At 42.6% G+C, this 57,671-nt stretch carries 43 protein-coding genes and 1 tRNA gene (2 of these 44 running past the window's edge); 27 read left to right on the top strand and 17 right to left on the bottom strand.

The window, feature by feature from the left end:
• The 4 genes in view from VS868_RS06840 to VS868_RS06825 are tightly spaced (at most 50 nt apart) and all read left to right on the top strand, a layout consistent with a single transcriptional unit that may run on beyond the window.
• On the top strand, positions 1 to 77 hold the end of the coding sequence (locus VS868_RS06840) for an alpha-L-fucosidase (RefSeq protein ID WP_345599649.1). It extends 1,354 nt beyond the left edge of the window; the window shows 77 of its 1,431 coding nt (coding positions 1,355-1,431); its start codon lies beyond the left edge, outside the window; the stop codon is at positions 75 to 77.
• Positions 78 to 109: 32 nt separating this feature from the next.
• Entirely contained in the window at positions 110 to 748 is a 639-nt protein-coding gene (locus tag VS868_RS06835; protein ID WP_345599648.1) for a copper homeostasis protein CutC, read from the top strand.
• A gap of 28 nt (positions 749 to 776) precedes the next feature.
• Positions 777 to 1,820 (top strand): sialidase family protein, encoded by a 1,044-nt coding sequence (locus tag VS868_RS06830; RefSeq protein ID WP_345599647.1) that lies wholly within the window; start codon positions 777 to 779, stop codon positions 1,818 to 1,820.
• Between the two features lie 50 nt (positions 1,821 to 1,870).
• The gene (locus tag VS868_RS06825; RefSeq protein ID WP_266069798.1) at positions 1,871 to 2,842 is read left to right on the top strand and encodes a N(4)-(beta-N-acetylglucosaminyl)-L-asparaginase; all 972 of its coding nucleotides are present in this window, start codon (positions 1,871 to 1,873) and stop codon (positions 2,840 to 2,842) included.
• Positions 2,843 to 2,996: 154 nt separating this feature from the next.
• Here the strand turns inward: VS868_RS06825 and VS868_RS06820 are convergent, their stop codons facing one another.
• The 3 genes from VS868_RS06820 to lepA form a co-directional block, all read right to left on the bottom strand.
• Positions 2,997 to 3,755: a YebC/PmpR family DNA-binding transcriptional regulator gene (locus VS868_RS06820; protein WP_266069799.1), complete on the bottom strand. Its 759-nt coding sequence runs from the start codon at positions 3,753 to 3,755 to the stop codon at positions 2,997 to 2,999.
• Positions 3,756 to 3,875: 120 nt separating this feature from the next.
• Entirely contained in the window at positions 3,876 to 4,244 is a 369-nt protein-coding gene (locus VS868_RS06815; protein ID WP_345599646.1) for a four helix bundle protein, read from the bottom strand.
• 166 nt (positions 4,245 to 4,410) lie between these two features.
• Positions 4,411 to 6,207 carry a translation elongation factor 4 gene (gene lepA / locus VS868_RS06810; protein WP_345599645.1) on the bottom strand — a complete coding sequence of 599 codons (1,797 nt, stop codon included), beginning with the start codon at positions 6,205 to 6,207 and terminating at the stop codon, positions 4,411 to 4,413.
• Positions 6,208 to 6,500: 293 nt separating this feature from the next.
• Between lepA and VS868_RS06805 the strand changes: the two genes are divergently transcribed.
• The 14 genes from VS868_RS06805 (at position 6,501) to VS868_RS06740 (ending at position 26,353) form a co-directional block, all read left to right on the top strand.
• A complete protein-coding gene (locus VS868_RS06805; RefSeq protein ID WP_345599644.1) occupies positions 6,501 to 7,361 on the top strand; it encodes an ROK family protein in 861 nt (286 codons plus the stop codon).
• Between the two features lie 11 nt (positions 7,362 to 7,372).
• On the top strand, positions 7,373 to 8,638 hold the full coding sequence (locus VS868_RS06800) for a sugar MFS transporter (protein WP_345599643.1): 1,266 nt from the start codon (positions 7,373 to 7,375) through the stop codon (positions 8,636 to 8,638).
• Positions 8,635 to 9,399 (top strand): creatininase family protein, encoded by a 765-nt coding sequence (locus VS868_RS06795; RefSeq protein ID WP_266069805.1) that lies wholly within the window; start codon positions 8,635 to 8,637, stop codon positions 9,397 to 9,399. Before VS868_RS06800 ends, VS868_RS06795 begins: the two co-directional genes overlap by 4 nt.
• A gap of 40 nt (positions 9,400 to 9,439) precedes the next feature.
• Positions 9,440 to 11,029, top strand: coding sequence for a beta-N-acetylhexosaminidase (locus tag VS868_RS06790; RefSeq protein WP_345599642.1), 1,590 nt, complete (start codon positions 9,440 to 9,442; stop codon positions 11,027 to 11,029).
• Positions 11,030 to 11,049: 20 nt separating this feature from the next.
• Complete coding sequence (gene murQ, locus VS868_RS06785; RefSeq protein WP_266069808.1) at positions 11,050 to 11,868, top strand: N-acetylmuramic acid 6-phosphate etherase; 819 nt, start codon at positions 11,050 to 11,052, stop codon at positions 11,866 to 11,868.
• A 161-nt stretch (positions 11,869 to 12,029) separates the two neighbouring features.
• Complete coding sequence (locus VS868_RS06780) at positions 12,030 to 15,251, top strand: TonB-dependent receptor (protein ID WP_345599641.1); 3,222 nt, start codon at positions 12,030 to 12,032, stop codon at positions 15,249 to 15,251.
• 19 nt (positions 15,252 to 15,270) lie between these two features.
• Entirely contained in the window at positions 15,271 to 17,019 is a 1,749-nt protein-coding gene (locus tag VS868_RS06775) for a RagB/SusD family nutrient uptake outer membrane protein (protein ID WP_345599640.1), read from the top strand.
• Between the two features lie 109 nt (positions 17,020 to 17,128).
• Positions 17,129 to 18,778 carry a family 10 glycosylhydrolase gene (locus VS868_RS06770; protein ID WP_345599639.1) on the top strand — a complete coding sequence of 550 codons (1,650 nt, stop codon included), beginning with the start codon at positions 17,129 to 17,131 and terminating at the stop codon, positions 18,776 to 18,778.
• A 23-nt stretch (positions 18,779 to 18,801) separates the two neighbouring features.
• Positions 18,802 to 20,241 carry a sodium:solute symporter gene (locus VS868_RS06765; protein ID WP_345599638.1) on the top strand — a complete coding sequence of 480 codons (1,440 nt, stop codon included), beginning with the start codon at positions 18,802 to 18,804 and terminating at the stop codon, positions 20,239 to 20,241.
• A gap of 27 nt (positions 20,242 to 20,268) precedes the next feature.
• Positions 20,269 to 22,077: a glycoside hydrolase family 9 protein gene (locus tag VS868_RS06760; RefSeq protein WP_345599637.1), complete on the top strand. Its 1,809-nt coding sequence runs from the start codon at positions 20,269 to 20,271 to the stop codon at positions 22,075 to 22,077.
• A 3-nt stretch (positions 22,078 to 22,080) separates the two neighbouring features.
• Entirely contained in the window at positions 22,081 to 23,112 is a 1,032-nt protein-coding gene (locus VS868_RS06755; RefSeq protein WP_345599636.1) for a dipeptide epimerase, read from the top strand.
• Positions 23,109 to 24,089, top strand: a complete 981-nt coding sequence (locus VS868_RS06750) for an aldo/keto reductase (protein WP_345599635.1) — start codon at positions 23,109 to 23,111, stop codon at positions 24,087 to 24,089. Before VS868_RS06755 ends, VS868_RS06750 begins: the two co-directional genes overlap by 4 nt.
• Before the next feature lie 57 nt (positions 24,090 to 24,146).
• On the top strand, positions 24,147 to 25,373 hold the full coding sequence (locus tag VS868_RS06745; protein WP_345599634.1) for a C40 family peptidase: 1,227 nt from the start codon (positions 24,147 to 24,149) through the stop codon (positions 25,371 to 25,373).
• A 74-nt stretch (positions 25,374 to 25,447) separates the two neighbouring features.
• Positions 25,448 to 26,353, top strand: coding sequence for a serine hydrolase (locus VS868_RS06740; RefSeq protein ID WP_345599633.1), 906 nt, complete (start codon positions 25,448 to 25,450; stop codon positions 26,351 to 26,353).
• 138 nt (positions 26,354 to 26,491) lie between these two features.
• Here VS868_RS06740 and VS868_RS06735 read toward each other — a convergent pair whose 3' ends face one another.
• Genes VS868_RS06735 through VS868_RS06705 form a run of 7 tightly spaced genes read right to left on the bottom strand, consistent with a single transcriptional unit; the run spans position 26,492 to position 38,863 of the window.
• The gene (locus tag VS868_RS06735) at positions 26,492 to 27,289 is read right to left on the bottom strand and encodes an endonuclease/exonuclease/phosphatase family protein (protein ID WP_345599631.1); all 798 of its coding nucleotides are present in this window, start codon (positions 27,287 to 27,289) and stop codon (positions 26,492 to 26,494) included.
• A 15-nt stretch (positions 27,290 to 27,304) separates the two neighbouring features.
• Positions 27,305 to 31,081, bottom strand: a complete 3,777-nt coding sequence (locus VS868_RS06730) for a phosphodiester glycosidase family protein (RefSeq protein WP_345599630.1) — start codon at positions 31,079 to 31,081, stop codon at positions 27,305 to 27,307.
• A gap of 6 nt (positions 31,082 to 31,087) precedes the next feature.
• Entirely contained in the window at positions 31,088 to 32,926 is a 1,839-nt protein-coding gene (locus VS868_RS06725; protein WP_345599629.1) for a PQQ-binding-like beta-propeller repeat protein, read from the bottom strand.
• A gap of 15 nt (positions 32,927 to 32,941) precedes the next feature.
• Entirely contained in the window at positions 32,942 to 34,723 is a 1,782-nt protein-coding gene (locus VS868_RS06720; RefSeq protein ID WP_266069824.1) for an exo-beta-N-acetylmuramidase NamZ domain-containing protein, read from the bottom strand.
• A 3-nt stretch (positions 34,724 to 34,726) separates the two neighbouring features.
• Positions 34,727 to 35,650, bottom strand: coding sequence for an N-acetylmuramoyl-L-alanine amidase (locus tag VS868_RS06715; RefSeq protein WP_345599627.1), 924 nt, complete (start codon positions 35,648 to 35,650; stop codon positions 34,727 to 34,729).
• A gap of 1 nt (position 35,651) precedes the next feature.
• Positions 35,652 to 37,571 (bottom strand): glucosamine-6-phosphate deaminase, encoded by a 1,920-nt coding sequence (gene nagB, locus VS868_RS06710; protein WP_345599626.1) that lies wholly within the window; start codon positions 37,569 to 37,571, stop codon positions 35,652 to 35,654.
• A gap of 38 nt (positions 37,572 to 37,609) precedes the next feature.
• Positions 37,610 to 38,863 carry an ROK family transcriptional regulator gene (locus VS868_RS06705; RefSeq protein ID WP_266069828.1) on the bottom strand — a complete coding sequence of 418 codons (1,254 nt, stop codon included), beginning with the start codon at positions 38,861 to 38,863 and terminating at the stop codon, positions 37,610 to 37,612.
• A gap of 199 nt (positions 38,864 to 39,062) precedes the next feature.
• On the opposite strand from VS868_RS06705, the gene VS868_RS06700 reads away from it, so the two are divergent.
• The 6 genes from VS868_RS06700 (at position 39,063) to dusB (ending at position 48,245) form a co-directional block, all read left to right on the top strand.
• Complete coding sequence (locus VS868_RS06700) at positions 39,063 to 40,235, top strand: DUF5009 domain-containing protein (RefSeq protein WP_345599625.1); 1,173 nt, start codon at positions 39,063 to 39,065, stop codon at positions 40,233 to 40,235.
• Positions 40,236 to 40,272: 37 nt separating this feature from the next.
• Positions 40,273 to 43,206 carry a glycoside hydrolase family 3 N-terminal domain-containing protein gene (locus VS868_RS06695; RefSeq protein ID WP_266069830.1) on the top strand — a complete coding sequence of 978 codons (2,934 nt, stop codon included), beginning with the start codon at positions 40,273 to 40,275 and terminating at the stop codon, positions 43,204 to 43,206.
• A 38-nt stretch (positions 43,207 to 43,244) separates the two neighbouring features.
• Positions 43,245 to 43,622 carry a CidA/LrgA family protein gene (locus VS868_RS06690; RefSeq protein ID WP_345599624.1) on the top strand — a complete coding sequence of 126 codons (378 nt, stop codon included), beginning with the start codon at positions 43,245 to 43,247 and terminating at the stop codon, positions 43,620 to 43,622.
• The gene (locus VS868_RS06685; RefSeq protein ID WP_266069832.1) at positions 43,619 to 44,308 is read left to right on the top strand and encodes an LrgB family protein; all 690 of its coding nucleotides are present in this window, start codon (positions 43,619 to 43,621) and stop codon (positions 44,306 to 44,308) included. Before VS868_RS06690 ends, VS868_RS06685 begins: the two co-directional genes overlap by 4 nt.
• A 180-nt stretch (positions 44,309 to 44,488) precedes the next feature.
• On the top strand, positions 44,489 to 46,903 hold the full coding sequence (locus VS868_RS06680) for an outer membrane beta-barrel protein (RefSeq protein ID WP_345599622.1): 2,415 nt from the start codon (positions 44,489 to 44,491) through the stop codon (positions 46,901 to 46,903).
• Positions 46,904 to 47,252: 349 nt separating this feature from the next.
• Positions 47,253 to 48,245: a tRNA dihydrouridine synthase DusB gene (gene dusB / locus VS868_RS06675; protein ID WP_345599621.1), complete on the top strand. Its 993-nt coding sequence runs from the start codon at positions 47,253 to 47,255 to the stop codon at positions 48,243 to 48,245.
• Between the two features lie 117 nt (positions 48,246 to 48,362).
• Here the strand turns inward: dusB and VS868_RS06670 are convergent, their stop codons facing one another.
• Together VS868_RS06670 and rbfA are read right to left on the bottom strand one after the other, a co-directional pair.
• Positions 48,363 to 49,562, bottom strand: a complete 1,200-nt coding sequence (locus tag VS868_RS06670) for an FtsX-like permease family protein (RefSeq protein ID WP_266069835.1) — start codon at positions 49,560 to 49,562, stop codon at positions 48,363 to 48,365.
• A gap of 3 nt (positions 49,563 to 49,565) precedes the next feature.
• Positions 49,566 to 49,958, bottom strand: coding sequence for a 30S ribosome-binding factor RbfA (gene rbfA / locus VS868_RS06665; RefSeq protein ID WP_345599620.1), 393 nt, complete (start codon positions 49,956 to 49,958; stop codon positions 49,566 to 49,568).
• A gap of 164 nt (positions 49,959 to 50,122) precedes the next feature.
• Here rbfA and mce point away from each other — a divergent pair, with 164 nt between their 5' ends.
• On the top strand, positions 50,123 to 50,572 hold the full coding sequence (mce, locus tag VS868_RS06660; RefSeq protein WP_266069837.1) for a methylmalonyl-CoA epimerase: 450 nt from the start codon (positions 50,123 to 50,125) through the stop codon (positions 50,570 to 50,572).
• An 81-nt stretch (positions 50,573 to 50,653) separates the two neighbouring features.
• Positions 50,654 to 50,727: transfer RNA gene (locus VS868_RS06655), tRNA-Ile, on the top strand.
• Between the two features lie 168 nt (positions 50,728 to 50,895).
• On the opposite strand, the gene VS868_RS06650 is transcribed toward VS868_RS06655, so the two are convergent.
• On the bottom strand, positions 50,896 to 52,704 hold the full coding sequence (locus VS868_RS06650) for a long-chain fatty acid--CoA ligase (protein ID WP_345599618.1): 1,809 nt from the start codon (positions 52,702 to 52,704) through the stop codon (positions 50,896 to 50,898).
• A gap of 232 nt (positions 52,705 to 52,936) precedes the next feature.
• Positions 52,937 to 53,743, bottom strand: a complete 807-nt coding sequence (gene proC / locus VS868_RS06645) for a pyrroline-5-carboxylate reductase (RefSeq protein ID WP_266069839.1) — start codon at positions 53,741 to 53,743, stop codon at positions 52,937 to 52,939.
• A 257-nt stretch (positions 53,744 to 54,000) separates the two neighbouring features.
• Here proC and VS868_RS06640 point away from each other — a divergent pair, with 257 nt between their 5' ends.
• Positions 54,001 to 55,557, top strand: a complete 1,557-nt coding sequence (locus VS868_RS06640; RefSeq protein ID WP_345599617.1) for a M20/M25/M40 family metallo-hydrolase — start codon at positions 54,001 to 54,003, stop codon at positions 55,555 to 55,557.
• A gap of 103 nt (positions 55,558 to 55,660) precedes the next feature.
• Here VS868_RS06640 and VS868_RS06635 read toward each other — a convergent pair whose 3' ends face one another.
• The 3 genes from VS868_RS06635 to VS868_RS06625 form a co-directional block, all read right to left on the bottom strand.
• Entirely contained in the window at positions 55,661 to 56,248 is a 588-nt protein-coding gene (locus tag VS868_RS06635; RefSeq protein ID WP_345599616.1) for an HD domain-containing protein, read from the bottom strand.
• A 133-nt stretch (positions 56,249 to 56,381) separates the two neighbouring features.
• Complete coding sequence (locus VS868_RS06630) at positions 56,382 to 56,750, bottom strand: hypothetical protein (protein WP_345599615.1); 369 nt, start codon at positions 56,748 to 56,750, stop codon at positions 56,382 to 56,384.
• A gap of 7 nt (positions 56,751 to 56,757) precedes the next feature.
• Positions 56,758 to 57,671: the 3' portion of a DUF1028 domain-containing protein gene (locus VS868_RS06625; protein ID WP_266069843.1), read on the bottom strand. The gene runs 73 nt beyond the window's last position; the window shows 914 of its 987 coding nt (coding positions 74-987); its start codon lies beyond the right edge, outside the window — the gene reads right to left on this strand; it ends in the stop codon at positions 56,758 to 56,760.

Here is a 57,671-nt window from a genome sequence, read left to right as displayed (position 1 = left end):
AGAATAATGAGGTTATCGTGAATTTACCTTCTGATTATGAACAAGTAACACCAGCACTGGCTTTTTCTTTCAATTAAATAACTTAAAGTCTGTTAAAACCGAAGATAAAATGAGTTTTATTAAAGAAGCATGTGTTGAAAATCTTCAGCAGGCGATCATCGCAGAAAAACAGGGAGCAGACAGACTGGAATTATGTACAGATCTTGAAATGGATGGTCTAACACCTTCGAATGATCTTATTTTAAAAATAAAAGAGCACATAAAAATACCGGTCCACGTGATGATTCGGCCTCGTGCCGGAAACTTTGTGTACAGTGTACAGAAAATTGATGAGATGAAAGCTTCAATAGCTTTTTGTAAGCTAGTAGGGGTAGAGGGTGTGGTTTTTGGAATATTAAATAATGATAACACCTTGAATCTGGATAAACTAAGGGAGCTTACGGACTATTCCCAACCGTTGAAGGTAGTTATACATAAAGCTATAGATGATACTCCCAATCCTTTGCAGGCTTGCAAGGAGTTAGCAGATATTAATGGTGTCACAACAATACTATCTTCAGGAGGTGAAATTACGGCTTTAGAAGGTATGGAGGTGCTTAGGGAAATGATTAAGATTTCTTCTGAAATTGAAATCATGCCGGCCGGGAAGATTACTAAATCTAATGTTCATGAATTACATGAACTAATTGGAGCCAGGGCTTACCACGGCCGATTGATCGTAGGAAGCCTTGAAGGGCTAGCCCAATAATTAGAAGGATTCAAATTTATTGTAAATAATGAGTATTAATTTTTTCACCTTTAGGCTGTTTTTTCTGATAATATGCACCGGGATGTGGGCTCAAAATGAAAATAGTACCCTTACGGTTTTAGAAGAAGGATTTATTTTTGAGAAAGCAGAATTTCCTCAATGCCATGCTTCAACTATGGAAGTACTTGAAAATGGCGAAATTATTGCTGCCTGGTTTGGGGGAGAATATGAACGGCATCCTGAAGTGAGTATCTACACCAGTATTAAATCGGGATTGGGATGGTCATCACCCCGTAAAGTGGCAGATGGAATAGTGAATGATTCCCTCAGCTACCCCACCTGGAATCCTGTTCTGTTCAAAACGAAATCCAAAAAATTGTTTCTGTTTTACAAAGTGGGGCCTTCCCCTTCACAGTGGTGGGGCATGTATAAAGTTTCGCATGATAACGGCAATACGTGGTCACAACCGGTGAGGCTCCCCGATAATATTCTGGGGCCTATTAGAAATAAACCTTTACAGATAGGTAACAGGATAATAAGCCCTTCCAGTGTGGAGAGTACAGATGGTAAAATCTGGCAATCACATGTGGAAATTTCCGAAGACGACGGTGAAACCTGGCGAAAAGTACCCATAGATTCAATTTCTGATTTCAAAACAATTCAGCCTGCTATTATTCAATATAATGGCGTATTAAAAGCGTTTTTCCGAAGTGATCAGGATGTTCTAATGGAGAGTTTGAGTAAAGATCTTGGAGAGAGCTGGACAAAACTGGAAAAAACATCTATTGCAAATCCTAATTCAGGAGTTGATGCTGTCACCTTAGCTAATGGTCATCATTTATTGGTATACAACCCCTTAAAGAGCGGTAAAGACTGGCATAACGGGCGTAATAAACTTATTGTGGCCATATCATTGAATGGAGAGGATTGGGAGCCTGTTCTAAAACTTGAAGACAGGAGTGAAGGAGAATATAGCTACCCTGCTATAATACAGGATAATAATGGGGATATTCACATTACATACACCTATGAGCGTGAAAGAATAAAATACGTAAAACTAAGATTAAATTAGTAAGATTGTTACTATAAAATGATCAGTAAATATTTACCTAAGAGAACATTATGAAAAGGAGAAATTTCCTAACAAAAGTTAGTGCAGCCGGTGTTGGTCTGCCATTAATCAACGCAAATGTATTTATGGACCTGCCTCTTTTTGAAAATAAAACAGCATCAGGACCCATTAGTGTTACCACCTGGAATTTTGCCGAGGCTAATCGCACTGCAGGAGAGTTGTTGAGCAAAGGTGCATCTGCCCTTGATGCTGTAGAACAGGGAGTACGCGTTGAGGAGTCAAATATTAAAAATCAAACTGTTGGAAAGGGAGGAGCGCCAGACAGGGATGGAAACGTGACACTTGATGCCTGTATCATGGCCCCTAATGGAAATTTTGGAAGTGTTTGTTTTCTTGAGAATATAGAACACCCTGTCTCTGTAGCACGAAAAGTTATGGAAGAGACTCCACACAATATGCTGGTTGGTGAAGGAGCATATCAATTTGCTATAAAACAGGGTTTCGAACCAGTAAATCTTTTAACACCGGAATCAGAAGCTAATTGGAAAAAATGGCTTGAAGAAAAGGAGTATAGACCAATAATAAATATCGAAAATCACGATACTATTGGGATGCTTTGTCTTGATGAAAAGGGAGATATAGCAGGAGCCTGTACTACTTCTGGCCTGGCTTATAAAATGAGAGGTAGGGTGGGAGATTCGCCCATTATTGGTTCAGGTCTTTTTATTGATAATGAAGTAGGAGGAGCAGTGGCCACAGGCCTTGGAGAAGAGATCCTTAAGAATGTAAGTACCTTTCTCATAGTTGAACTTATGCGTTCAGGGAAAAGTCCTCAGGAAGCTTGTGAGATTGCTATGGATAGAATAATCAAAAAGAATCCTGATTATAAGAATTTCCAGGTAGCATTTATTGCCCTTAATAAAAAAGGGGAAGTTGGTTCTTTCTGTATACATCCCGGATTTACTTATCTCAAATACAAGAATTCAGAAAATACAGAACTTAAAAGCAAAACTTATTTGTAGTTGTTTAAAGTTAAATCATTAGATGAGAACTAAAATTCATACAACCTAAAAATCAGATAAGCTTTTTATAGCTAGAAGAAGCTGTGTATAGTTTTCTTGATAAGTGAAACGTAACGGTTTTTTATGTTGATAAAAGAAAATGCAGGTAAGTCCACTAACCTCTATTGATCTCCTCCAGAAGCTCATCGGTTAATTCGAGGTTGTGGTAAACGTCCTGCACGTCGTCATCTTCTTCAAATTTTTCAGTAAGTTCAATAATTTTAGTAGCTTCCTGGATCGGTAGTTCTACGGTATTTAGGGGTATGCGTTGGAGCCCTGCATTTTTTGGCTCCACGCCTAACTCTTCCAGTTTGGCATTCATGGCGCCAAAATCAGTAAAATCTGTATATACATATACTAGATCCTCTTCTTTTTCTATCGTGGTGGCTCCTCCCTCTATGAGTGACAGTTCGAATTCTTCCATGCTTGAGGTTACAGACTTACGGTCAATGCTGAAGACACCTTTCCTGTCAAAAAGGAACTCCAGGGAACCGTTGGTGCCAAGGCTGCCTCCATTTTTAGAAAAGATCGACCTGACCGAAGCCACAGTGCGATTTGTATTGTCTGTAGTACATTCAATAAAAAATGCGATCCCATGCGGGCCATAGCCTTCAAAGGTTACAAGTTCAAAATTGTCGGCCTCTGCCCCACTTGCCTTCTTTATAGCACGCTCAATAGTGTCTTTAGGCATATTGACTCCCTTGGCATTAGAAATGGCATTACGAAGTGCGGGATTGGCTTCAGGGTCTGGGCCTCCACCCTCTTTAACAGCTACGCTGATTTCCTTGATCGCACGAGTGAATTGTTTTGCTCGTTTTTTATCCTGGGCTCCTTTGCGGTGTTTGATATTCGCCCATTTGCTATGTCCGGCCATTCAATTAGTCTTTAGTCGTTAGACGGTAGTCTGTAGTCTGTAGAAAATTTTTACCGTTTTGGATTAGAGATCTACAAATTTATAAAATTTGTGTCCGGGCTCAAATATTACAGGCTCGTATCAATATTCTGGGTTGTTCTGGTTGAGATATTTCCTAAGCCCAGCAATCATTTTTGAAATCTCTGCCAGCTCTTTTCTGAGGTTATCATAAACTTCTTTATTGATAAATTTCAGCCTAAAGGCAAGAGTAGAGCAAACTACACACTCTTTCAAGGAGTTAAAAGTTGTACGAAGATATTTATTAAAATCTTTATCTGTACTGCCAGAACCTTCAGCAATGTTTAAAGCTATAGAAGTTGAAGCTCTTCTGAATTGGGAGGTTAACCCAAAGAGCTCCTCTGGAGGGAACTGAAGAGTTATTTTATAGACATCGTCAATGAAAACCAGGGATTTCTGGTAAACTTTTAAGTCTTCAAATTTGAATAGCATAAGTTGTTAATTAAAGGCATCTAAGGATCATAGAATTAACAACTTACAACTTTAAAAGACTCATAAAGAAGATTAAAATAATAGGCAGTTGTATTATTAGTAATATTTCTTTACCAATTTTACTACCGTCTACCAACTAGAGTCTACTAACTTAAGTTAAACGATTCTAATCATTCAACTTAAGTACTGCCATAAAAGCTTCCTGAGGAATTTCTACGTTTCCAACCTGGCGCATTCTTTTCTTACCTTTTTTCTGCTTTTCAAGAAGTTTCCTTTTTCGGGAAATATCTCCACCATAACATTTCGCGGTAACGTCTTTTCTAAGTGCTTTTACAGTTTCCCGGGCAATGATCTTGGCACCAATAGCTGCCTGAATAGGAATATCAAACTGTTGTCTTGGAATTAATTCCTTCAGCTTTTCACACATTTTCTTTCCAATATCATAAGCATTATCAACGTGCAGGAGAGCCGAAAGGGCATCAACTACATTGCCGTTGAGTAATACATCAACCTTCACAAGCTTGGAAGCTCTCATACCTATTGGAGAATAGTCAAAAGAAGCATAACCTTTAGAAACTGTTTTTAACCTGTCATAAAAGTCAAATACAATTTCGGCCAGAGGCATATCAAAAGATAGCTCTACACGGTCGGTTGTCAAATAGGTTTGATTGGTAATTTGGCCTCGCTTCTCAATACATAAAGACATTACCGGCCCTACAAAATCGGCTTTTGTAATGATGGTAGCTTTAATAAAAGGTTCTTCAACCCTGTCCAGACTTGAAGGTTCGGGAAGATCGGATGGGTTGTTCACCAGGATCACCTGGTCTCTGTTCTTATGCGTATATGCGTGGTAGGAAACGTTTGGAACTGTGGTAATCACAGTCATATCGAATTCCCGCTCTAAACGCTCCTGAATGATCTCCAGGTGAAGCATTCCGAGGAAACCGCATCGGAAACCAAATCCCAGTGCCGCAGAACTTTCGGGCGTGAAAACCAGGGAAGCATCGTTAAGCTGAAGTTTTTCCATAGAAGCGCGCAGATCTTCATAATCTTCGGTATCTACAGGGTATATTCCGGCAAAAACCATAGGTTTAACGTCTTCAAATCCCGGTACTGCTTCAGTGGTAGGGTTTTTTGCATCGGTGATGGTGTCTCCTACCTTTACTTCTTTAGCTTCTTTTATCCCGGTGATGAGGTAACCTACATCTCCGGTCTTAATCTCCTGTCTTGGAAACTGTTTCAGCCTTAAAGTACCTACTTCATCGGCAAAATAATCTTTATTGGTGGCGACAAACTTGATGTTCTGTCCCTTTTTTATAGAACCGTTAATTATACGGAAATAAGTTTCAACACCGCGGAAAGGGTTATAAACTGAATCAAATATCAAAGCTCTCAATGGGGCATCTACCTTTCCGGAAGGTGGCGGAATACGTTCAATGATCGCGGCAAGAATTTCTGTAATTCCAAGTCCGGTCTTTGCACTGGCAGGAATAATATCAGATGGGTCGCACCCTAAAAGATCTACAATATCATCGGTTACTTCTTCAGGATTTGCACTTGGCAGGTCTACCTTGTTCAACACAGGGATAATCTCCAGGTCATTTTCAAGTGCGAGGTACAGGTTTGAAATTGTTTGTGCCTGTATGCTCTGTGCTGCGTCAACTACCAGTAAAGCTCCTTCACAGGCAGCAATAGAGCGTGAAACTTCATAAGAGAAATCTACGTGGCCGGGAGTGTCAATAAGGTTGAGAATATACTGCTCGCCCTTATAGGTGTAATCCATTTGAATCGCATGGCTCTTAATGGTTATTCCTCTTTCTCTCTCCAAATCCATACTGTCTAGCAGCTGCTCCTGCTTCTCCCTGTCGGTAACAGATCCTGTGGAATCCAATAAGCGATCGGCCAGCGTGCTTTTTCCGTGGTCAATATGGGCTATAATGCAAAAATTCCGAATGTTCTTCATAAATCAATTTCAACAAAGTTTTCCTTCGCAGAGAACCTTTCTGTTTAAAAGATACAAATATAGTTTTTTTAAAAGGCTGTAAAGAAAAATTATCTGCTAACCCTGGGTGTCAAAAATGGCATTTTTGAATTAGATTTTCTGTGCATAACTTTTATAAAAAATTTATAAAAGTATTTGCATATTTTAAAAATAAAAGGCTTCTTTGTAGAGCTTCCCCTCATAATTCAAGGGAATTTCCTTGTTGAATGTTGGTGGGGAGAATTCATTGCGGCTATAGCCGGTAATAATTTCCTATGAATTACAGGACAATAGGTATAGATATAGGAGCGACTAAAACCAGGATTGGAGTCGTTCAAAATGCACAGGTAATTAAGGAAGCCGATTTCCCAACCTCTTCGACGGCTTCAAAACAGCAAATTTTAGATGAACTTTCCGCCGGAATCCTAGAGGTTGCCGGGAATGATTTCTACGGAATAGGTATTGGAGTGCCGGGGCTGGTTGATGAGCAGAACGGCATTCTTTTCGATCTGTTGAATATCCCATCTTTTAAGGAAGTACACCTAAAAGACTTTTTAGAGCGACGTTTCAACAAACCCGTTCGTGTGACCAATGATGCAAACGTTTTCGCCCTGGGTGAAAAGATGTTTGGCGAGGGGAAACCCTTTAAAAATATGGTTGGCGTCACATTGGGGTCAGGATTTGGGTGCGGAATTATCATACACGACCAATTGTATTCCGGAGCATATTCAAGTGCAGGGGAAATAGGTGGTATTTCTTATCTCGACGGTACAGTGGAAGATTATTGTAGCGGGAAATTTTTTAAAGCACATGGCGTTTCCGGAAACGAAGTTTTTAAAAAGGCGCAGGCGGGAGATAAAGATGCCCTGTTGCTTTTTGAAGAATTTGGGATACATCTTGGTAATGCTATAAAGCTCATTTTAAATGTTCTTTCGCCACAAGCTGTATTACTGGGAGGATCTATAAGTAAAGCTTTTCCATTTTTTGAAGCCGGGCTTCAAACCACAATAGACAGTTTCCCTTTTAAGAAGGTGAGGGAACAACTGCTTGTTAAACCTTCAAACACTTTAAATATTGCCCTTTTGGGGGCTGCAGCATTAATTTTGGCTGAAGCACCTGAAACTGTAGACTACTAATTTAATTCCCTATGGCTAAAACTACTCAAAACAAAAACTCGGCAGCTGCTAACGATTCCGGTGCCACCCGTTCAATAATCATTATTGGGGCACTTTTCTTCATTTTTGGATTTGTTACCTGGCTAAATGCCCTTTTGATCCCATATCTCAAGATTGCTTGTGAACTCACCACCTTTCAGGCTTACTTTGTAACCTTTGCTTTTTATATCGCTTATGTGGTCATGGCACCTATCTCTACCAGGACACTTAATCATTTCGGCTTCAAAAAAGGAATGTCGGTGGCTTTGGGGGTAATGGCCCTTGGAGCTGTGTTGTTCATTCCGGCGGCATTGAGCCGCACTTACCTGATCTTTTTGCTGGGCTTGTTCGTTATGGGTGGAGGACTCGCAATTCTTCAAACTGCAGTAAACCCTTATGTAACTATTGTTGGGCCGGCAGAGAGTGCTGCAAAAAGAATTAGTATCATGGGAATCTGTAACAAGCTTGCAGGTGCCATCGCGCCAATTTTGATAGGGGTTTTCCTGCAGTTAGATAAAGCTGAAGTTCTTGTAGGAACTACAGATGAAGCTGCTTTAGATGAAATGGCACTTCGTGTAATTCCTCCTTATATTGGAATTATCATCGTGTTGCTCGCTTTGGCATTTTGGGTTTATAAATCAAGTCTTCCTGAAGTTGAGGCCGAAGATGAAGACGATGCTACCGCTCTTCAGAAAACTTCTAAAAAAATCACCGATTACCCGCACGCTATTCTGGGTGTGATTACGCTTTTTATATATGTAGGTGTTGAAGTTATCGCTGTTGATACTATCATTGACTACGGAATCTTTCAGGGGTTCGATTTTGAAACAGCTAAAGGCTTTACCACCGGTACTATGGCTGCCATGATTATTGGTTATCTTTTAGGGATCGTGGCTATTCCGAAGTATATAAAACAGGAAAATGCATTGAAAGTTTGTGCTATTCTTGGAGTAGTGTTCACTGTGGGCGCAATTTCCACTTCTGGCTTTATATCTGTAGCATTTATCGCTCTTCTAGGTCTGGCAAATTCTTTAATGTGGCCGGCAATTTGGCCTCTTGCACTGGCAGATGTAGGGAAACTTACAAAAGCAGTTTCCTCGCTACTCGTTATGGGAATTGCGGGAGGTGCTGTCATTCCCCTTGCTTATGGTGGTTTGGCTGAAGCTATAGATAAACAATCGGCTTACTGGATAGCTGTACCGCTTTACTTGTTTATTCTTTACTATGCCGTTGCAGGACACAAAATTAGAAAGGCATGAGACCCTACATACTGGCAGAATCTAACTGGAAAACTGTAAAAGAGCAAAAAACTGAAGTAGCTGTGCTCACCTGGGGCGCTACCGAAGCTCACAATTTTCACCTGCCTTATGCTACAGATAATTATCAGATAGAAGCAATTGCTGCCGAGGCTGCTAAAAAAGCATGGGAAGCAGGAGGGAAGGTGCTCGTATTGCCAAATATTCCGTTTGGGGTGAATACCGGGCAGACAGAAGTTGACCTTTGTATGAACTTATACCCCTCCACCCAGCTGGCCATTCTTAATGATCTTGTAGAGGTTCTTGACAGAAGTGGAGTTAAGAAGCTACTATTATTAAACGGTCACGGCGGAAATAATTTTAAAGCCCTTTTGAGAGAGGTAGGCGCAAAGTATCCAAAAATGCTACTTGTGACTACAAGTTTTTTTCAGACGGTAGACCGGAAGGAGTTCTTTGAAGAAGCCGGAGACCACGCCGATGAAATGGAGACCAGCTTAATGTTGCACCTAAGACCCGAACTCGTGCTGCCCTTAGAAGAAGCCGGAAATGGAGAAGAAAAACATTCAAGGTTAACCGCCATCAAAGAGGGCTGGGCCTGGAGTGAAAGAAAGTGGCACATGGTGTCGGCAGATACTGGTATTGGAGATCCCAGGAAAGCTTCCGAAGAAAAAGGGAAGCGGTTTTTTGATGCCGTAACCCGTCAGGTGGCAGATCTCTTGCTCGAAATGGATAAAATTAAGAATGAGGATCGGTACGAGGAATAAAAAACCCGGTCGAAATTTATAACCCTACAAAAATGTCATTATGAAATACCTTTTTAGAGGCCTTGGTTTCTTACTTTTTGCCGCCGTACTTAGTTCTTGTGGAGGAACAGAAACTGTAAATGCACCACAGGCTACTGTAATTCCCGAAATACCTGCCTTAATCCCGTTGCCTGCACAGGTGAGCTGGGAAGATAAAGCCTATGTGATTCCTGAACAAAATACCATTTGCTATTCCGGAGAAGGAAAGGAGGCTTCTCAATGGCTTGAGACTCTGCTTCAAAAAGCAGGCTTATCAGTTTCTACCAGTGCTTCCGATAACTGCGGAAACTGGAAAATTGAACAGGATAGTTCCTTAAATTCTTCTTTAGGAGAAGAAGGTTATCAATTGATGATTTCCGAAGAAGGCGTTCTGCTGAAGGCTGCTTCAAAAGCCGGACTTTTCTACGGAATTCAGACGCTGCGCCAAATGTTTCCCGCAGAGATCGAAAGCCAAAGTTTAGAAGATCAGGTAGTGCTTAGGCATACTTCTATTGAAGATAAGCCAGAATTTGGATGGAGAGGTACCATGGTAGATGTGGCCCGTAGTTTCTTTGATCTGGATTATTTAAAGCGGCACGTTGACAGAATGGCGCTGTATAAGATGAATCGCCTCCACCTGCACCTTACCGATGATCAGGGCTGGAGAATAGAGATTATGGGCTGGCCCAAACTTACCGAGGTAGGTGGGAATAGCTCAGTACGAAGGGGAAGATCAGGGTTTTTGACTCAAGAGGAATACAAAGAACTGCAGGATTATGCTCTTGCAAGAAATATCACTATAATTCCTGAAATAGATATGCCGGGCCATATATATGCTGCTTTACTGGCCTACCCCGAATTAAACTGTGATGAATATTCCAACTTAACTCCAAAAAGGGCAATTCCGCCAGCGATTTTTGAAGATTACAATGTTGGCTGGAGCAAGTTCTGTCTTGAGAACCCAGAGATCTACAAGTTTGTGGCCGATGTGGTTGAAGAAATGGCCGAAATCACCAAGGGGCCATGGCTGCATATTGGGGGAGATGAGATTGAAGACCCTAGATATAAAGAGTTTGTTGTAAAGGCAGATTCTATCGTGCAGTCTTTTGGTAAAACCACTATTGGCTGGGAAGAAGTTACTAAAGCTGAGGTGAGTTCAAATCTTATTAGCCAGAGGTGGCATGGAAAAGTTGAGAGTGTAGTGAAAGATATTAAAGTAATCCACTCCCTATGTACACAGCTTTATCTTGATCATGCAAATGTCACAGGGCAGGAAAATACCAATAACTGGTGTAAAAAAGATGGGGTTAGCCTTGAAGATACTTACAGTTTTATAAAAGACCATGAAAATGTGATTGGAGTTGAGGCAGCTGTTTGGAGTGAGTTTGTGCTCAGCGACGAAATGATGGACAATAGGTTCTGGCCCCGCGCTATTGCAGCGGCAGAAGTAGGCTGGACTAGCGGAGATAAAAGAGAATATCAGGAATTTACTACACGACTTGGAAAGCACGGCGATAGATTAAGAGCCCTCGATATTAATTTTCACAGAACACCTGGCGTAAACTGGGGTGTCGAAAAAGCCATTCCGGGAGTCTTTTCAAATATCAAATAAGTTTCAGAATATATACAGCAATGGAGAATAAACCAACAACCGAGAGGTCATCAAATTATGATCATCTTGAGAAAATGAGTACGCAAGAATTACTCACCAATATTAATAACGAAGACAAATCTGTACCTCTGGCAATTGAAAAACAATTACCTGCTATTGAAAAGTTGGTAGATGTCATTGTGACCCGCATGCAGGAAGGTGGCAGGTTGTTCTATATTGGAGCCGGAACCAGCGGAAGATTGGGGGTGCTGGATGCTTCTGAATGTCCACCAACCTTTGGTGTTTCTGAAGATTGGGTGATAGGATTAATAGCAGGGGGCGACCATGCTCTGAGACATGCTGTTGAAAATGCAGAAGATGATTTGGAACAGGCCTGGAAAGACCTGGAGAAATTTCATATAAGTAAAAAGGATGTGCTTGTAGGTATTGCGGCTTCGGGAACTACACCTTATGTGATTGGCGGTGTAAAAAGAGCCAGGGAAGAAGGAATTGCAACGGGGTGTATTACCTGCAATGATAGCAGTCCTTTAGCTGCAGCAGTAGAATTTCCTGTTGAAGTAGTGGTAGGGCCCGAGTTTGTGACCGGCAGTACCAGGATGAAAGCAGGTACCGCTCAAAAATTAGTGCTCAACATGATTTCTACCAGCAGCCTCATCAAAATGGGGAGAGTAAAAGGGAATAAGATGGTTGACATGCAGTTGTCTAACAAAAAACTTGTTAACCGTGGTGTTAAGATGATCATGGAGGAGCTGAAGGTGGAAGAAGAGGAAGCAAAAAGACTTCTTGAGAAATATAAAAGCGTCCGAAAAGTTTTAAGAAATTTTGACTCAGAAAACTGATTAAGATACACTTATGCTAAACTTATATAAAATTTTTAGTTAAGTATGTTCAGGATGACTTATTTATTTTAACAAAGGTTTTTATTATAGTATATTTTAGCTTATATTGCTGCATCTTTTTTTATAAGATCAACTAATGATTATTTAATTCAAACTAAATTATGAGAAGAAAATTACATCTGCTTCTTGTCTTTTTTATTTTAGGCGTTTTGACGAAATCGTTTTCGCAGGAAATAGAGGTTTCAGGACAAGTACTCGATGAATCTGGGATGCCAATTCCGGGAGCATCGGTTTATCAAAAAGGGACTACAGTGGGTACAACTACCAACTTTGATGGTGAATACTCTCTGAATGTAACCGGGAATAATCCCGTGTTAGTTTTTTCTTATGTAGGATTCCAAACCCAGGAAATTCCGGTAAAAGGAAGAAATATTGTTCAGGTAACAATGACCAGCGATGTGCAGGACCTGCAGGAGGTTGTTGTTGTTGGATACGGTGTTCAAAAAAGAGCAAACCTTACAGGGGCTGTATCTACAGTAGACACCGAAGTCCTTGAAGCAAGGCCTATTACCGATGTGGCCCGTGGTTTACAGGGAACCACTCCTGGTCTCACAATTAGTGCACCAAGTGGGCAAATTGGGGATAATCCAATGATCAAACTCCGTGGTAATGTGGGAACCCTTGGGACTGATGGGGGAGCTGAGCCTCTTATTCTTGTTGATAACGTGGAGGTGCCAAACCTTCAAATGATCAACCCGCAGGATATTGAAAATATTTCTGTGCTAAAAGATGCAGCTTCAACTTCTATATATGGTGCACGTGGTACATGGGGGGTAATTCTTATCACCACCAAGAAAGGACAAAGAAATACTGCTCCTACAGTTTCTTATTCTAATAACTTCAGCTGGCAAACTCCTACTACCATGCCTGAGATCGCACCGGCAGCCGATGGGGCCGAAATGGCTCTTGCAGCTGTGAGAAGAAGAATTCCAGACCTTCCTTCTTTTGGTACTGTTGGTATGTACTTTGACGACCTTGCAGTACAAAAAATGCGAGAGTGGGAACAACAATATGGTGGTCAGGATCTGGGCCCTGAAATGGTGCTTGGACGCGATTTTGAAATTAGGGATGGCCGTTTATTCTTCTACCGTTCCTGGGATGCAATGGATCTTTTTGTAAAGGAATGGACTCCTCAACAAAAGCATGACCTATCTGTTTCAGGTGGTAGTGAGAACACAAACTATTATCTTGGTCTTGGATACCTTGACCAGGTGGGGGTATTAAAAACAAACCCCGATGAATACCAGAGGTATAACGTTAATCTTAGTGTTAACTCTTCTATTACCGATTGGTTCTCTACACGGGCAAACATTCAATATAATAGCTCTTCAACCACACAGCCTTTCTATTTCTCAAGTGCCACATACGATCCGTGGTACTATGTTACCAGGTGGCCGGCTGTATATCCTTATGGTACTTATGAAGGTCATCCGTTCAGAAATCACATTTCTGAAGTAGAGCAGGCAAATATGAATGAGTATACAGATAACATGACAAGGATAACACTGGGAGGAACATTGACTCCTATTGATGATCTTTCTATTGATTTTGATTATACCCATGACCGTAACGAAGGCCATGAACACAGGGTTGGTGGTGTACTTTCAGCTTATAATTTCTGGTCTACAGGCTCAAACCTTGTATATGAACCGTATAGTAGTGCGTCATATAACAGGGTAGAATATGCCTCTGACTGGAGTAACCGAAATACAGCAAAAGCTTTTGCCACATACAATAAGTTACTGGGAGAAGATCATGATATTAAGATAATTGCAGGGGGAGACTACGAAGAGTACGAGTACTGGTACCATTCTTCCCAAAGGAGAAATTTAATTGACCCAGACAAGGGGGAATTAGATTTGGCGACTGGTGATCAATTTGTTAATGGAGACAGGAACAAATGGAAAAATCTTGGTTTCTTCGGAAGAATCAACTATTCTTTCCAGGATAAATTGTTACTGGAAGTGAATGGACGTTATGATGGAGCTTCTCTTTTGTCAGCAGATAAAAAATGGGCATTCTTCCCATCTTTCTCGGCAGGTTACGTACTTTCTGAAGAAGATTATATGGATTTTAGTAAGCAATACCTGTCTTTCCTGAAATTGAGAGGTTCCTGGGGATCTTTGGGAAATCCAAATGCTGATTTAGAAAGTATCTATCGTATAATGGAGCCTGATGATTCAGATTGGATAATTGATGGTTCTAACAAGGTTACTGTAGGAACACCTCCTGCGCAACCTGCCAGCTTAACCTGGGAAACAGTGACCACTCTCGATCTTGGAGTTGATACAAGGTTTTTCCAGAACAGGCTGGGACTAAGTTTTGACTGGTATGAAAGGGTGGTTAGCGACATGCACAGTGAAGGTGTAACTCTTCCAAGTTCCTTTGGTACCGACGCTCCAAAAAGAAACTTTGGAGAATTGACCACTACAGGTTTTGAAATTGCCGCCGATTTTAAACATTCTTTTAATAATGGATTGAATATCAGCGCCACGGCAACTTTGACAGATTACGAGGAAGAGATCACGAAGTTTGCCACTACGACAATGAGAATTTATGATAACTATGAAGGAAAGATGCTTGGAGAGATCTGGGGATATGAAACCGACAGATTGTTACAGGAAAGTGACTTTAATGCCGATGGCACTCCTGTAGCAGGAATCCCTTCACAGGAACTTTACGAGAACAGCTGGTTCCAGTATGGCCCAGGTGATGTAAAATACCGTGACCTTAATGGGGATGGTGTGATTAACTATGGAACGGAAACTGTTGGTGATTCGGGAGACATGAAAGTTATTGGGAACTCTACTCCTCGCTGGCAATATGGTTTTAGAATTGCTGCAGACTGGAAAGGATTTGACCTGAGCGTATTTATGCAGGGGGTTGGAAAAAGGGACATGTGGGCAAACGGGCCTGTTGTAATTCCGGGTTACCGTTACAATGAAGGTTGGTATGCGCACCAATTAGATTACTGGACTCCTGAAAATACCAATGCATTCTATCCACGACCAACAGACCAGTCTCAGTCAAATGAAATAAGGAACTTTATGCCTCAAAGCCGTTACTTACAGGATATGTCTTACCTTAGAATGAAGAACCTTACTGTAGGATATTCGCTTCCGGGCAGTCTTACAGAGAGTTTGGGTATCAACCAGTTTAGGGTCTACTTTAGTGGTGAAAACCTGTTTGAATGGGATAATTTAGATATGCCTTTAGATCCTGAAGTAGATTACACAAGTGCTGGTCTTAACGATCCAAATACTTTTGGACGTGTGTACCCATTCCGTAGAAACCTTTCTTTTGGAATTCAAGCGTCGTTGTAAATAAAAAATTAATAGAAGTATGAAGACTACGAAATTATATTTAATGCTTTTTCTGGCCCTTGGAACTATAAGCTGTGAAAAAGATTTTCTGGATGTGCCGCCCACAAACCAGTTTGAAGATCCGGGTTACTGGACTTCAGAAGAAAATGTAGAGACTTTTGCTTACGGCTTTTACCCAGAATATTTTGTAGGGTATGGCTCAGGCTACACCTGGGGAGAATACTTTTCAGGAGAAATTTTAAACGATGATTTTGCCCCATCGGCACCTGCACAATTCACAAGAGTTGCACCTACGTCAGATGACGATTGGGATTTTGAATTCGTGCTTAAGGCCAACATATTTATCGACAGGCTTCAATTAGCCGATATGGATGAAGAAGCCAACGCTCACTGGACAGGAATAGGTCGTTTCTTTAGAGCACTTGAATATCATGATCTTGTTAATCGTTTTGGTGATGTGCCATGGTATGAAGAAGAGATCGCCGAAAATGATGTTGAAAACCTTTACCGTCCTCGTGACTCTCGTGGTTTTGTTATGGACAAAGTGCTGGAAGATTTTAGATATGCAGCAGAAAACGTGAGAGAAGATGTGAAGAATGAAGGCCAAATGGTCAATAGAAACGTTGTACTTGCTTTTATGTCCAGAATATTCCTTTTTGAAGGAACATGGCAAAAATACAATAACGGTGATACTGAAAGAGCGGCAAAATATTTAGAAGCTGCAAAATGGGCTGCGAATGAGGTGATTAAAAGCGGCAAATTCTCCCTTGGAGATTATCGCTCTGTGTTCAACTCGCTGGATCTTTCCAGTGATCCAGAAGTAATTTTGTACCGTGAATATCAGGAGGGAATACTTACTCACGCCCTTAATAGCTACAACAATAAGGAGCCTCAAACCGGGCCATCAAAAGATGCCCTTGATGCTTACTTGGCCGAAGATGGGCTTCCTGTTGAATTATCTCCGCTTTATGAAGGAGACCACGGGGTAGATGAATTATTCGCCAACAGAGACGGAAGAATGTCTGAAACCTTTGTTCCTTACGAATTAAGGGTGAATCAAACCGATGCCAGGTATTCAACCTCTGGGGTGGCAGTACATAAATTCCTAAATGAAGAAATTGCCGACGAACCTATAGGAAGTTCCAACCTTAACCCAACCGATGCTCCTATTATTCGTTATGGTGAGGTTTTGATTAACTATGCTGAAGCTGCAGCCGAATTAGCCACTCTAGGAGGACCTGCACTTACACAGGAAGATCTTGATAAATCAATTAACGTACTACGTGCCAGACCAGAGGTTGACCTACCTTCTTTACAACTCGCTGGAGATATGCCAGCGGTAAATGGGCAGACTTACGATGATCCCGACAGGGACCCAAGTGTACCGGCAATTATCTGGGAAATTCGCAGAGAGAGAAGGGTAGAGTTAATGATGGAAGGTTTCAGGAATGATGACCTTAGGCGCTGGGGTAAATACCATTATGTAGATACAATAGAGAATTACCCTATCAACATGGGGGCATGGATTGATAAAGAAGTACTTCAGGCACAAAATCCTGATGCAGATCTTTCTGCCATTCATTTAGCCGATGCCCAGGGTAATAGGTTACCTGCGAGTGCCACGCAGGGTTACATTGTACCTGCATCTTCACCAGAGGTTCAAAGAACTTTTGAAGACCCAAGGGTTTACTTAAGGCCTCTACCGCTAGATCAAATTAAGCTTTATGCCGATCAAGGGGTTGACCTGGAACAAAATCCAGGCTGGTAATTAATTAACCCAGCCGGTATTTCAGATAAATTAGCCCCCTTTGGTGAAAACCTGGGGGGCAATTTTTTATATTTTTTTGCGTAGTCTATCTATCCCTTACACTTCTATCATGACACGAATTAAAACCTCTTTTATTCTTTTTTGCAGCATACTTTTATTGTTGCAGGCCTGTAAAACCCAAAAATCTACAGCACCTACTCCCAAAGAACCTTCGGAAGTAGCACAAGTACCCCAACCTGAAGCACCTGCCGAACCACAGGAAACTCCTACACCAGCTTCGGCAAATGACACCGGTGCGGTTGTTGAAGAGATTATTGAAGCACCTGTCAATCATCCACAGGCCGATAGGGAATTCCGTGCTGCCTGGGTGGCCACAGTGGCCAATATTAACTGGCCAAGCAAACCCGGTTTAAGTGTTGCAGAACAGCAAAGGGAAGCGATTGCCTTGCTTGACATGCTTAAAAAGAACAATTTTAATGCGGTGATCTTTCAGGTTCGCCCACAGGCAGATGCTCTTTACGAGAGTGAATTGGAACCCTGGTCTTATTACCTTACAGGAAAGCAGGGACAGGCACCTGAACCTTTTTATGATCCGCTTCATTTTTGGATAGAAGCCGCTCATGATCGCGGGCTGGAATTACACGCATGGCTTAACCCTTATCGTGCACATCATTCTTCCAAAGAGATTAGTGAAGAGTCAGTAGTAAAGACCAATCCTGAGCTTGTTGTAAAGCTCAAGAATGGAATGTGGTGGATGGATCCTGCACAAGAAGGGACCAAACAACGTTCAACAGCCGTTGTAATGGACCTTATTAAAAGATATGATCTCGACGGAATTCATTTTGATGATTATTTCTATCCTTATGATTCCTATAATAACGGAGAAGATTTTCCCGATGACAGGAGTTGGACTGCCTATAAAAATACAGGCGGAGAACTCGCAAGAGCAGATTGGAGGAGATATCATGTCAACGACTTTATAGAGAACCTTTATAAAAAAATAAAAGCTGAAAAACCGGCTGTAAAATTCGGATTAAGCCCCTTCGGCATCTGGAGACCAGGGTATCCAAAATCGGTAACGGGCTATGATCAGTATGATGAGCTTTATGCCGACGCAAAACTATGGCTTAATAAAGGCTGGGTAGATTACTACACGCCTCAGTTGTATTGGAAGATAAATACCGAAGGCCAAAGTTTTCCTGTTCTTTTGGGATGGTGGGGTAGCCAAAACTTTGAAAAACGTCACCTGTGGCCCGGTATCAATGTAGGTCTTGGAGGAGATGAGAAAAACATAGATGAAACCATCAACCAAATCATGATTACCCGTGGTATGACGCCAAATAATCCGGGAGTAGTGCACTGGAGCATTGGTCCTCTTGTAAAACATCCGGAGCTTTTAAAGAGCATTTCTGAAGGGCCATATAAAAAGCCGGCATTGGTTCCTGCCAGTCCGTGGTTAGACAATACAGCACCCAAAAGCCCTGTTGTTGTAACAGTTACTGAAGGCCAGTCAATAAAACTTACATGGGTACCTCCTGTCAATGCTGAAGATGGGTTTAAATATGTTGTTTATTTTAAATATGGAGATAGCTGGAGCTACAAGATCTTTGACCGCAATACCAGTGAAACTAAATTTAGCCAGTATGTTGAGAGAAAGAATGGAGAAAAGGTCTATTTAAGCGCTATTGCTGTAACTACTGTAGATCGCTCAGGCAATGAAAGTACTTTTGAGGAAGTCCTCATAAATAAAAAACTGTAATTTATAATCTTTAATACAAACCTATGACACCCCTCCTGGTCTTTGGTATCATTTTGGGATACTTCCTGTTGTTGATGGCAATTAGTCACTTCACCTCTCAAAAAGCCGATAATTCAACCTTCTTTACCGCCAATAGACAATCCCCATGGTTCCTTGTAGCTTTTGGAATGGTAGGGGCATCTTTATCTGGGGTTACTTTTATTTCAGTTCCCGGGGAAGTTGGAAATTCTGGATGGACCTATTTACAATTTGTAATGGGTAATATGGTGGGTTACGCCGTTATTGCATTCGTGTTGATCCCACTTTTTTACAGGCTTAGGCTGGTGTCAATCTATCAGTACCTGCAGGACAGGTTTGGGCAGAATTCCTATCTCACAGGCTCAGGCTTCTTTTTAATTTCCCAAACAATTGGGGCCTCGTTCAGGTTATTCCTCGCAGCACTGGTGCTTCAAATTGCCTTTTTTGACGCCTTTGGTATTCCTTTTTATGTTACAGTCTTTGTCACAATCACCCTTATATGGCTTTATACTTTTAGAGGAGGAATAAAGACTATTGTATGGACAGATACCCTGCAAACCACTTTTTTACTTCTGGCAGTTCTTATTAGTATTTATATGATCGTGGACCAGATGAACCTTGGTGCAGGTGAGGTGGTCAAGGTGATCTCCAATAGCGAAATGTCTACCATATTTGACTGGAACTGGAAGTCTGATCGTAATTTCTTTAAAACCTTTCTCGCAGGGATATTTATCACCATCGCCATGAATGGATTGGATCAAAATGTGATGCAAAAGAATTTGACTATTGAAAAAACCTCCGATGCTCAAAAGAACATTTTTTGGTTCTCCCTTACCTTTTTCTTTTCTACTGTATTGTTCCTCGCCCTTGGGGTGTTGCTCTACAAATTTGCATTAGATCAGGGACTTGAAATTCCACAGAGTACCGATGATCTCTACCCCATGCTGGCTTTAAACCATTTTGGAGTGTTGGCTGGAATAGTGTTTTTACTGGGTATTGTTGCTGCGGCCTTTTCAAGTGCAGACTCTGCTTTAACAGCCCTTACCACTTCTTTTTGTGTAGATATCCTCAATATTCCAAAGCGAAAGCAGGAGAGTCAGAAGAAAACGCGTCTCCTGGTGCATATTGGCTTTACACTACTCATGTTCTGTGTTATTGTGGCTTTCAATGAGGTGAACGATAGCAGTGTGGTAAATTCAGTGTTTAAAGTAGCAGGCTTTACGTATGGTCCGCTCCTCGGGCTGTTTACCTTCGGTTTGCTCACCAAAGTAAAAGTGAAAGATAAATTTGTACCCCTGGTTTGTATTGCTGCCCCGTTACTTTCGGTCCTGCTCGATGTAAATTCTACGGCCTGGTTTAACGGCTATAAATTTGGTTTTGAAATTTTGCTGGTCAATGCGGCCATAACCTGTTTTGGACTATTCCTGTTAAAGAAGCGTACTTAAACTCATAACATCCTTAAAATGTGAAAAATGAGATCCACAAAATTTTTGACAATTGTTAGCCTTCTGTTATTTATTTCTTCAGTTTCAATTGCTTCGGAAGTAGACGGAGACAGTATATTTATTCGGGTTAACCAGGCAGGTTATCTCAAAGAAGATACAAAAGTGGCTATTGCTTTTTCTGAAGCTTCAGTGAAAGGTAACTTCAGCCTTCATGATGCTGAAACAGGCAAGAGGATTTTCCGCGGAAAAATAGTTCCTTCAGAAGTAAAAGCCTGGGGTACATTTTCTCATTACTACAGCCTTGATTTTTCTGAAGTAAAAACCCCCGGCAGGTATTTTATTAAAGTTAATAATCATCGTTCCAAAAGTTTTGGGATTGGGCGTGATCATTCTTATAAAGATTACCATGAAGACCTCATAGGTTTTATGAGACAACAGCGCTGCGGCTACAATCCATTTCTGGATATGGTTTGTCATCAACGTGATGGCAGGAGCATGTACGGCCCCATGCCCGATTCTACTTTTGTAGATGTTAGCGGCGGCTGGCATGATGCAGGCGATCAGTTAAAATACCTCATTACTTCCAGCAATGCTACCGCCAGGATGCTAAAAGCTTATGAACTGGCTCCCGATAAATTTGGTGATAAAGTAAATGAACTGGGGCAGGAGCAGCCAAACGGAATCCCCGATGTGCTTGATGAAGCAAAATGGGGGCTGGACTGGATCCATAAAATGCATGCCGGCCCCAATATGCTTTTTCACCAGGTCGCCGATGATAGAGACCATTTGGGAATGAAGTGGCCCGATAAAGATTCTTCAGATTATGGCTGGGGCCCCAACAGCTACCGTGTGGCCTATTTTGCAAATGGAAAACCACAAGGTCTAAGAGAACATAAAAGCAAGGCTACAGGAATAGCAAATTTAGCTGGTAGATCGGCTGCTGCCATGGCTATTGCGGCCCGCATCTGGAGAGAAGAACTCAATGATCCTGTTTTTGCTGAAAAATGTGAAAAAGCTGCTTTTGAACTTTACGCAATGGGAAAAGAGCAGGAAGGCTACCAGCAGGGAAATTCTTATGGCTCCCCTTATCGCTACAATGAAGACACCTGGGCCGATGACATGGAATGGGGTGCAGCCGAACTCTTCAAAAACACTGGGGATCAGGAATTTTTAGAAGATGCCAAACGCTATGCGAAGCTGGCAAATACTGTATCGTGGACAGACAAAGAGGATGCTGAACATTATCGTTACTATCCATTTATAAATGTGGGTCATTTTGCCCTTTATGAGCATGCAGATGAGGAAACAAAAAATGAACTGGCAGGATACTACCGTACCGGAATTGAGCATGCGCTGGAAAGAGGTGCCAAAAATGCCTTCCAGATAGGGGTGCCTTTTATATGGTGTTCCAACAATCTGGCGGTAGCACTTACCACACAAATGATCCTGTACGAGAAAATGACTGGAGATACCCAGTACCATGATTTTATGCTGGCACAACGTGACTGGCTTTTAGGAAGAAATCCCTGGGGCACCTCCATGTTCATGAATATTCCTGAAACCGGCGAATATCCCGAAGATGTACATACCAGCGTTTGGTACCTTACCAAAAAGGAAGTTCCGGGAGGATTGGTAGACGGGCCTGTCTATGCTTCGGTTTATAATAGTTTAACCGGGCTCCACCTGGCAGAACCCGATGAATTCAGCCAATTTCAAAATGATTTTGTAGTTTACCATGACGATTTTGGAGATTATTCTACCAATGAACCCACCATGGATGGCACCGCAGGCGCAATATTTATGATGGCATATTTTGGAGAGTCACAAAAGCAGTAAAAAATGCATCTAAGAACGCACACCTATAACCTGGAGTTAAAGAATACCTTCAGGATAAGCCATACCTCGAGAGATTTTCAGCCAACGTTCATCGTAGAGCTAAGCGACGGGAAATACACAGGCTATGGAGAGGCTGCGGCAACCTCCTATTACGGCGTTACTGTAGCAGGCATGGCCGAAAAAATAATGTCTCTCGAAAATGTCATTTTAAAGAACTTACATAAATCGCCTGAAGCACTGTGGGAGATCACCGCGCCCTTTCTTAAAGATAATTCCTTTGCGCAATGTGCGCTCGATATCGCAATGCACGACCTGCACGGGAAAAGGAATAATTTGCCGCTTTATAAGATGTGGGGGCTTTCTCTTGAGAATATCCCACTCTCCAATTACACTATTGGTATCGATACTTCGGAAAAAATGGTGCAAAAGATTCAGGAATTTCCGTGGCCGCTGTATAAGATCAAACTGGGGACCGACCATGATGTGGAGCTGGTAAAAGAGCTTCGGAAGCATACAAATGCCATTTTTAGGGTAGATGCCAATGCCGCATGGACTGCTGCACAAGCCATTGAAAATTCAGTTTTGCTGAAGGATCTTGGGGTGGAGTTTCTGGAACAACCCCTTCCGGCTAAAGATGAAAAAGGTATGGCTGAAGTTTATGAAAAGTCAGTTTTACCTGTTATTGCCGACGAAAGTTGTATCACCGAAGCCGATGTGGATAAATGCGCCCGGTATTTTCACGGGATCAACATCAAGCTCACAAAATGTGGCGGCTTAACGCCAGCACGACGTATGATCTCCAGCGGGAGAGCTTTAGGACTAAAGATCATGGTGGGCTGCATGACAGAATCTACTGTGGGAATTTCGGCAATTGGTCATTTACTACCTTTATTGGACTATGTAGATATGGACGGTGGGATGCTTATCAAAAATGACATTGCCGATGGTGTAAAAGTTTATGACGACAAAACCCATTTTCCCGAAAGGAGTGGTACCGGGGTAGAACTCTACGAGAATTTAAAACTGAGCTTATGAAGCTGCGTCAATTTGGAAAGACAGACCTTTATGTTAGTGAAGTAGGTTTTGGAGCCTGGGCAATAGGGGGTGGCGCCATGGTTGGAGATACCGCCATAGGTTGGGGAGAAGCAGATGACCAGACCTCCAAAAATGCCATTTTTAAAGCCCTTGACAGAGGAATTAATTTCTTTGATACGGCCGATATCTATGGGTTGGGTCATTCCGAAGAATTGATTGGTAAAACTTTGGGTAACCGGGAAGAAGTAATTATTGCTTCAAAAGCCGGAAATGTTGCCCGCAGTGGCCAATTTGGAACAGATTATTCTAAAGATCACATTATAAAAGCTTGTGAAGCCAGTTTAAAAAGGCTTAGGCGGGAGACTATAGATTATTATCAGTTGCATAGTGCGGGACTTTCTAATTTACAGGATGGTGAGTGTATTGAAGCCATGCAAATGTTGCAAAAGCAGGGAAAGATCAGGTATTGGGGGTTATCCCTTAATACTTATGAACCAAACCCAGAGGCAGAATATTTGATGGAGAATAAGCTGGGTAGCGGTTTTCAATTGGTTTGGAATATGATCAACCAAAAAGCCCTGCCGTTAACAAAAAAAGCTTCTGAAGCAGGCTATGGGATCATTGCACGCATGCCTTTGCAGTTTGGCCTGCTTACCGGCAAGTTCGATAAAGGCGCAGAATTCCCCGAAAATGATCACAGGAATAAAAGGCTTACTTTGGAAGTGATCGAGGCTTATAAAAAAGGGATGAAAGATATTTGGCCCCTATGTGAGAAATACGGTCTTACAAAGACTGAGCTGGCCATGAGCTTTATATTAAGCTATTCAGAAATCTCTACAGTAATTCCCGGAATAAGAACAGCAGAGCAGGCAGAAAAGAACACCAGGGGCATTACACAACTTCAGGAAGAGGATTTACAACTGATCAAAAATGCCGACTTAGTTTCATTGATGAAGAAGATCATTCAGCAGGGATAAAGGTGTATCGTGAGAGAAGCATTTATTAGTATAATAGAAATGAATAAATTTAAACCTATGAAATCAATTAGAAATTTCACCTTTTTGGCACTTCTGCTTTCGGTCTCCCTTTATTCCTGCAAAGACAGGGAATCTTCAACTTCCGAAGAAAATGAAGCAGATCAATATATAGCTGAGGTTAAAGAGGAATATGCACCTGATTCCCGTGTAGCGCTTTTCGATATAGAGGCCACGCAGGAGGGAGATGTGTATGTACTAAAAGGAGAATCCAATCTTCCCGAGGCTGTATCTTCCTTAAAGCAAAAACTGGATGCTCAAAAAATAGCTTATAACGACAGTATAGCCCTGTTGCCTTCAGCCGATTTAGAAGGGAAGACAGAAGGGGTGGTGAAGATCTCTGTTGCCAATCTACGCTCAAAGCCTACACATTCTGCGGAATTAGTTACGCAGGCTACTATGGGAATGCCGGTGAAAGTCTACAAAAAAGATGGTGGCTGGTATTATATTCAAACCCCCGAAGGTTACCTTGCCTGGGTAGACTACGGCGGGATCACTCCCATGACGCCACAAGAATTGAGCGAATGGAAAGCTACCGAAAAGCTCATCTATCTGCACACGGCAGGATCTTCGTATGAAAAGCCTAATGAAGACTCACAGGTGATTTCAGATCTTGTTGCAGGAAATGTTCTGGAGCTCGTAGGGGAAAGTAAAGGTTTTTATGAGGTGAAATACCCAAATGAAAAAACAGCTTTTGTAAAAAAGGAGGAAGCCCAGGCTTATGAGCAATGGCTTGCCACTTTAGAACCTACAGGTGAAAACTTAATTGCAACAGCGAGAGATATGATGGGTGTGCCTTACCTGTGGGGGGGAACTTCTCCAAAAGGAGTAGATTGCAGCGGCTACACCAAAACCATTTTCTTCCTTAACGGAATGGTCTTACCCCGTGATGCATCCCAGCAAATTGTAGCAGGGCAGGAGATCGATTCGGTGAAGAACTTTGAGAATCTTAAGGCAGGAGACCTGCTTTACTTCGGAAGAAAAGCTACAGATACTACTTCAGAAAGGATCATCCACGTAGGAATGTGGATTGGAGATAACAAATTCATCCATTCAATGGGCGAAGTGCATATCAGTAATTTTGATACCACCGCTACCGATTTTGATGAATACAACTACAACCGATATCTGCGCACCAAGAGAGTTCTTGGCACCAATGATGAAAAGATCATCTATCTCGCGCAGAGCGATCTTTTTACTGAAGATAATACAGACTTCAAAAAATAACTCTCAAAAAGCGGCTTTTCAGGCCGCTTTTTTTGTCAATTTCAGCCTATAATATTACTTCTAAATACTTCGGAATGAAAAACACCGGCCAGTTATTTGTATTACTATCTTTTCTTTGCGTAAACGCACTTTTTGCCCAGGAAAATACCCGGCAAATGCTGAAGCAGAAAACAGAAAAGCAGCTTGAGGAGATCTTCAACAACTCTCCAGCTATTACGGGTATGGTAGCCATAGACCTCACTTCCGGGGAGAAGATCAGCTGGAATCCTGATATTCAGTTTCCGCAGGCCAGCTCCATAAAAATTCCGATCCTCATGGAAGTCTTTAAACAGGCCTATGAAGGTGAACTTTCCCTTTCCGATCCTTTGCCTGTAAAGTCAGAAAATCTTGTAGGCGGTACCGGGATCCTAAAACATCTTGAAGATCCTGCACCTTTAAGCATTAAAAACCTCGCAGTTTTAATGATCGCCCTAAGTGATAACTCTGCCACCAATGCGCTGATTGATCTGGTAGGTATTTCAGAGGTCAATAGCACGCTAAAAAGCCTTGGGGTAAACAACACCCTTCTACAGCGAAAAATGATGAATTCTGCGGCTTCTGCAAGGGGCGAGGAAAACCTGGCAACACCGGGAGAGGCTGCAAAAATCCTTCAGCTGTTATACAATGGAAAATTTATTAATCCTGAAGTCTCTCAGGAGATCATAGAAATCCTGAAAACGACCGGCAGGGAAGACAGCCGACTCGCTGCCGGAATCCCCGAAAGCACTTCAATAGCCTTCAAACCCGGATTTATTGACGGAGTTTCCACAGAATGGGCGATTGTTCTATTGGAACAGCGGCCATATGCCGTTGCCCTGATGGAAAGTTATAAGCTTCCCGGAGAAGCCGAAGAGGTGATGGAAGAGGTGTCAAAAATTCTGTTCAACTATTATTGGAGGATTGGGAGTGCCAGTGAATATGGTACCTATGTAAGACAATGATCAGCAAACAATGATCAATTAGCAGGGAACAAATAACAGGCTCAGAAATTATTGGGCTAAAGCCCTGAGGGTGGTTGTCTTCTTTACCCATGGCTGAAGCCATGGGCTATTCAAATGATTTTTGAATTCTGGGTCTCTCTATTTCTGCGGCAACAACTCCAGTACTACCAGGTAGGCACAATGATCTGACGCGATTTCATCACAAACTACTTTCTTCTCAAGCACTTTCCATCTGTTTTCAGGAGAAAACATGATATAATCTATCTTTCTTTCAGGTGCGTGGGAAGGGAAAGTAAATTCTGGAGCTGCTTTGTCATAAGTTGACGTCCACCTTTCTTCAAAGATATTGATGGTCTCACTCCCGGGAATGTCATTTAGATCACCGGCTAAAAGGGTTGGGAATTTGTCATTTTTGAGAAGTGAGTTGATCCTTTTTGCCTGTGCTAACCGGTCAGGGCTGTTTTCCACATGATCTAAATGAGTTCCAATAATTTTGATTGTGTCTCTGCTTCCCAACACCATGTTTGCGGCAACAGCGATTCTTGGTTCTTTGCCAGGAGCACCTGGTAGCGCTATTTTGCCGGTTTCGAGGAATGTTCCGCGGTAAAACAGAGACTGTCCGTATTCTCCGCCGTCAAAATCCATTGCTTTGGCAAAAATGGAAGACATTCCTGTCTTTAACGCCAGTTCAGTATTAATATCCCGCTTCTCTACTCTGTTGGTCCTGAAATCTACTTCCTGCAGGGCAATGATGTCTGGCTGTAGTTCATTGATCACTTTAGCAACCACATCAAGGTTATTGTCCCTCTTGGTAGTGGCACCATGAAGAATATTATAGGTAAGAACGCTTATCACCATTTTCCCCTCCCTGGCTTCCTGGCTATTCCCTGCAGTACAAAATAAAAGCAAAAAGAGGAAAATTGAGAGATTACGCATAATTACAAAAACAAACTATTCAATATCAAATCTATAATACCCACCACCTTTATCCCAGCTGCAAAAAATAAGGGTTTTGCCATCGGGAGAAACTCCTATTCCCCGGGGTTCTGCGCCATCTACTTCTGGAAGTTCGATCGTCCACATACGTTGTTCTTTTTCATCTCTAAAATGAAAGGTGGAAGGCGCAATACCACTTGCCCGCACCGCTGCAAAGAGTCGGCCATCTTCCATGATCTCAATGGCACTGGAACCCGAAGCTGTACTAACAATATCTTTTTCTTTTTTGTAACTAATTCCGTCTTCAGAACTGAATTTCTGTATGATGGGGCTGCCCGGATCGGGGAAATAAAGGGTTTTTCCATCATGGCTCATATCAAAAGTACGGGAGAGGATCCTGCTTTCCAATTGGAGCGTTCTTACCAGCTCAAAGGTCGTAGGATCATTTATACTTTGCTTCAGCACATAATTAGGGTCATCTCCAAACAAAGACATTGCATAGATTTCTCCCGAAGCTGAAGCCCTGGGTGCGGTAATTGCCCTTTTCCCTTCGGGAACCTCCCATACTGCAAGTCCTTCTCCGGTTTTGGCGTTGATCTTTATAAGGTGCCGGTTCCTTCCCACCAGGATATTTCCATCGTTATCTACTCCAATGCCATTAACAGGTCGCAGGTTGTACGTTTCCTGGTTGATTTTCACCTCTGTTAAAGGGGAAAAAGGAACATCATCCCCATTGCTGTCTTTGATGATCAATCCGCTGTTGTAATCGGCCAGCCATATCTTTCCCATATGATCCCATTCGGCACCATACCCGGCACCTGAAGGATGGATCTTTCCGGAAAATTTCAGTTTTGTGGCGGGTACTTCAATAAGGTCATCAAGGGGCTGTGTGCTTTTCATTAGCCGCAAAGCTGCGACAGGTCCCGGGCTTATATTTTTACCATCTGTAGCGGTGACCCTGTGGTAAAATCTCACCGGTTCCCCTTCCGAAGCATTTCCGAGGAAATTAAACCAATCCTGCTCGGTCAATTTTATGCTGTTGCTGCGACCGGAATACTGCTGAAAAATGACATTTTTGAAGCCTCTGTCTGTAGCGACTTCATATTTGTAGGAAACAAAATCCCCGTCGGGATCAATTACTTTCTCCCACTGTAGTTCGTAAAGTGCTTCCAGGTTACGCAGCCCGTAAATATTCTTTTCCTGATGGGAAGTAATTTGAGGCGCCGGTGGCAATTGGTTATTTTGTGGGTATAATTGTGCACGAAATGTTCCTGAGGTGCTCTCTACCTGTACGTATAGTGCGCCGACCGATAAATATTCCTGAAGATCACGGCTGGCAGGCATCTCTCCCGATATTCTGGCCCCACTTCGGCGGGATTTCAGCTTAAGGGAAAGCAGTTTTTTACCTTTTTCGGTATGGCGGCCCAAATATAGATCGGCAGCTACAGCTTTTCCAGAGAGATCCTGGAGGGAACCTTCAAAAATGACATTTTTAGAACTAATTTTTGCAAGAACTTTACCAGTGGCTTTTTCTGCTGTTGAAACCGGACTAAATATACCTTCAGCAGAAGAATTTACAGCCACATCCTGCCGCAAAATATGACCGTTCACCCCAAAAACTGAAGCTGGCAACTTCTTTTCATCAAAGATCTTCATCTTACCGGCATCGGGGGTTTTGATCTCGTAGGTGGTGTAAGCAATGGAATCATTTTCTTTAAAAATGTCCATTATAGTAACCGTGTTGACGGGTGCATCTTCGAGAGTGAGCCAGCCTCGCGCGCCCGATCCTGCCGCTCCGGTATTAAGAAATTTCAGGTCTCCTCTTTTTCCGGGGTAGTAGGCGTGCTGGTGCCCGCTAATGTAGGTGTGAACCTTATGTTTTTCAAGGAGGTTTTGCAGTTTTTCGGGCTGCTGGAGTACATTTCCTTTAGAGTCTCTTTCCTGTGTCACGCTGTAGAGCGGCATGTGGCCCAAAACAAACCTGTAACCGGCATTTTTTGCTTCCGGAGTTTCAAATTGCTGCTCCATCCAGGCCAGGTTTTCCGAAGTAATTTCTGAAGATGAGGCATCCCATGAAACAAAAAAGACCCCATCCTTTACGAATGAATAGTAATGAGGAAAGTGGGTCTTATCAATAAAATTTAGGTTGGGCAAATTGTCGTTCCAGTACCTGGCTGTCATCGCTCTTTCCAGCTTATAGGAGCGTGGGCCGTCGTGATTTCCCAGGGTAAAGGCGAAGGGGATTTTGGCATTTTTGAGAGGTTGGGCAATATGGTCATCAAAACCTGCCCACATTTTTTTAAGGAGAAGGCTGTCATTAATCCCCATACCAGCCACCATGTCGCCACCACAAACCACAAGATCTGGCTGCCATAAGCGTGGAATCCTGTTGATGATGCTGTCTACCTGCCACTCATAATTCGCAGCCCCCAGCCCTGAATTCAAATCACTTATTACCGCAATTCTCACATCACCGCGCGCTGGCAACACTGGCGAATTGGTTGTTGCCACTAATCTTATTGCATCGGCAACAAGACTGCCTTCCTTTCCTGCACCAATGATCTCAAGCGAATCTTTAGCGCCCAGCTGGTAAGTTCCTAAAACGTTCCATTTTCCCTGGGTTTTAAGGCTGCTTTGATCTACATAAACCGTATCGCGGTTGTGGGCATGATGTATCACGTAAGCCGCTTTTGAAGTGTTTTCTTCTTCATTGACTGTCCACCAGGCTGCCAACTGGTAATTTTTCTGCGGAAGGCTGTCAAACTTATAAATAGCCTTGTTGTAATTTAGACCTGCTGAAGTTGTTCGGGAAGGGGTATTTCCGTAGTAATTCACGGCGTTACTGTTCTTCCAAAGTCCAAATTCGCGATAATTGTCACCGGAAGTATCATAGTAAAAGATTTCTTTTTCTTTAGCCCGAAGTTTTTGGGAAAGCACAAGCGCACTTGCATTTTTGCGCAAACTGTTACGGTTGCCGCCCGTAATATCGGCCGGAATATTCACCACTTCGTTCTTTGCTACCATAGCCGATGAGCCGCCGCCATCAAGATTAAGGGCTTCTTTGGCTCCTGTCATTTTCATAAGAATGGCAAGTTCGGGTAAAGTGACACCGGCACTGGCTTTTTGCCTGCCGTCTACAACCATCATAATTAAATGCTCCTGCCCGTCATAGCCAATGGCAGTTCTTGGATGCCGTATTGTGTGGCTGCCTCCAAAACCTTCTTCTTTTGTAGTTACATTTATTTTACCATCTTTTAATAATACAGGGCCGCCACCAACTGCCTGGGTGGCCGAAAAGGCTTTTCCTCTCTTTCCCTCTGGGAGTAAAATATTAAACGGGATTTTATCTTCTGAAGCTAAGGTCCAGGTGATTTGTGGCTTGGCGTTTAGCATTCCAAAAGCTCCCCTGGGCGTCTCTCCCGAGGGGCCGGGAGCTATAATTTCACCATCAGATATGAGCGCACTTACCGATGAGGTTGCGGCAAAATATCCGCCGTTAATGGAGAGTATTCCGTTGTTGTTGTCGTGAGTTTGTTTTGTGGTCTCACGATGGGTGTTGCTGCCAATAGCCCTTAATTTCAGGTTTTCATCCTTAAGATCAATCTTGGCATATACTGCTTTCACCGGGGCACCATCGGCTAAACTTCCGAAGCCATCAAAGATTTGAACTGAAGCCGGAAGCAAGATATTGAGGTCTTCCCTGGGTTGCCAGTCCAGCTTGATTTGCTGCGCAAAAAGGGAATTGATCCCAATCCAGAAGAAGAGGAGTAAAGAAATTGATCTTGTGTACATGTAATTTTATTTCCAGGTTAAAATCACCACTTTCCCATCCATGGTAGATGCGATAAGGCTATTGCTGTCTAAAACTCTAATGCTGTTAACCATAGAATGGTCGATCTTATATTTCCAGTTTATTGCTTCGGTTGTGGTATTGAGGCTGTATACAACGCCATTTCTGGTACCAAATATGATTTGCCCATCCTGTTCAAAAAGCATGGAAGGCACGTGATCATAGCCAAATTTGGCATTGATCCTTTTAAGCAATTTTGGTTCCTCTTTTTCAGTAGCAAAGATTACCACATCATCATTCATAGTCTTTCCAAAAAGGCGTTTTCCATCTTTTGAAATTCCCAGGGATTCTCTTACTGTAGCTTCATTGGTTCTCCAAAGCGTTTTTCCTGAATTTGCATCTATAGCAGAAAGATACCTGTCTGGAGCCACAATATACACCACTCCGTCTTGTGCTACTGGAATAACCATGGCAGGGGAAAACATGCGGTTTGGCGAATCATTGTTCCATTTCCAGTTGAGGGTCCCGGTTTCTTTATTAAGCGCGTAAAGATTCCTGTCCCAGGCACCAAAGATCACCTGGTCTTTATAGATAAGAGGCGTGGAAACAACCGGGCCATTGAGGCCTTCAAAAACCCATTTTTCGGCACCTGTTTTAGCATTTAGCGCACGAAATTTTCCATCACTTCCACCTATATAAACAACACCGTCTTCAACAATAGGCGAGCCCAAAACTGAATGTTCTGTTTTTGTTTTCCAATTAAGTTTTCCAGAAGCTGCTTTGAGGGAATAAATATTTCCGTCGCCAGATCCAAAGATCACTGTATTACGGAAGATGGCAGGAGAAGAGAATATTCCGCCTTCAGTTTCAAAGCTCCACACGGTTTTTCCTGTTGCTTCAGAAAGGGCTTCTACTTTCCCGGTGCTGTTACCAAAGATCACCATTCCATCAATATATGCCGGAGTGGAAATCACATTGGCATCGGAATGGTACTCCCATTTCTTTTGAACCTGCGGGAAAGAATCATTCACGGCATAAGAAGGTTTTTCATAGATGTTGTCATTTTGAAAATCTCTATTGCCAAGTGGAATTTCCCGCCATGCATCAGCAGTTTCGCCTCCGGGAGTACGCTCTCTAAAAATGGCATTTTCAGAAGTTATTTCTACAATGTTATATCCGCCCACTTCCTGCCCGGCCCGAAGATTTGACCTTCCCATAGTTCCTGGAATACCTTCAAAATCGAGGGCTTTATTCCTGTGTCCATGGCCACAAATGGCAAATTGTGTATTATAATTCTTCAGCCGGTCTATGGCTTCATACCAGTTGTCAAGGCTGTTGTCTAAAGGGTAATGGTTAACGAAGATGATAGGTTGATCCTTGGGAGTCTCCTCAAGTACTTTGTCCAGCCAAACAATGGCATCTCGGGGGATATGCCCGTCTGACATTCTTACATAGGGACCCGAAGCATTACCTATGAACTTAAAGCCTTTGTGCTCAAACACAAATTTGTCATATCCAAATTCACGGATAAAACTCACTCCGCCAGATTCTGACCAGCCGGTGTCATGATTTCCGGGCAGGATGTACCATGGAATTTCCAGCTTATCTATAATACTTTTAGCAAGTTCAATTTCTTCATCGGTTCCCATTTCGGTAATATCACCGGTGAGCAGAACGAAATCCAGGCCTTCAAGGCTGTTGATGTCTTCCACTGTTCTTTGCAGATCTTCTTCGGCCACGCCATTTGGGGAGCCAATATGGGTATCGGTTACAAAAGCGAATTTAAATTCCTGCGCCTGCAGGCAAAGGTTGAAGAAGAATAGAATTCCGAAGAAGATCTTTTTCATTCCAGTAGTTTAAAGTTAGTACAGTAGGTATTGGGCTCTTTTTTGCCTGAAGCTTTCCAGGCCATTTTTCCATTGCGCAATAATCTCTTCGGGTGAATTTCCTGCGTCGAGCATCTCACGCACTTCAGAAGTTCCTAAAAGTCCGTCGAGACGAGGTTGCCGCCACGCCATTTTTTCAGGATGAAGGGTTTTTAGAGCATGCAGAATATAGACACCGGCTTCGGTCGATTTAAAAATGTCACGGTCTGTTACGAGCATTTCCACACCATTTACCTGCTCTCCCAGAAATTTTGGAGGATAGATCTTAATTCCGTCAACGATACTGTCGGGCATAAACATGACGGGGCGAAAATCAACGCCTTTTAATTTATAACTGTTCAATTGATCGGCTAATTCCCGGCCTTTTACCCATGGTGCCCCAATACGTTCAAATGGATAGATAGTACCACGCGCTTCAGAATATTCTGTGCCTTCAAGGAGGCAGGTAGCGGGATAGACTACTGCTGTTTGCAGCGTGAGCATATTGGGAGAAGGCTTTACCCACGGTAATCCTGTTTCGTCATACCACTGATTCCTTTTATAATTCTGAAGGGGAACCACTGTTAAATTTGCCTTTTTTAAACCTTTTTCTTCCCTTTCACCATTGTACATCATGGCGAGTTCTCCTATCGTCATTCCGTGAGTAACAGGAATAACACCTATACCTTTTTCCGCATCAAGTGCTTTGCCCACCGGCCCATCAACATAAGTGGCGGAAATAGCATTGGGACGGTCAAGAACAATGAAAGATTTGTCATTTTCGGCAGCTGCTTCCTGTACCAGGAGCATAGTTTTAATATAGGTATAATATCTGGCTCCTATATCCTGAATATCAAATACAACCACATCTACCTGCTCTAGCATTTCGGGAGTGGGTTTCCGTGTTTTTCCGTAGAGAGAAATAATAGGGAGTCCTGTTTTGTTGTCTGTGCCATTGGCAACATGAGTATCTTCTTCACCTCTCAATCCATGCTCGGGGCCAAAGAGTATATTTAATTCAACATCTGGATGGTCATTCAACAAGTCGATAAGGTGAGTGCCATCAGGTAATAATCCGGTATGATTTGTAACCAGCCCCACTCTTTTTCCTTTTACCAGGTGAGCAAAGGCCGGAGATAAAAGTTGCTCGGCCCCAATTTTTACCCGGGGATTGTGTAAGTCCTCCACCTTTTTTCTAAGCGCAGGCAACAGCCGGTAGAGGTCTGTGCCCGGGCAGGTAGTCTCTGCCTGATCTTTGTGTCCTGAAATAGCTTCTGCAGGGATTTTATATTTCTCAGCTATAGCCAGTACAAGTTTTTCGAGATTCTTTACTTGTTTGTCGTTGATCTTTTCCTGGTTGAAATTTCCCTCTACCACAACCAATGCATGGCCGTTGAGGTTATAATTGGTATTGGAATCTCCCTGATACTCAAGTTCCCTTCCTTCAGCTACACTGCCATCAACACCAATGTAAAAATGATAGGGTACATCGGGCCACGGCTTTTTAGGTGTTCCGTCCCCCAAAGCTCCTTCACTGTAAGAAAACTTCTGAAGGGCCTGTAACTTTTCTGAAGTACTGCGATCTTTATTCTGGAATGTGCCCGTGTGGTGAATAGTGATCATGCGGGGAATGTGCCGGATAACTTCCATTTTTGGAGGGTTGGCCTGCCATTCCTTTCGGGTTATAATGTCTATACCTTCTACCTCTATTTGCGCTGTGGCAGAGTTACTAAGAAGGAGTTGAACCACTAAGGCAAAAAAGAGAGCTTGAAATCGCATTTTTTAAAGGTATTTTTGATAAAGATTATAAAGGATCTTAAGGTCCTCGTCTGTTAATTCAGAATTGATGTCCTTTTGAATAAAATGGATCTTGAAAGATTGAATAGCTGCATCTAAATCACTAACATCATAACCAATTACCCGCAGGGCGAGTTTTGGATCTATTGTTAGGTGAAGGGAATCTGTTTTTTTACCTTCTTGCGCAATTTCACTTCCATTAAGATCAATCTCCCTGATCTTATTTACCGGTACAAGGCTGTCTCCAATTACTTTTGGTTCCACCTCAATATCATCATACCAGTGGCCAAAACCTTTTTTAGCCAATTTCTCCCAAGGAAAATTAGGGTTTGGATCTACTTTTCTGCCGGGGGCAATATCTGCGTGACCAATAAAATTGGCAGTGGGAATGTTGTGTCTTTCTTTAAGAACACTCAATAACTCTACAAGGCTTTCAATTTGAGCATCGGCAAAGGGTTCAAAGCCATTATTATCTAGTTCTATACCAATAGAGGAGGAGTTAAGATCTGTATCATTACCCCATTTCCCTGCGCCAGCATGCCACCCGCGGTAGAAATCGTTGAGCATTTGGTAAATTTTGCCGTCACGACCAATAACGTAATGAGAACTTACAGAAGTGCGGCGAAGGGTAAAGGTTTTTAAGGTATGATCAACAGAATTTTGTGCGGTGTGATGAATGATCACGTAATTTGGTTTTCGCAGACTAAAATTCGTAGTGCCAACAGGATAGGGGCCATAATCCAGCAGTGTGTCGTCTGAATGTTGCTGCGGAAATGTTTTTAAATTCCGTGCATATTCCCGGGCCTGCTTTTTATGTGCGCGGTTGGTTTTTGAATAAGGGTTGGTACCGCAACCTATTAGTAGGGATAACAGGAGGGTACCAACCCACATTAAATGATTTTTTCTCATCTTAAAACTGCCACTTGACAAAGGCTTCCATGGCTTCGTAATTTGCAAGGCCTAACTTGTGGTAAGCCTTTGCTGTTTCACGATTTCTATCTTCGGCTCTTTGCCAGAATTCTCTTTCATCATCTCCGGGGAATACAGGACGGTCTTTTTGTGACTGGTGCTGAAAGATGGCATCGCGTTTTCTTTGCACTTCCTGAGGTGATAAAGGAACTGCCATTTGAACTTCATGAGTTTCAAATTCATGCCATGCACCACGGTACAACCATAGCCAGGTATCTTTGATCCAGTCTTCAGTTTCTTTTAGTCGCTTTAAGGCTTCTACCACAATATTAAAACATACCAGGTGGGTACCGTGTGGATCGGCAAAATCTCCTGCTGCAAAAACCTGGTGTGGTTTTACTTTCTTCAGCAAGTCCATGGTAATTCTCACATCTTCATCTGTAGGAGGGTTTTTCACCGTTTTTCCGGTTTCATAGAAAGGGAGTGCCATAAAGTGGATATTGTCATCTTGCAATCCTGCATAACGCGCTCCTGCGATAGCTTCTGTCTTTCTTATAAACCCTTTTACATCCCTTATTTCAGGAAGGTCTAATTGGTTTGGCTGCTTGGTCTTAAGGAAATTCCGCATTTCATCGTAGATCTTTTCCAGTTTGCTGCTGTCTTCTCCAATACTTTTGTTGAAGTCAATCGCAAATTCCACATAACGCAAAACGTCGGTGTCCCAAACGGCAGTATTTCCGGAGGTTTGATAAGCCACGTGCACATCATGTCCCTGATCTACCAGTCTAATAAAAGTACCTCCCATAGAGATCACATCATCATCTGGATGAGGGGAGAAAATAAGGGAGCGTTTTTGAGCAGGTTCAGCTCTTTCGGGGCGCTGTGAATCGTCGGCATTGGGTTTTCCACCCGGCCATCCCGTAATAGTGTGCTGCAGCTGATTAAAGACGTTGATATTTATGTTATAGGCTGGTCCTTTTTCTGTAGCCAACTGTGCCATTCCGTGAGTGTTGTAATCTTCATCGGTCAACTTCAGGATGGGTTTATTGACTTCATCCGACAGCCAGATGACTGCTTTGCGAATAAGCTCATCATCCCAGCTACAGTCTTTTACAAGCCACGGAGTGTTAAAACGGGTTAGTTCGGCAGCGGCATCTTGATCGAGGACAAACTCAGTATTTTCTGAAAGCTGCAGGTAAGTGGCAGGGACCTCGCCTGAAATTTCTCCTTCTACAGCTTTTTTAATGATAGAGGCTTTTTTCCTGTTCCAGGCCATAAGGATAATTTCCTTTGCCTTAAAAATGGTTCCAATTCCCATCGTGATGGCTTTTGTTGGAACATTTTCTTTTCCCCCAAAATCCCGTGACGCATCCCGCCTGGTAAGATCATCTAACGTTACAAGCCTTGTTCCGGAGTTAGGGGCCGATCCTGGTTCATTGAAACCTATATGCCCGGTTCTACCTATCCCCAGAATTTGTAAGTCTAACCCTCCCAGTGCTTCTATTTGGTTCTCATATGCAATACAGAAATCTGCAATCTCTTCTTTTTCAAGTGTACCATCGGGAATATGGATGTTCTCCTTTTTGATATCAATATGATCAAAGAGGTTTTCTTTCATAAAAGTCACGTAACTCTGCCGTGACTCGGGATTCATGGGGTAGTACTCGTCAAGGTTAAAGGTGATGACATTTTGGAAACTAAGGCCGTCTTCTTTGTGACGGCGAACCAGTTCTTCATAAACCTGTACCGGAGTAGCTCCAGTTGCCAGGCCTAACACAGCCATTTCTCCCCGATCCTGCTTTCTTTTTATCAGGTTAGCAATGCGATTGGCAACTTTAAGGGAGGCTATATGTGCATTGTCATAGACACTAACGGGGACTTTTTCAAAACGTGTTTCTTCAAGAAGATTTAATCTTGCCATAGTATTTGTAGAGGTATAATGTAGTATGATATTTCAGTTTAATTATTGTTTATAAGGCTTATTTGTTTGCCAAATATATTTTCCATCACTGTGGCCACCGATCCAAGGAGAACCGAATCTTCACCCAGGCTGGAAAGAGAAATTTTGGTTTTTTCTCTCAATTGCGCCATACAGTAGGTATTGATAGACTGTTGGATAGGTACTGTAATGAATTGGCTGGCCTTAGCAAATTTTCCTTCCAGAATGATAAGTTCTGGGTTGAAGAGCTGAATAAGAATAGCCAGGCCTTTCCCTAAGTTTATTCCAATTTTGGAAAGTATGTTTATTGAGAATTGATCTCCCATATTAGCAGCCTCAATGATCTTTTCGGGCTGTAGATTCCGCAGGTCTTCTTCAGAAAGCAGGTTTAAGCTGGTGCTTTCTCCGGCTCTTATTCCTTCCTGTGCCATTCTCGTTAGAGCCAGGCCCGAAGCTACTGTTTCCAAACAACCTCTTTTACCACAGTGGCACAATTGCCCGTCATCGATTAGGGGTATATGTCCAAATTCACCGGCAAAACCCGACGAACCCTGGTAGACTTTCCCGTCAATAATGACTCCCAGGCCAATTCCCCAATCCATAGAAATTACCAGAACATTCTCCAGGTTAGTAGCCATCCCGAAATTAGATTCTGCCACACAGGCACTTTTTGCATCATTTAGAATGAAGATGGGTTTGTTGAACTTGCGTTTCAGGATGTTTTCAAGAGATTCAGATTCTTCTTCCTGAATAAAATAAGTGAAATTCCTTCCTTCTTTTGAAGATACCAACCCCGGCATGCTTATTCCTATGCCCAGCAGTTTTTCAATGTCTATGCCCGAAGTTTCTATGAGCTTGTTTGCTTCACCATAAATATGATCTACCAATCCAACCTCACTCCCCAGCTCAAAAAAATCTTTAAAGTCTGCAACCTTCTTGTTGTGGTTGTCAAAAATGGCAATTTTGAGCCTGGATCTTTCCAGCTGAATTCCCATTACATAAAAGCTGTTGCCTTCAAGTTTGTAAAGATCGGGCTTACGCCCACCTGCCGATTTTCCTCTACCGCTTTTCTTTACCCAGCCTTCGTCTATAAGTTGATTGAGAAGCCTTATTGATGTTGGTGAGCTAATATTGAATCGCTCACAAATCTCGGTGTTGGTTTTTGGGCCTTCAAAATAGAGATTCTTTAAGATCTTTATTTTCTGAAGGTGTTTTTTTCGCTCTACGTTACTGGTTAGCTCTTCGTTTTTTATAAAAAGTTCGTCGATGTTCATAGAATTTTAGAAGCTGCTTTAAGCAGGCTGATTGAAAATTAAAAGTAGGATAAAATGAGATTACAACCAAAGAACTTAATCAAAATTTTTATAAAAGTTATTTTATTTAATAAAAATTTATATTTTTATGCTGAGATAAAATCCACATTATTTACGAAACTTCTGAAGAAGTAGGTGTAAATAATGGTTAAACCCACTTATGGAAAGCCTTAATATAACAAAGTCTGGGGAAGAAAAAACTATTTTCAAACCCAACCGCGGCCAAAGATTTTTGGCATTAGATGTATTAAGGGGTCTAACTGTTGCACTCATGGTGCTTGTAAACACCCCCGGAAGCTGGAGTACTATTTACGCTCCTTTTAAACATGCTGCCTGGCATGGATTCACGATTACAGATTTGGTTTTTCCCAGCTTTTTGTTCGTGGTGGGAAACGCCATGAGCTTTAGTATGCGCAAATTTGATACACAACCTGATTTTGTATTTCTAAAAAAGGTATTTAGAAGGACCATTAAAATTTTTGTTATAGGTCTTTTTCTAACTGCCTTTCCTTTTGTTTACAGGTCGGGTGGAGAGCTGGTTTTAAAAGATCTTTCCGAAATGCGAATCATGGGAGTCTTACAGCGTATTGCACTTTGTTACCTTTTTGGATCCCTCATTGTAAAATATTTTAAACTGAAAGGTTCAATAATTATAAGTGCTGGTATTCTATTGTTATATTGGTGGATCATGTACTATTTTGGGGATGTCGGGAACCCTTATTCCAAAGAAGGTAATGCAGCATTAAAATTTGACTTATTAATCTTTTCTCCTGAAAATCTATACAGTGGCTTTGGTTTACCATTCGATCCTGAAGGACTTTTAAGCACTTTGCCCGCTATAGTTAATGTTATTGCAGGTTATGTTGCCGGTATTTTCATCCAGAAATCTGGAAATAATTTTACTACAGTGTGGAAACTAGTAGCAGCCGGTATAGCTTTGGTTATTTTGGGAGAGGTATGGGACCTGGTGTTTCCAATCAATAAGCCAATCTGGACCAGCTCTTATGTGGTTCTTACCATTGGCTGGGGTCTTGTGCTTATTGGATTCCTTATTTGGATTATTGAAGTGGTAAAGCTAAAATCCTGGACCTACTTCTTTGAAGTCTTTGGTAAAAATCCTTTATTCATTTTTGTGATGTCGGGGGTCTTTGTGATGCTTATGAGCGTCATCTGGATCAATGGCGCTTCCATGAAAGGCTGGATTTATAGTAACTTTTTCCTTAGCTGGCTGGGGGCATATAATGCATCGCTGCTTTTTGCCGTTTGTTATATGCTGCTCATGTGGCTTATGGGCTACTGGATGGATAAAAAACGTATTTATATCAAGGTGTAGTTTACGCCCCTAAACTTTTTAAGATAGAACTTCAAAAATGTCAAAATTTCCCCCTTTTCTCTTAGTTGTAGCCTTTTTGTTCAACCTTTCTCTAGAGGCTCAAAACACTAAACCTCCATTCCTGAAATATACAAACAGCAAATGGGTAGATTCGGTGATGACAACGCTGTCACCAGATGAGCGCATTGCTCAACTTATCATGGTAGCTGCATATTCCAATCGGGGTGAAGACCATAAGCAGGAAATTCTCAAGCTTATCAACGAACAAAAGGTTGGCGGACTCATATTTTTCCAGGGAGATCCCGAGAGTCAGGTGAAGCTGATGAATGAATATCAGGAAGCGTCAAAAGTGCCACTTTTGGGAGCTATAGATGCCGAATGGGGTCTTGGCATGCGCCTGGACAGTACCATTAGCTATCCTTACCAAATGGCTTTGGGCGCGGTTCAGGAAGAAGACCTAATTTACGAGTTGGGTATAGAAGTGGGCAGGCAAATTAGAAGATCGGGGCTGCACCTCAATTTTGCACCTGTAGTAGATGTCAATAACAACCCTAACAATCCGGTGATCAATTATCGATCTTTTGGGGAAGATAAATACAATGTGGCGCGCAAGGCTACCGCCTATATGCAGGGGATGCAGGATGCAAAACTGCTCACCACAGCCAAGCATTTTCCGGGTCATGGAGATACCGATACCGATTCGCATTATGCCCTTCCACAAATTAACCACCCGGTGGTAAGACTTGATTCTTTAGAGCTGTATCCTTTCAAAGAGGTTATAAAAGCCGGTATTGGCGGGGTCATGGTGGCGCACCTAAATATTCCGGCGCTTGATTCTACGGGAGTTCCTTCCACTTTGTCCAAGCCTATAATTACCGGACTTTTAAAGGAGGAGTTGGGCTTTGAAGGCCTCATCGTCACCGATGCGATGAACATGAAAGGTGTGACCGAAGGTAATGAGCCGGGAATTGTAGACAAAGATGCCATCCTTGCAGGAAATGATCTCCTGGAATTTACTGTTGAAGTTTCAAAAGCTATTTCCGAAATTCGGAAATCCATAAACCAGGGGCTTATATCACAAAAAGAGATCGACTCCCGCGCAAGAAAGATCCTGGCAGTAAAACAGTGGGTGGGGCTCAATAACTACAAGCCAGTAGAATTAAAAAATATTTTAGAAGAGATAAACACACCAAAGGCAGTTTATCTTAAGCGAAAACTGGTAGAAGCTTCGCTAACTGTTCTTAAAAACACTAACAATGTCATCCCGGTACAGGAGCTGGAATCTTTGAGAATAGCTTCTGTTTCTTTTGGTACTATGGAAAGGACAAATTTCCAGGAAACCCTTGACCTTTATGCCGGAATTACACATTTTAATCTGCCGGCAGACGCTTCAGAATTAATGGTGCAAACCCTGAAGGACCAGCTTCAGAATTACGATTTGGTAATTTCAGGAATTCACGACTTCAGCAAATTTCCGAGGAATAACCTGCGACTTAATGAAGATGTGTTGCAACTCATAAAAGAACTGGCTTCTAAAGACAATTCGATTTTTGCCTTTTTTAAGAACCCGTACGTGCTCAATAAAATTGACGGAATTGAAGATGCTGCAGGCCTGGTGGTTGCTTATCAGGATAACGAAGAAACCCAGGAGGTGGCGGCACAGCTCATCTTTGGCGGGATTGGTGCTAACGGAAAGCTTCCGGTGAGTGTGGGAGAGAAATTTAAAGCCGGAGACGGCCTGGAGGTAGAAGGAGGTATTCGGTTTAGCTATACTCTTCCTGAAGCTGCAGGAATGGATTCTGAAATCCTGCGCACCCGTATAGATTCGCTTATGAACCTGGCTATGGAGATGAAAGCAACTCCCGGAGCACAAATTCTTGTGGCAAGAGATCAAAAGGTTATATTTCACAAGGCTTATGGCAGCCATACTTATTCTGATACCGTTACCGTAAAAAAAGATGATGTTTACGATCTCGCTTCTGTGACAAAGATTTCAACTTCAATGGCTGCGCTGATGGAATTGTATGAGCAGGGGAAATTCAAATTGGATGGCACCCTGGCCGATCATCTTCCATCTTTCCGAAGATCTAATAAGGCAGATATTCCGTTTTATGACATCTTAACGCACCAGGCGAGATTTCAACCCTGGATCCCTTTTTGGAAAGATACTTTTAGAAAGAATGGCAGTTACAAGAGAAAGACCTTTAAAAAAACACCTTCTGAAGATTATCCCATAAAAATTAAAGATGGGATGTACCTGCATAAAGATTATCCCCATAAGATTGTAAAGGCGATAAAAAACTCTCCTTTGCGTGAAAAGAAGGAGTATGTGTATTCCGATTTCTTTTTCATCCTGGCGCCACGAGTGGTGGAAAGTCGAACCGATTTGTCTTTTACCGATTTTCTTCAGCAGAACTTTTACAAGCCTTTAGGTGCCACTACGGTAGGATTTAATCCGCAGTTGCCACTTTACAGGATTGTACCTACAGAAAATGACTTTTTGTTCAGGCAACAACCTATCCATGGTACGGTTCACGATGAAGGTGCCATAATGCTGGGAGGAGTTTCGGGCCACGCCGGATTGTTTGCCAATTCCAACGACCTGGCAAAGCTGTTACAGATGTACCTTAATGGCGGGAATTATGGTGGTAAACAATATTTGGAGGAGCAAACGCTTCAGAAATTTACAGAAACCACCTTTCCCAATACAGATAATCACAGGGCCCTGGGTTTTGATAAGCCTCATTACAACGAGAAGGGCGAGAGCAGGAACACTGCGCAGGATGCATCGGCAGCCAGCTTTGGCCATACCGGTTTTACAGGTATAATGGTGTGGATGGATCCTGAAGTAGATTTACTGTATATATTTCTTTCTAACCGTGTTCATCCTACCCGCGATAATCATAAATTATACAGCCTAAATACCCGTACAGAAATCCATCAGGTGCTTTATGATGCCATCAAAAAATAGCTATTTTTGAGACCTGTAATTTCTTTAAATATGTAAGATTGCATCGAGTACTCAACTACCTTAAAGATCTTTTCTCCTGGGCGAGACTTAAAGCATTCTTTTTCATTTTGCTTTTCCTGTTTATAGGTGAGATGATAAGTTACCTTTTTGCCCTGCCTGTGGGGGGGAATATTATAGGGATGGTACTGCTTTTTGTGGCGCTTAAACACAAATGGGTACCGTTGAGGGCAATAAAACCGGCATCCGATAAACTCATAGAATTTCTGGTGGTATTTTTTATTCCTTACGGGGTGGGTTTGATGGTTTATTTTGATTTAATAAAATCATACTGGCTGCCGCTTTCAATTGCTGTAATTGCCAGTACCCTGCTCACTTTATACGTTACAGCTATAATTCTTCAAAAATCGGGAAAATGAACTTCTCTTTTCTGTGGGCTATTTTTGGCATTGGGATAACCCTGGTTTTTTATGCTTTAGCCGGAAAAATAAAGAGATTTAAAATAGCATTTTTGAATCCTGTTCTTCTTGCTATTGTAGGAATAATAGTATTCCTGAAGGTTTTCGATATTCCTTTTGAGGCTTATAATAAGGGAGGAAAAATTCTGACTTATTTTCTGGGTCCGGCAGTAGTTGCTTTAGGTGCTTTTTTTTACGAGAAGTATGAAGAGCTGCGTAAGGATCTTAGGTTGCTTACCATTGCTGTGGTCATTGGAGGAATTTGCGGTGTAGTGAGTATTGTTTTCTTTCTGCTTCTCCTTGAAATGCCGATGTTTTTGATCCAGTCATTGGCCTCCAAATCTGTTACCACGCCCATTGCTGTTGAAATCACCAAAAACGTAGGAGGAATCCCCGATATTACAGCAGGAATCGTAATAGCGGTAGGAGTTTTTGGAAACGTTTTTGGTCTGTACTTTTTAAACAAGATGGGTATTACCAATCAAAGAGCAATAGGTGCGGCCCTTGGCACGGCAGCTCACGGAATAGGCACTGCCCGGGCGATTGAGGAAGGAAAAATTCCAGGTGTATATAGTGGAATTGCCATGTGTCTCAATGGTATAGTGACAGCTGTAGTCACCCCTGTTATCTTACACTTCCTGCTTTAGGTGGCCTTAAATTCTTTAGAGCTTCTAATAGTGATATTTAATATTTCCGGAGGCACAACAAATTGAGTCAAGAGAAGTTAGCACATGCAACAGCAGCAGCAAAAATATTTTGTTCTTAGCGCATATATGCTATATTTGTTTGATTTTGTTACCTTTATCAAGCACTAACCACCAAATTGCATGACCAAATTATACAGCCTCCCACTGTGCCTGTTCTTATTTTTCTGTTCTTTTTCGGCTTTAAGCCAACATTCTGTTGAAGGTCGTACTCTCGATGCTTCAGGGGAGCCTGTTGCTTTTGCTAACGTGATATTGTTGAATGCCCAGGACTCTACAACTGTATACCGGGGTGCCGTCTCTTCAGAAGATGGGCGTTTCTCTCTTAAATCTGTAACCGAAGATAATTACCTGCTTAAAATAAGTTTTGTTGGATTTGAAGACCTGTTACAACGTATTGAGGTCACGGGTAATAAGCAATTGGGCGACATTACCTTGAATGAGAACACCGCTACTCTTAACGAAGTTTCAATAAATTATAAAAACCCTTCAGTAAAAAGGGAAGTTGACCGCCTGGTTTTTAGCGTGGAGAATACTACGCTTTCAACCGGTAGTTCCTGGGATATTCTAAAAAAGACTCCCGGGGTGATCCTCTCGGGCAATTCTCTCATGGTGAGAAATCAGAGCGTGCAGGTTTATATCAACGACCGAAAGGTGCAACTAACGGCTTCTGAATTACAAACCCTGCTCGAAAATTATTCAGCAGAAAATATCAAATCTATTGAGGTGATCACCACACCACCGTCTCGATATGATGCCGAAGGAGGTGCTATTCTTAACATTGTCACCACCAAAAGTATTGCACCGGGTTATAAGGGGAATATTAATGGTGCATGGACGCAGGCGATCTATCCTAAATTCCAGGTGGGGACCAGCCATTATTATAAAACTGATAAACTCAATCTCTTCGGAAATTATACCAATTCTACCCGCAAGGAATATAAAGAGGACGATAGCTACATCAACTTTCGCGATGGAGCCGACAATATCGGAAACCGCTGGGAAACTAATTTTGATCGCACTACACAGTCAAATGCTCATAATGCGAACATACTGCTCGACTATAATTTTGATGATAACAACATTCTTAATTTCTCTTCCAATCTTACGTATTCACCCAATGAAACATTTAATAACAATGTCTTTACTAGGGTCTATGAAATGAATGAGGAAGTGGAAAACCTCATTACCAAAAGTGAACTTGAGGAAGACGTTTCTAACGTAGCGTTTGATCTTGAGTTTAAACATTTATTAGACAAACCCGGTGCCCAGGTTTCAACGAAGGCGCATTATACCCGTTATGATCACGACAGGGAGCAGGGAATAAATACCAGTATTGTAGATCTTGATGCTACTACTTCCAATTATGCTTTTACTACTGAAGCGCAACAGGGAATCGAGATTTTTACCGGTCAGCTGGATTTTATCACGCCCATAGGCAGTACAAGCTTTGAAAGCGGAATTAAAGCTTCCGTGATTACTTCTGAAAGTGGGATAGATTACTTCCGTATGGCTCCCCATTCCAGTACTTATATATTTGACGAAGATCAGTCCGATAATTTTCTCTACGATGAAAATATTTATGCTGCATATTTCTCCCTTGCCACAGACTGGGAGAAATGGAGCATCAAAGGTGGTTTAAGAGGGGAATACACAGATCGTACTGGAGATTCGAGATCAATGGAGCAGATTGACATCCGGGAGTATTTTGAATTGTTCCCCACGTTTTACCTGCAGCACAGCTTTAATGATAATCACAGCCTTACTTTTGACTACAGCCGAAGGATTCAGCGGCCCAGGTACGAAAGCCTGAACCCGTTTAGATACTATCTTACAGAGTTTGATTATAACTCGGGTAATCCAAGCCTGGAGGCCTCAATTAGTAATAACTTTACCCTTAGCTATGCCCTCAAAAATGAGTATTTCTTCGATCTTTATTATAGAGACAGTGGCGAAACTCCACAAACGCTCAGCTTTCAGGACAATGAGCAAATGCTTATTCGCAGGGTGAGTATGAATTTGCTGGAAAGTAAATCTGTAGGAATTGACATTACTCACGGGCGTTCTGTTGCTAATTGGTGGTATGCATACGCTTACGTTTCTCTCTTTAACGAAGAACGTACTTTTGTAGCTATTGAAAGCGGTGATGTGCCTGTGACTTTAGAGATAGATGGTTTCTACGGAAGCCTCTACAACAATATTATTATTTCTAAAGACGGTACGCTTACAGGAGAATTAAGTCTCACTTATGTGTCCGATTGGCTTAGCGGTTCCTACAAAATGGATCCCATGACCACCCTTTCCCTTGGTCTTCGCAAAACCCTGTGGAATAATCGTGCTGAGGTTAGCGTAAATGTAGAAGACCTGCTTGATGAGACCAATACCTGGCTTAAATCACGATATCTTAACCAGGACAACGGCTACTATCCAAGACCCGAAACCCGGTACCTACGTGTAGGATTCAAGTATAACTTCGGAAACTTCAGGCTTAGCGACAACCAGAGAGCTATTGAAGCAGCAGAGCGAGACAGGATTTAAAATTGTATATTGTAGAAGGTATTGTACAATGTGCTGGTGACCCCGATTAATTTTATATCCATTATCAGGAAAGTCTTTTTCTGCTGAAATCTGCGATATCAGCGGGAAACAAGTTGAAGTACGGTTTTAGAAGGACGAAGTTAGAAGTGTTTTGAAAAAGATAAATCCAGGCACCAAACTCCAATCAGATTTATATTTAAAAAGGAAAAGGACTAATGGGTGATTTTCTTACTGATCTCGGTCATGACTCTATGATTTTTGTTTAAAAAATAGAACTTCTACCAACTCCCGACTAAAGACGAACGACTAAATAAATTTCCTTATTTTTGCAGCCTGAAAAACAATTGTTTTGGCGAAAATAGGAAACATAGATGTAGGAGAATTTCCATTGTTGTTAGCACCAATGGAAGATGTGAGCGATCCGCCGTTTCGTGCATTGTGCAAGGAACAGGGCGCCGATGTGGTGTATACCGAATTCATTTCTTCGGAAGGGCTTATTCGTGATGCCGCAAAGAGCGTTATGAAGCTTGATATTTACGAAAAAGAAAGGCCGGTGGGCATCCAGATCTTTGGAGCTAACCTGGAATCCATGTTACAATCGGTAGAAATTGTTGAGAAATCGGGTCCCGATATTATCGATATCAACTTCGGTTGCCCTGTAAAAAAGGTGGTTTCCAAAGGTGCCGGTGCAGGGATCCTAAAAGATATTCCGCTCATGGTTTCCCTTACCGAGGCTATGGTAAAACACACCAACCTGCCCATAACAGTAAAGACCAGGCTCGGCTGGGATGCCGATTCCATTAAGATTGTTGAGGTAGCCGAAAGGCTACAGGATGTGGGAGCAAGTGCGATCTCTATTCACGGCCGCACCCGCGTGCAAATGTACAAGGGAGAGGCTAACTGGGCGCCTATTGCCGAGGTAAAGAACAATCCGCGGATGCATATTCCAATCTTCGGCAACGGCGACGTAGACACGCCTGAAAGAGCTGTAGAGATGCGCGACAAATATGGTCTTGACGGGGCAATGATTGGCCGGGCCAGCATTGGTTATCCATGGTTCTTTAAGGAAGTAAAACATTTCTTCAAAACCGGGGAACACCTTGCGCCTCCCACTATGGAAGAGCGTCTTGACGCTGCCCGTCGCCACCTGCAAATGGCTATTGACTGGAAAGGCGAGAAGCTGGGTGTTTTTGAAACCAGAAGACACTATACCAATTACTTTAAAGGAATTCCGCACTTCAAGGATTACCGCCAAAAGATGGTGACCAGCGACGATGCCGCCGATGTATTTGCTGCCTTCGATGAAGTGGAAAAAGAATTCTCTGGCTACCAGTTCGTGTAACTTCAGCTGTTACTAAGGTGTCAAAAATGGCATTTTCAGAAGGTCTTTCTGGCGGAAGTACAGGTGTCTAATGTCAAACTAAAACTGAGGTAACCTCTTATTTTTTAGTTTCCATCTCTATGCGCCCAGAGCTTTTTTGCTTCGGCTTGCCGCAATATAAGAAGCCATGGTACCTAACGCAGTAATGGTAAGCATCACTACCACTATATTTTGCCACGTGATGGCTACAGGATAAGGCAGGGTGGGAGTGATCATCACCAGGTCGTACTGTAGTTGTAAAAAGACCACCGCAATAGAGAAAAGCAGGCCCAGGCTACCTCCCAAAAGTGTCATAAATACGCCCTGGGTAAAGAAGATATTCTTGATTTGTCCCGGCGTGGCCCCAAGGCTGTGCAAGGTTTTTATATTCTCCCTTTTGTCTAAAATCACCATGATAATAGAACCCACCACGTTAAATAGCGCAATGATCAAAACAAGGGTAAAAATGAGATATACGGCCAGGTTTTCGGTATTCAGCATTTTGTAAAGGGCGTCGTTGAGTTGCGCCCTGTTCTTAATTTCAACATCATCATTAAGAACTGCCTGTACAGCCTTTTTTACAGTTTCGGGATTGGCATTGGGGGTTAGTTTAAGTTCGAGTCCGGTGATCTCGTCAGGTTTCAGGTCAAGCAGCTCTCTCGCCAGGCCAATAGAAGCAAACACATATTTGCCATCCAGTTCTTCGTTGATGCTGTAAATACCCGATACTACAGCTCGTTTGGAATTAAAGGCCGTGGTAGGATCAAGCACCTGACCTTTGCCCGGGCGTGGCACCATGATCTCCAGCAGGCTCATATAATCAAAGGTGCCAAGGTTGAGCTCGTGAGAAATGGTATTTCCAATCACCACCTGGGCTTCTTCAGGATGAAACCAGCCTCCCATACCTACGGCACTGTCCAGTTTGTTCACCTTCAGAAAATTCTCATCTACGCCTTTGATGTAAGCTGTCTTATTCTTCGACTTAAAATCAAGGAATACCCTTTCTTCAATTACTTCTGAAAAAGTGGAAATTCCGCCGATATTTTCCAGCTCCTGTTTTTCTTCCGAAGAAAAATTAAATGTTTTTCCCGTTGCCGCAAGCACCTTGAGATCGGGATCGTATTCGTTAGAAAAGGAAAGGCTGAAGTCTTTGAGCCCCGTAAAGCCCGAAAGTACGATAAAGAGGGCAAAAGCCCCTGCAAAAACCCCTATAGCCGCAATGAGGGTAATGATGTTGATGGCATTGTTGCTGCTTTTTGAGAACAAGTACCTGCGGGCTATGTAAAAGGGGAACTTCAAGCGCTAAGATTTTTTTCGCTTTGAAAGCAAATCGGGCTGTTCAATAGGGTTGTTCTCGCCTTTTATTGATCTTTCGATGTTCTCAATATAATCGAGGGAATCATCAATAAAGAATTCGAGGTTGGGCATACGTCGCAGTTGATTCTTTGTGCGCAGCGCCAGTTCGTGTTTAAGTTTTGGCTTTAGCAGGTTGAGTTCCTTCAAGATATCCTGCGCGTTCTTTGCCGGGAATATGCTCAGGTAAGCCTTTGCCTGCGAAAGATCTGTGGTGACCTTCACCTTCGAAACAGAGATTAAAATTCCTGTTCTTCCCGCATCCCTCAAGTGAGACTGCAGCACATCGGCAAGATCCTGCTGTAATACGCCTCCTATTTTTTTCTGTCTGTTCGTTTCCATGGCACAAAAATAGCATATTTAGTGCTCAAATCTTAAAATCTGCGTTAATAGCTTTAGGTTTTTGCTCCTAACCGCTCCCTACTTTTTATATTTAAAACTCAAAACTTCCGGAGCGACTCATGTAGCTTCGGAAATTTACTTTTAAAAACTATTGAAACTGAAAAATGAAAAAGATTGAACACATAGGAATAGCAGTAAAAGACCTGCAAGCCGCTAATGAACTTTACGCTAAACTGCTGCAGACTGAAAGCTACAAAACCGAAAAAGTGAAAAGTGAAGGCGTAGAAACCTCATTCTTCAAGACCGGGGAGAGCAAAATTGAGTTGCTGGCCGCCACTTCTGAAGACAGTGCCGTGGCAAAATTCATCGCTAAGAGAGGCGAAGGCATTCACCACATCGCTTTTGAGGTAGACGATATTAAAGCCGAAATGAAACGCCTCAAAGCAGAAGGGTTTGAGCTCATTTCCAAACGCCCAAAGAAAGGTGCCGACAATAAGCTGGTGGCTTTTTTGCACCCAAAATCGGCTAACGGAGTGCTGGTTGAATTGTGTGAAGAGATCAAAGATGGAGAAGAGTATATTCCCATTGGCGATGAGGTGTGGGAGGATTTGTAAATTCCTGAAAATATCTTTTTGAAATGCTTGTTAAGTATTGAACAAATATCTAAATTTGCGCCCTCATAACACCAATGAGCCGGTCCTATAGCTCAGCTGGTTAGAGCACCTGACTCATAATCAGGTGGTCCCTGGTTCGAGCCCAGGTGGGACCACTTTTTAAATCAAGCCTTTCACGATGTGAGAGGCTTTTTTTTATTTTGTGGGTCAAGAATAGGTCAAACATTCTAATTAAATTTGAGAATGAAAGTATTCTTCTAAGATCAGGGAAAAACCTAACAGGTTTTTAAAACCTGTTAGGTTTGCGTGGTAGTCAGACGCGACTAATTATAAATAGACTTGATGAATTCCTGGTACTTTTCGATGATCATTTTGCGCTTCAGCTTAAGGGTGGGTGTTAACTCTCCTCCTTCAATAGTCCAGGCATTAGGGATCAACCGGAACTTCTTGATCTGCTCCACCGGATTAAAATGCTTGTTAAAATGAATTACAGAGGCGCCAATCAATTCCTTTGCGTGCCTGTCTTCCAACACCTTTTCATTTCCCGGATAGGGTTTGTCCTGTTCCAGGTACCATTTTTTAAGAGCTTCAAACGCAGGGACCACAAGGGCGCCCACAAACTTCTGTAGCTCTCCCACCACCATGATCTGCTCTATCCATGGGCTTTCTACCATCTTATTTTCAATGGGCTGAGGTGCTACAAATTTTCCGCCGCTGGTTTTAATCAGTTCTTTCTTCCTGTCGGTGATCTTCAGGAATTTACCGTCAATAAAAGTTCCGATATCGCCGGTGCGCAGCCATTCACCCTCCATCACTTCTGCAGTGAGATCGGGACGTTTGTAATAACCCATCATTACATTAGGACCTTTGCAAAGAATTTCACCGTCTTCGGCAATTTTAACCTTTACACCTTTTAAAAGTGGCCCCACAGTGCCAAACATCCTGTTCTTTTCATTGTAGCGATTTCCGCTGATAATGGGAGAGGCTTCGGTTAAACCATAGCCTTCCTGTATCACGATTTTGGCGGCGGTGAAGATCTTTAACAACCGTACCTGGCATGCAGCCGCACCCGTGATGATAGATTTCACTTCTCCTCCCAGGGCATCTCTCCACTTACTAAAGATAAGTTTATCGGCCACGGCAAGTTGAAGTTTATAACTCAGGCTCTTGGGTTTGTTGATCTCAAATTCCTCGGCCAGTTTTAAAGCCCAGAAAAAGAGTTTTCTTTTTATTCCGGTAAGTTCGTTGCCCTTTGCAAGTATGCCTTCATAAACTTTTTCCAGGAGTCTTGGAACTGTGGTGAAAAGCGTGGGTTTTACTTCTTTGAGATTTTCTGAGATCTTCTCCATGCTCTCGGCATAGTACACCGCTGCCCCGCTGTAAAAGAAACAGTAGGTTGCCATTCTTTCAAAGCCGTGGTTGAGGGGGAGAAAACTTAATACTTTCTTGTGTTTAACTCCCACTTCTTGTATAACATGGGCGGCCCCCAGAGAATTGCTTACAATGTTGCCGTGGGAGAGCATAACGCCTTTTGGAGTTCCCGTTGTGCCCGAAGTGTAAAGAACGGTCGCAAGATCTGTCTCTTTAACGGCATCTTTGCTCTGGGCTACCTGCAGTTTAAGTTGGGGTGTTACATCGATCATCAAATCGGTTAGCTGCGGAATTCCGGCAACCGGTTTGAAAGAATAAACATGTTCTAAAGCCGGCAGCTCTTCGCGTATTTCAACGATCTTTTGGTAGAGTGTGGTGTCTCCTACAAAGATCATTTTCACACTGGCATCAGCCAGGATAAATTGCAGTTCGTGGTTGGTAATGTTGGGATAAACCGGTACAGATACTGCTCCGGTTTGTTGAATAGCCATATCGGCCATTATCCACTCGGGGCAGTTCTGGCTAATAATGCCAATTTTATCTCTACCTTCTATGCTTCCGTCACCTCCCGAAAATCCCATTTTTAAGAGTGCAGCACTTATTTGCTCAATTTTTTGTCCTACTTCGGCAGTGCTATATTTTCTCCATGTTCCATTTTCTTTAGCGGCAAGCATATCGGGCAGGGGAAAATGTTCAAGCTGAAAGCTAAGGCAGTCAAACAGGCGTTTTGGAAATTCGGTAGAAGTTGTGTTTTGGTCCATATGTCAATCCTCACTAATCTTTTATTGCAGAAAATAGCCGAAAAGTCATCTGTTGTTGTGACTTATTCGGGAAGTGCAAAAATATTGCTTAATCAAACAATTATGGCGGGAAGCAGTTACTTTTTTTGCCTGGGCCTCATTTCTTTTTCCGCAGATAAATTCAGGAAAAAGGAAAGCCGGTCATGTTACTCACATACCGGCTTCATATACCTGTCAAAAAGGGGAAAATTGGTTAGCTTTTTTCTCCCAGTTCTACTGCCCTGTCAAAAGCGGCGTAGGCGGCTTCTTTGATCAGTTCTTTTACGTTGTTGTCATCCATAGAATCTAGCGCTGCCCTTGTAGTACCACCTTTTGAGGCCACGCGATCCATCCACAGTGTTGGGGAAAGGTCGTTTTGGTTAAAGAGTTCTACCGCTCCTTCAAAAGTCTGGCTTACAAGCACCCTTGAATCGTGCTCCGAAAAGCCCATTTTTAAGGCCGCTTCAAGCATAGAGTTCATAAAGTAGAATACGTACGCAGGTCCACTTCCCGAAATTCCGGTAGAGGCATCAATGAAGTTCTGGTTCTTCACATGAATAGATTCTCCCGTAGTGTCAAGAAGGTTTCTAACCATCAATAATTCTATTCTCGAAACTTCTTTTGATTCGGTGTAGGAGGTGACTCCTTTTCCAACCTGGGCCGGTAGGTTAGGCATTGACCTTACTACTTTTTTAATGCCCAGGCCATTTTGTATAGTCTCAATGGTAACTCCCGCCATTAAGGAAACCGCGATTTGCTCCTTGTTCATCATCGGTTTCATTCTTTCAAAGAGTTCCTCGCTGTGGTATGGTTTTACAGCAATAAAGATTAGATCGGCCTGGGGTAAAGCATCTTCCAGTTGTTCGTGTACATCAAAGATCCCCATGTCCTTCAGCAAAACAATTTTATCTGGCGAGACATCGTAAATCATGAGCTTACGCTGGTTTAAAAATGTTGATGAGGCCATGCCTTCTGCATAAGTGAGGCCCATATTTCCTGCTCCAATAACTAAAACTTTCATTACTTCTAATATTTTGTAGTGTTTGTGCAAAGACTGTACAGGACAAGCCTTAAATAAAATTAATTCTGAAATTCTTTGCCTGTCATGGCGTATCCCGCTGATAACAAGTAGTTTGTTTGTATAGTTTTATTTCTGAAGTGACCGACATATCGTCAAAAACCTGAAAATCCGTCAGTAGTAGGAAGGCTTCCGAAGGGAAAGACGTTAATTTTATTGATATATTTGGCTAAAACTGATCTTAAAAACTTATTACACGCATGAAAAAACTTTCGGGATTATTCACCCTGTGTCTGCTTTTGTCGGCTCACTTCTCATTTGCACAATCAAAAGATGAAGTTATACAGAATATTGTAAAGGAGGCCGAGCAAAATTCGAAACTTGAGGAGTTAGCGCACCAGTTGCTGGACAGTATTGGGCCACGCCTGGTAGGAACACCACAAATGAACAATGCTCATAACTGGGCCGTAAAGAAATTTGAAAGCTGGGGCATCCCTGCCGAAAAGCAGAAGTGGGGAGAATGGCGCGGCTGGGAACGCGGCGTTACCCATATTGATATGGTTGAGCCACGGCTGCAAACCCTTGAAGGGAGACAGCTCGCCTGGAGCCCTTCTACCGGAAAAAAACCTGTAACCGCCGAGGTAATTACTTTGCCCGAAACAGTTTCCGATTCTATGGCTTTTCAAAACTGGCTGCCACAGGTAAAAGGTAAATTTGTCCTCATTTCTATGCAGGAGCCAACCGGAAGACCCGATTATAACTGGGAAGAATATGCTACCGAAGCTTCTTTTGAAAAGATGAAGCGCGAGCGTAGTGAACAATCAGAAGCCTGGAGAGATAAATTCAGTACTATGGGCTATACCTCCCGTACTTTACCTGCTGCACTTGAAAAAGCCGGTGCTGTTGGGGTGATTACTTCCAACTGGTCTGAAGGTTTTGGGGTAAACAAGGTTTTTGGAGCTTACACAAAAGAGGTTCCTACCCTTGATCTCGCCCTTGAAGATTACGGAATGCTTTACAGGCTGGCAGAGAACGGAAGCAAGCCTAAAATTAAAGTTACCGCCCAATCTAAAGAACTGGGAATGGTGCCTACATTCAATACCATTGCTACTATTAAAGGAACCGAATTACCTGAAGAATACGTGGTGCTTTCGGCGCATTTTGATTCTTGGGATGGCGCAACCGGGGCGACAGATAATGGAACCGGAACTATCGTAATGATGGAAGCTGCCCGAATTCTTAAGGAATATTACCCTAACCCAAAAAGAACAATTATTATTGGGCTTTGGGGTAGCGAAGAGCAGGGACTTAACGGTTCACGCGCATTTGTGGAAGATCACCCGGAAATTGTAGATAATATTCAGGCGGTATTTAACCAGGATAACGGAACCGGAAGAGTGGTGCGTATCACCGGGAATGGGTTCCTGCACGCTTATGATTACCTGGAAGACTGGCTTTCAAAAGTGCCCGATACGGTTGCCGATCATGTACAAACTACCTTCCCCGGAAGACCGGGTCGTGGTGGGTCAGATTATGCTTCTTTTCTTGCAGCAGGAGCTCCGGCTTTTAATCTAACTGCTTTAGACTGGGCTTACTGGAACTATACCTGGCATACAAACCGTGACACTTACGACAAGATCGTTTTTGACGACGTGAGAAATAACGTTATTCTTACGGCTGTACTTACTTATATGGCGAGTGAAGACGACGAAAAGGCTTCGAGGGAACAAATCAAACTACCAATCAATACCCGTACGGGAGAACAGGAGACATGGCCTGAGCCACGATCTCCAAATCACCGTGGCGGAGTGGAATAAGAAAAAAGATAATCAGGAAAACAGGTTTTCCTGATTATCTTTTTTAAGCTGCAGAAGGTCCTTTCACCTAAGGTGTCAAAAAGGGGATTTTCTGCAGCTTATTTTATTTAAGGCCTAAAGCCTTTTTTCCTTCAGCCACCTCTTTTCTGGCCCTTTCAAAAAGAATTGGATCCCCGCTAATGAGTACCTGCGTTAGTTTTTCCATTTCCCAAAGGTATTTGCGGCCAAAACCCGGGTCATTTCTCACAATATCGGGAGTGTTGTCAATAACATCGGCTAATTTTATGGTTTTTGCCTCTTTGCTTATGTTGGCCTGGCGTTGCACTTCCCGCTCTTTACGGGTCCTGCGGTTGAGGTGAGGGTAATTTACCTTCAGGTATTCATCGGTTAGTTCTGAAACCAGATTAGCTACTTTTTGACCGAATTTCTCCCTTACTTCTTCGATTTTCACAGGAGTATCTTCCACGACATCATGAAGATATGCCGCGCAAATCATTTCTGCGGAATGCGGTACGCTTTTTACGATGTTTGCCACCCGCTTCGGGTGTTCTATATAAGCTTCTTCTGAATATTTCCGTTGCTGCTCTCCGTGAGCTTTAGTTGCGAATGCCAAAGCCTCCTCTTCCATTTTTTTACTTCTGAAAATAAGAATTTTTCCGAAGTAAAAAGGAAACAATATAACTTCAGTCATATTTCAAGTTCATCAAACAAAAAAATTCAAATTTTCTTTTTTCTGAAAGTGAGGTGACTTAATGCTGAAGCAGATTCAAAAATGCCAATTTTGATAAACTTTTTACGGTTGTCAAAAATGGCATTTTAGGAAACTATTTTTGCAGCGGCGCTCCAACCGGGATAGTACAGTCATGGCCCGGTTCCCCGTGTGGCGGATTTACCTGTGGCGTTTGGTCTACCCTTACCGGCGAAACTGATGTAGAAGGTGCCGGGCTCGAAACAGCAGGGCTGGTAGTGCCTGCGGAATTTGCAGTTAAGGGTGCTCCCACCGGAAGATCGCACCTGTGGCCTGGAAGCCCGTGAGCAGGATTCACCTTTACTTCTTCACTATTAGCTGCCTGGGTACTGGTTTCGGCAGTTTGTTGTGGAGTAGATTCGGTTGCAGTCTTTTCATCTTTACAGGAAGACATTAAAACAAGTCCGAGGACCATCGTAAGATAGCTGAGTTTTAAATTTTTCATTTTCATCTTATTTTATCAGGTTTAGCAGTTGTTGTTGCGGTATGTTAAGAAGGCCGGCCGAGGGTAACCTGCGGGTCATTTCCTTCCAGTTCTCATCTTCTTTAAAAATAGCTTCAAAAATGGGTTTTGCTTCGTCCATTCTTCCGCTGTTGGCAAGGGCTACAGCCGTCCAGTACTGCATTTCGAGGTTGTCTGGGAAAAGCTTCATGGCATTGCCGTATTCTTCAAGTGCTTTGTCAACATTATTTTCTTCCATGGCAAGATCTCCGCGGTTCATAAATTCATAAGCCCGGGCAACTTTGAGCAGGCGTTCCAGCTCTACCAGTGGCTGTTGATGATCGTCTACCCGCAGGTCGATCTTTTTTTCTTCCCATGGATTTTCCACTTCCTCGGGACCAACAACAATGATGGCGGCCGATTGGCTTCCGCGAAGGTCACCGCCGGCAGCTTCGGCAGCCTGTAGTACTTTTAATACCCTTTCGGCCAGTGGTAATTTGGCATTTTCAAGAAAAGCCTTTTGCATGGCAGGTACTATAGTGGCATTGAGCATCATGTTAGCCTGTACCGAATAATTCTCACCGCTAATATGATCTGCAGCTTCTACACAATTTTCGCCGGTGTGGGCGGCAGTATTTCCTGAAGTATCCAAAAAGGCCACCTGCCGGTATTCTTTTCCTTCATCTTGCGCCAGCAAAATCCCCAATGCTTCGGAAGGGTTTTTTCCCTGTTGCATAAGTTCTAACCCCTGTGGGCCATAAGCCGGGTTTACGAATGATTGTGTGGCCACAACACCCACTCCCGATTTTCCCCAGGAAACGATAGAACCCACAGAAAACCAATGACTTTGAACTCCCACGGCCATCTCGCCTGTCTTTGCATCTCTTGCCACAATAGAATAGGTATGTGCAAAGGCGTCTTTCA

Origin of the sequence: Salinimicrobium sp. 3283s (assembly GCF_039602225.1) — a bacterium.
In the GTDB taxonomy this organism is placed as follows: Bacteria; Bacteroidota; Bacteroidia; order Flavobacteriales; family Flavobacteriaceae; genus Salinimicrobium; species Salinimicrobium profundisediminis.
Note: the sequence above shows the minus strand (reverse complement) of the source record. Positions and strands in the feature narration are given on the sequence as shown.

Excerpts from the sequence above, each read along its gene's own strand:
- VS868_RS06700 (WP_345599625.1), top strand. The coding sequence starts at position 39,063 with ATGGAAAGCCTTAATATAACAAAGTCTGGGGAAGAAAAAACTATTTTC.
- VS868_RS06795 (WP_266069805.1), top strand. The coding sequence starts at position 8,635 with ATGAGACCCTACATACTGGCAGAATCTAACTGGAAAACTGTAAAAGAG.
- VS868_RS06695 (WP_266069830.1), top strand. The coding sequence starts at position 40,273 with ATGTCAAAATTTCCCCCTTTTCTCTTAGTTGTAGCCTTTTTGTTCAAC.
- VS868_RS06755 (WP_345599636.1), top strand. The coding sequence starts at position 22,081 with ATGCATCTAAGAACGCACACCTATAACCTGGAGTTAAAGAATACCTTC.
- VS868_RS06765 (WP_345599638.1), top strand. The coding sequence starts at position 18,802 with ATGACACCCCTCCTGGTCTTTGGTATCATTTTGGGATACTTCCTGTTG.
- VS868_RS06725 (WP_345599629.1), bottom strand. The coding sequence starts at position 32,926 with ATGAAAAAGATCTTCTTCGGAATTCTATTCTTCTTCAACCTTTGCCTG.
- proC (WP_266069839.1), bottom strand. The coding sequence starts at position 53,743 with ATGAAAGTTTTAGTTATTGGAGCAGGAAATATGGGCCTCACTTATGCA.
- VS868_RS06830 (WP_345599647.1), top strand. The coding sequence starts at position 777 with ATGAGTATTAATTTTTTCACCTTTAGGCTGTTTTTTCTGATAATATGC.
- VS868_RS06650 (WP_345599618.1), bottom strand. The coding sequence starts at position 52,704 with ATGGACCAAAACACAACTTCTACCGAATTTCCAAAACGCCTGTTTGAC.
- VS868_RS06835 (WP_345599648.1), top strand. The coding sequence starts at position 110 with ATGAGTTTTATTAAAGAAGCATGTGTTGAAAATCTTCAGCAGGCGATC.
- VS868_RS06800 (WP_345599643.1), top strand. The coding sequence starts at position 7,373 with ATGGCTAAAACTACTCAAAACAAAAACTCGGCAGCTGCTAACGATTCC.
- VS868_RS06790 (WP_345599642.1), top strand. The coding sequence starts at position 9,440 with ATGAAATACCTTTTTAGAGGCCTTGGTTTCTTACTTTTTGCCGCCGTA.
- VS868_RS06760 (WP_345599637.1), top strand. The coding sequence starts at position 20,269 with ATGAGATCCACAAAATTTTTGACAATTGTTAGCCTTCTGTTATTTATT.
- murQ (WP_266069808.1), top strand. The coding sequence starts at position 11,050 with ATGGAGAATAAACCAACAACCGAGAGGTCATCAAATTATGATCATCTT.
- VS868_RS06740 (WP_345599633.1), top strand. The coding sequence starts at position 25,448 with ATGAAAAACACCGGCCAGTTATTTGTATTACTATCTTTTCTTTGCGTA.
- rbfA (WP_345599620.1), bottom strand. The coding sequence starts at position 49,958 with ATGGAAACGAACAGACAGAAAAAAATAGGAGGCGTATTACAGCAGGAT.
- VS868_RS06705 (WP_266069828.1), bottom strand. The coding sequence starts at position 38,863 with ATGAACATCGACGAACTTTTTATAAAAAACGAAGAGCTAACCAGTAAC.
- VS868_RS06720 (WP_266069824.1), bottom strand. The coding sequence starts at position 34,723 with ATGCGATTTCAAGCTCTCTTTTTTGCCTTAGTGGTTCAACTCCTTCTT.
- VS868_RS06685 (WP_266069832.1), top strand. The coding sequence starts at position 43,619 with ATGAACTTCTCTTTTCTGTGGGCTATTTTTGGCATTGGGATAACCCTG.
- VS868_RS06815 (WP_345599646.1), bottom strand. The coding sequence starts at position 4,244 with ATGCTATTCAAATTTGAAGACTTAAAAGTTTACCAGAAATCCCTGGTT.
- VS868_RS06805 (WP_345599644.1), top strand. The coding sequence starts at position 6,501 with ATGAATTACAGGACAATAGGTATAGATATAGGAGCGACTAAAACCAGG.
- VS868_RS06680 (WP_345599622.1), top strand. The coding sequence starts at position 44,489 with ATGACCAAATTATACAGCCTCCCACTGTGCCTGTTCTTATTTTTCTGT.
- VS868_RS06745 (WP_345599634.1), top strand. The coding sequence starts at position 24,147 with ATGAAATCAATTAGAAATTTCACCTTTTTGGCACTTCTGCTTTCGGTC.
- VS868_RS06635 (WP_345599616.1), bottom strand. The coding sequence starts at position 56,248 with ATGACTGAAGTTATATTGTTTCCTTTTTACTTCGGAAAAATTCTTATT.
- VS868_RS06730 (WP_345599630.1), bottom strand. The coding sequence starts at position 31,081 with ATGTACACAAGATCAATTTCTTTACTCCTCTTCTTCTGGATTGGGATC.
- VS868_RS06825 (WP_266069798.1), top strand. The coding sequence starts at position 1,871 with ATGAAAAGGAGAAATTTCCTAACAAAAGTTAGTGCAGCCGGTGTTGGT.
- nagB (WP_345599626.1), bottom strand. The coding sequence starts at position 37,571 with ATGGCAAGATTAAATCTTCTTGAAGAAACACGTTTTGAAAAAGTCCCC.
- VS868_RS06640 (WP_345599617.1), top strand. The coding sequence starts at position 54,001 with ATGAAAAAACTTTCGGGATTATTCACCCTGTGTCTGCTTTTGTCGGCT.
- VS868_RS06735 (WP_345599631.1), bottom strand. The coding sequence starts at position 27,289 with ATGCGTAATCTCTCAATTTTCCTCTTTTTGCTTTTATTTTGTACTGCA.
- VS868_RS06770 (WP_345599639.1), top strand. The coding sequence starts at position 17,129 with ATGACACGAATTAAAACCTCTTTTATTCTTTTTTGCAGCATACTTTTA.
- lepA (WP_345599645.1), bottom strand. The coding sequence starts at position 6,207 with ATGAAGAACATTCGGAATTTTTGCATTATAGCCCATATTGACCACGGA.
- mce (WP_266069837.1), top strand. The coding sequence starts at position 50,123 with ATGAAAAAGATTGAACACATAGGAATAGCAGTAAAAGACCTGCAAGCC.
- VS868_RS06750 (WP_345599635.1), top strand. The coding sequence starts at position 23,109 with ATGAAGCTGCGTCAATTTGGAAAGACAGACCTTTATGTTAGTGAAGTA.
- VS868_RS06630 (WP_345599615.1), bottom strand. The coding sequence starts at position 56,750 with ATGAAAAATTTAAAACTCAGCTATCTTACGATGGTCCTCGGACTTGTT.
- VS868_RS06775 (WP_345599640.1), top strand. The coding sequence starts at position 15,271 with ATGAAGACTACGAAATTATATTTAATGCTTTTTCTGGCCCTTGGAACT.
- VS868_RS06780 (WP_345599641.1), top strand. The coding sequence starts at position 12,030 with ATGAGAAGAAAATTACATCTGCTTCTTGTCTTTTTTATTTTAGGCGTT.
- VS868_RS06820 (WP_266069799.1), bottom strand. The coding sequence starts at position 3,755 with ATGGCCGGACATAGCAAATGGGCGAATATCAAACACCGCAAAGGAGCC.
- VS868_RS06715 (WP_345599627.1), bottom strand. The coding sequence starts at position 35,650 with ATGAGAAAAAATCATTTAATGTGGGTTGGTACCCTCCTGTTATCCCTA.